At 63.6% G+C, this 53996-nt stretch carries 59 protein-coding genes and 2 pseudogenes; 37 read left to right on the plus strand and 24 right to left on the minus strand.

Annotated features, from left to right (window positions below; translation table 11 throughout):
* Positions 1–123: 123 nt before the first annotated feature.
* From GGD67_RS24960 to GGD67_RS24975, 4 genes are read right to left on the minus strand one after another with little or no spacing between them, the layout of a single operon-like run.
* Positions 124–855: a hypothetical protein gene (locus GGD67_RS24960; RefSeq protein ID WP_179736541.1), complete on the minus strand. Its 732-nt coding sequence runs from the start codon at positions 853–855 to the stop codon at positions 124–126.
* A complete protein-coding gene (locus GGD67_RS24965; RefSeq protein WP_179736543.1) occupies positions 852–1268 on the minus strand; it encodes a phage holin family protein in 417 nt (138 codons plus the stop codon). Before GGD67_RS24965 ends, GGD67_RS24960 begins: the two co-directional genes overlap by 4 nt.
* Positions 1265–1945, minus strand: coding sequence for a hypothetical protein (locus GGD67_RS24970; RefSeq protein ID WP_179736545.1), 681 nt, complete (start codon positions 1943–1945; stop codon positions 1265–1267). Before GGD67_RS24970 ends, GGD67_RS24965 begins: the two co-directional genes overlap by 4 nt.
* 11 nt (positions 1946–1956) lie before the next feature.
* The gene (locus GGD67_RS24975) at positions 1957–2928 is read right to left on the minus strand and encodes a DUF3618 domain-containing protein (RefSeq protein ID WP_179736763.1); all 972 of its coding nucleotides are present in this window, start codon (positions 2926–2928) and stop codon (positions 1957–1959) included.
* 1279 nt (positions 2929–4207) lie between these two features.
* Between GGD67_RS24975 and GGD67_RS24980 the strand changes: the two genes are divergently transcribed.
* The 5 genes from GGD67_RS24980 to GGD67_RS25000 all read left to right on the plus strand — a co-directional run bounded on the left by GGD67_RS24980 (position 4208) and on the right by GGD67_RS25000 (position 6388).
* Entirely contained in the window at positions 4208–4528 is a 321-nt protein-coding gene (locus GGD67_RS24980; protein ID WP_179736784.1) for a PepSY domain-containing protein, read from the plus strand.
* Between the two features lie 39 nt (positions 4529–4567).
* Positions 4568–5188, plus strand: a complete 621-nt coding sequence (locus GGD67_RS24985; RefSeq protein ID WP_179736547.1) for a general stress protein — start codon at positions 4568–4570, stop codon at positions 5186–5188.
* A gap of 71 nt (positions 5189–5259) precedes the next feature.
* On the plus strand, positions 5260–5712 hold the full coding sequence (locus GGD67_RS24990; RefSeq protein WP_179736549.1) for a YidB family protein: 453 nt from the start codon (positions 5260–5262) through the stop codon (positions 5710–5712).
* 41 nt (positions 5713–5753) lie between these two features.
* Complete coding sequence (locus GGD67_RS24995) at positions 5754–6017, plus strand: GlsB/YeaQ/YmgE family stress response membrane protein (RefSeq protein ID WP_179736550.1); 264 nt, start codon at positions 5754–5756, stop codon at positions 6015–6017.
* A 194-nt stretch (positions 6018–6211) separates the two neighbouring features.
* The gene (locus GGD67_RS25000) at positions 6212–6388 is read left to right on the plus strand and encodes a DUF2934 domain-containing protein (RefSeq protein ID WP_179736551.1); all 177 of its coding nucleotides are present in this window, start codon (positions 6212–6214) and stop codon (positions 6386–6388) included.
* Positions 6389–7022: 634 nt separating this feature from the next.
* On the opposite strand, the pseudogene GGD67_RS40200 reads toward GGD67_RS25000, so the two are convergent.
* A pseudogene (locus GGD67_RS40200) lies at positions 7023–7097 on the minus strand (DUF2934 domain-containing protein); the annotation flags it as partial.
* Positions 7098–7133: 36 nt separating this feature from the next.
* The gene (locus GGD67_RS39480; protein WP_246784450.1) at positions 7134–7277 is read right to left on the minus strand and encodes a hypothetical protein; all 144 of its coding nucleotides are present in this window, start codon (positions 7275–7277) and stop codon (positions 7134–7136) included.
* A 415-nt stretch (positions 7278–7692) separates the two neighbouring features.
* Here GGD67_RS39480 and GGD67_RS25010 point away from each other — a divergent pair, with 415 nt between their 5' ends.
* A complete protein-coding gene (locus tag GGD67_RS25010; protein ID WP_179736552.1) occupies positions 7693–7863 on the plus strand; it encodes a DUF3606 domain-containing protein in 171 nt (56 codons plus the stop codon).
* Between the two features lie 115 nt (positions 7864–7978).
* On the opposite strand, the gene GGD67_RS25015 is transcribed toward GGD67_RS25010, so the two are convergent.
* Positions 7979–8338: a recombinase family protein gene (locus tag GGD67_RS25015; RefSeq protein WP_179736553.1), complete on the minus strand. Its 360-nt coding sequence runs from the start codon at positions 8336–8338 to the stop codon at positions 7979–7981.
* A gap of 159 nt (positions 8339–8497) precedes the next feature.
* Positions 8498–8683: pseudogene (locus tag GGD67_RS39485) on the minus strand (hypothetical protein); the annotation flags it as partial.
* Between the two features lie 55 nt (positions 8684–8738).
* On the opposite strand from GGD67_RS39485, the gene GGD67_RS39970 reads away from it, so the two are divergent.
* The 4 genes from GGD67_RS39970 (at position 8739) to GGD67_RS25035 (ending at position 10465) form a co-directional block, all read left to right on the plus strand.
* Complete coding sequence (locus GGD67_RS39970; RefSeq protein WP_179736554.1) at positions 8739–9041, plus strand: hypothetical protein; 303 nt, start codon at positions 8739–8741, stop codon at positions 9039–9041.
* A gap of 336 nt (positions 9042–9377) precedes the next feature.
* Positions 9378–9833, plus strand: coding sequence for an Hsp20 family protein (locus GGD67_RS25025; RefSeq protein WP_179736555.1), 456 nt, complete (start codon positions 9378–9380; stop codon positions 9831–9833).
* A gap of 82 nt (positions 9834–9915) precedes the next feature.
* The gene (locus GGD67_RS25030; RefSeq protein ID WP_409411127.1) at positions 9916–10212 is read left to right on the plus strand and encodes a hypothetical protein; all 297 of its coding nucleotides are present in this window, start codon (positions 9916–9918) and stop codon (positions 10210–10212) included.
* Positions 10193–10465, plus strand: coding sequence for a hypothetical protein (locus GGD67_RS25035; protein ID WP_179736556.1), 273 nt, complete (start codon positions 10193–10195; stop codon positions 10463–10465). The genes GGD67_RS25030 and GGD67_RS25035 overlap by 20 nt, the downstream gene beginning before the upstream one ends.
* 511 nt (positions 10466–10976) lie before the next feature.
* Here the strand turns inward: GGD67_RS25035 and GGD67_RS25040 are convergent.
* The 6 genes from GGD67_RS25040 to GGD67_RS25065 all read right to left on the minus strand — a co-directional run bounded on the left by GGD67_RS25040 (position 10977) and on the right by GGD67_RS25065 (position 15270).
* A complete protein-coding gene (locus GGD67_RS25040; protein ID WP_179736558.1) occupies positions 10977–11705 on the minus strand; it encodes an endonuclease domain-containing protein in 729 nt (242 codons plus the stop codon).
* 122 nt (positions 11706–11827) lie between these two features.
* Positions 11828–12010 (minus strand): hypothetical protein, encoded by a 183-nt coding sequence (locus tag GGD67_RS25045; RefSeq protein ID WP_210286624.1) that lies wholly within the window; start codon positions 12008–12010, stop codon positions 11828–11830.
* 320 nt (positions 12011–12330) lie between these two features.
* Positions 12331–12585: a hypothetical protein gene (locus GGD67_RS25050; protein WP_179736560.1), complete on the minus strand. Its 255-nt coding sequence runs from the start codon at positions 12583–12585 to the stop codon at positions 12331–12333.
* The gene (locus GGD67_RS25055; RefSeq protein WP_179736562.1) at positions 12582–13061 is read right to left on the minus strand and encodes a hypothetical protein; all 480 of its coding nucleotides are present in this window, start codon (positions 13059–13061) and stop codon (positions 12582–12584) included. The genes GGD67_RS25050 and GGD67_RS25055 overlap by 4 nt, the downstream gene beginning before the upstream one ends.
* 60 nt (positions 13062–13121) lie before the next feature.
* The gene (locus GGD67_RS25060) at positions 13122–13667 is read right to left on the minus strand and encodes a hypothetical protein (RefSeq protein WP_179736564.1); all 546 of its coding nucleotides are present in this window, start codon (positions 13665–13667) and stop codon (positions 13122–13124) included.
* A gap of 172 nt (positions 13668–13839) precedes the next feature.
* Entirely contained in the window at positions 13840–15270 is a 1431-nt protein-coding gene (locus GGD67_RS25065; protein WP_246784452.1) for a tyrosine-type recombinase/integrase, read from the minus strand.
* A 1333-nt stretch (positions 15271–16603) separates the two neighbouring features.
* Here GGD67_RS25065 and ilvD point away from each other — a divergent pair.
* Positions 16604–18325, plus strand: coding sequence for a dihydroxy-acid dehydratase (gene ilvD, locus GGD67_RS25070; protein WP_179736566.1), 1722 nt, complete (start codon positions 16604–16606; stop codon positions 18323–18325).
* Entirely contained in the window at positions 18312–19142 is an 831-nt protein-coding gene (locus GGD67_RS25075) for a tetratricopeptide repeat protein (RefSeq protein WP_026201921.1), read from the plus strand. The genes ilvD and GGD67_RS25075 overlap by 14 nt, the downstream gene beginning before the upstream one ends.
* A gap of 61 nt (positions 19143–19203) precedes the next feature.
* Here GGD67_RS25075 and xth read toward each other — a convergent pair whose 3' ends face one another.
* Positions 19204–20001 carry an exodeoxyribonuclease III gene (gene xth, locus GGD67_RS25080; RefSeq protein WP_018317865.1) on the minus strand — a complete coding sequence of 266 codons (798 nt, stop codon included), beginning with the start codon at positions 19999–20001 and terminating at the stop codon, positions 19204–19206.
* Between the two features lie 134 nt (positions 20002–20135).
* Here xth and GGD67_RS25085 point away from each other — a divergent pair, with 134 nt between their 5' ends.
* The 3 genes from GGD67_RS25085 (at position 20136) to GGD67_RS39500 (ending at position 23658) form a co-directional block, all read left to right on the plus strand.
* A complete protein-coding gene (locus tag GGD67_RS25085) occupies positions 20136–22466 on the plus strand; it encodes an ATP-binding protein (protein ID WP_179736568.1) in 2331 nt (776 codons plus the stop codon).
* Between the two features lie 85 nt (positions 22467–22551).
* On the plus strand, positions 22552–23052 hold the full coding sequence (locus tag GGD67_RS39495) for a S9 family peptidase (RefSeq protein ID WP_246784356.1): 501 nt from the start codon (positions 22552–22554) through the stop codon (positions 23050–23052).
* A gap of 24 nt (positions 23053–23076) precedes the next feature.
* On the plus strand, positions 23077–23658 hold the full coding sequence (locus GGD67_RS39500) for a hypothetical protein (RefSeq protein ID WP_246784355.1): 582 nt from the start codon (positions 23077–23079) through the stop codon (positions 23656–23658).
* A gap of 76 nt (positions 23659–23734) precedes the next feature.
* On the opposite strand, the gene erpA is transcribed toward GGD67_RS39500, so the two are convergent.
* Positions 23735–24064: an iron-sulfur cluster insertion protein ErpA gene (erpA, locus tag GGD67_RS25095; protein ID WP_018317867.1), complete on the minus strand. Its 330-nt coding sequence runs from the start codon at positions 24062–24064 to the stop codon at positions 23735–23737.
* 135 nt (positions 24065–24199) lie between these two features.
* Between erpA and GGD67_RS25100 the strand changes: the two genes are divergently transcribed.
* The 12 genes from GGD67_RS25100 to surE all read left to right on the plus strand — a co-directional run bounded on the left by GGD67_RS25100 (position 24200) and on the right by surE (position 36318).
* Positions 24200–25396: a deoxyguanosinetriphosphate triphosphohydrolase gene (locus GGD67_RS25100; protein WP_049814859.1), complete on the plus strand. Its 1197-nt coding sequence runs from the start codon at positions 24200–24202 to the stop codon at positions 25394–25396.
* Between the two features lie 9 nt (positions 25397–25405).
* Positions 25406–27196, plus strand: a complete 1791-nt coding sequence (gene argS, locus GGD67_RS25105) for an arginine--tRNA ligase (protein ID WP_179736570.1) — start codon at positions 25406–25408, stop codon at positions 27194–27196.
* A 141-nt stretch (positions 27197–27337) separates the two neighbouring features.
* Positions 27338–28900, plus strand: a complete 1563-nt coding sequence (locus GGD67_RS25110; protein WP_179736571.1) for an SPOR domain-containing protein — start codon at positions 27338–27340, stop codon at positions 28898–28900.
* Between the two features lie 46 nt (positions 28901–28946).
* Positions 28947–29975, plus strand: a complete 1029-nt coding sequence (gene nagZ, locus GGD67_RS25115; protein ID WP_179736572.1) for a beta-N-acetylhexosaminidase — start codon at positions 28947–28949, stop codon at positions 29973–29975.
* On the plus strand, positions 29972–30811 hold the full coding sequence (locus GGD67_RS25120; RefSeq protein ID WP_018317872.1) for a ScpA family protein: 840 nt from the start codon (positions 29972–29974) through the stop codon (positions 30809–30811). The genes nagZ and GGD67_RS25120 overlap by 4 nt, the downstream gene beginning before the upstream one ends.
* 21 nt (positions 30812–30832) lie before the next feature.
* Positions 30833–31597 carry an SMC-Scp complex subunit ScpB gene (gene scpB / locus GGD67_RS25125; protein WP_179736573.1) on the plus strand — a complete coding sequence of 255 codons (765 nt, stop codon included), beginning with the start codon at positions 30833–30835 and terminating at the stop codon, positions 31595–31597.
* A gap of 167 nt (positions 31598–31764) precedes the next feature.
* A complete protein-coding gene (locus tag GGD67_RS25130) occupies positions 31765–31998 on the plus strand; it encodes a twin-arginine translocase TatA/TatE family subunit (RefSeq protein WP_018317874.1) in 234 nt (77 codons plus the stop codon).
* A gap of 90 nt (positions 31999–32088) precedes the next feature.
* Positions 32089–32583 carry a Sec-independent protein translocase protein TatB gene (gene tatB, locus GGD67_RS25135; RefSeq protein ID WP_018317875.1) on the plus strand — a complete coding sequence of 165 codons (495 nt, stop codon included), beginning with the start codon at positions 32089–32091 and terminating at the stop codon, positions 32581–32583.
* Positions 32580–33398 (plus strand): twin-arginine translocase subunit TatC, encoded by an 819-nt coding sequence (gene tatC / locus GGD67_RS25140; RefSeq protein ID WP_018317876.1) that lies wholly within the window; start codon positions 32580–32582, stop codon positions 33396–33398. The genes tatB and tatC overlap by 4 nt, the downstream gene beginning before the upstream one ends.
* A gap of 213 nt (positions 33399–33611) precedes the next feature.
* The gene (serS, locus tag GGD67_RS25145) at positions 33612–34943 is read left to right on the plus strand and encodes a serine--tRNA ligase (protein ID WP_179736574.1); all 1332 of its coding nucleotides are present in this window, start codon (positions 33612–33614) and stop codon (positions 34941–34943) included.
* Positions 34944–35092: 149 nt separating this feature from the next.
* Positions 35093–35455, plus strand: a complete 363-nt coding sequence (locus GGD67_RS25150; protein WP_092257836.1) for a hypothetical protein — start codon at positions 35093–35095, stop codon at positions 35453–35455.
* Between the two features lie 95 nt (positions 35456–35550).
* Entirely contained in the window at positions 35551–36318 is a 768-nt protein-coding gene (gene surE / locus GGD67_RS25155) for a 5'/3'-nucleotidase SurE (RefSeq protein ID WP_018317879.1), read from the plus strand.
* 3 nt (positions 36319–36321) lie between these two features.
* Here surE and GGD67_RS25160 read toward each other — a convergent pair whose 3' ends face one another.
* Positions 36322–36693 carry a response regulator gene (locus GGD67_RS25160; RefSeq protein ID WP_008547195.1) on the minus strand — a complete coding sequence of 124 codons (372 nt, stop codon included), beginning with the start codon at positions 36691–36693 and terminating at the stop codon, positions 36322–36324.
* A gap of 229 nt (positions 36694–36922) precedes the next feature.
* On the opposite strand from GGD67_RS25160, the gene GGD67_RS25165 reads away from it, so the two are divergent.
* Together GGD67_RS25165 and GGD67_RS25170 are read left to right on the plus strand one after the other, a co-directional pair.
* Entirely contained in the window at positions 36923–37573 is a 651-nt protein-coding gene (locus tag GGD67_RS25165) for a protein-L-isoaspartate(D-aspartate) O-methyltransferase (protein WP_018317880.1), read from the plus strand.
* Between the two features lie 109 nt (positions 37574–37682).
* Positions 37683–39083: a LysM peptidoglycan-binding domain-containing M23 family metallopeptidase gene (locus GGD67_RS25170; protein WP_179736575.1), complete on the plus strand. Its 1401-nt coding sequence runs from the start codon at positions 37683–37685 to the stop codon at positions 39081–39083.
* A 177-nt stretch (positions 39084–39260) separates the two neighbouring features.
* Here the strand turns inward: GGD67_RS25170 and GGD67_RS25175 are convergent, their stop codons facing one another.
* Positions 39261–40253, minus strand: coding sequence for an ATP-binding protein (locus tag GGD67_RS25175; protein WP_179736576.1), 993 nt, complete (start codon positions 40251–40253; stop codon positions 39261–39263).
* A 182-nt stretch (positions 40254–40435) separates the two neighbouring features.
* Between GGD67_RS25175 and yajC the strand changes: the two genes are divergently transcribed.
* Genes yajC through GGD67_RS25205 form a run of 6 tightly spaced genes read left to right on the plus strand, consistent with a single transcriptional unit; the run spans position 40436 to position 46097 of the window.
* Positions 40436–40810: a preprotein translocase subunit YajC gene (yajC, locus tag GGD67_RS25180; RefSeq protein WP_014495068.1), complete on the plus strand. Its 375-nt coding sequence runs from the start codon at positions 40436–40438 to the stop codon at positions 40808–40810.
* A 47-nt stretch (positions 40811–40857) separates the two neighbouring features.
* Positions 40858–42462, plus strand: coding sequence for a protein translocase subunit SecD (secD, locus tag GGD67_RS25185; protein ID WP_092257844.1), 1605 nt, complete (start codon positions 40858–40860; stop codon positions 42460–42462).
* 10 nt (positions 42463–42472) lie between these two features.
* A complete protein-coding gene (secF, locus tag GGD67_RS25190) occupies positions 42473–43492 on the plus strand; it encodes a protein translocase subunit SecF (RefSeq protein WP_018317884.1) in 1020 nt (339 codons plus the stop codon).
* Between the two features lie 60 nt (positions 43493–43552).
* Positions 43553–43936 (plus strand): Mth938-like domain-containing protein, encoded by a 384-nt coding sequence (locus GGD67_RS25195; protein ID WP_018317885.1) that lies wholly within the window; start codon positions 43553–43555, stop codon positions 43934–43936.
* 7 nt (positions 43937–43943) lie between these two features.
* Entirely contained in the window at positions 43944–44807 is an 864-nt protein-coding gene (locus tag GGD67_RS25200; protein WP_179736578.1) for a phytoene/squalene synthase family protein, read from the plus strand.
* A gap of 45 nt (positions 44808–44852) precedes the next feature.
* Complete coding sequence (locus tag GGD67_RS25205) at positions 44853–46097, plus strand: threonine ammonia-lyase (RefSeq protein ID WP_179736580.1); 1245 nt, start codon at positions 44853–44855, stop codon at positions 46095–46097.
* 30 nt (positions 46098–46127) lie between these two features.
* On the opposite strand, the gene GGD67_RS25210 is transcribed toward GGD67_RS25205, so the two are convergent.
* Positions 46128–47681, minus strand: coding sequence for a winged helix-turn-helix domain-containing protein (locus GGD67_RS25210; RefSeq protein ID WP_179736790.1), 1554 nt, complete (start codon positions 47679–47681; stop codon positions 46128–46130).
* Positions 47682–47808: 127 nt separating this feature from the next.
* Between GGD67_RS25210 and GGD67_RS25215 the strand changes: the two genes are divergently transcribed.
* The gene (locus GGD67_RS25215; protein ID WP_179736582.1) at positions 47809–48270 is read left to right on the plus strand and encodes a cupin domain-containing protein; all 462 of its coding nucleotides are present in this window, start codon (positions 47809–47811) and stop codon (positions 48268–48270) included.
* A 49-nt stretch (positions 48271–48319) separates the two neighbouring features.
* Here GGD67_RS25215 and GGD67_RS25220 read toward each other — a convergent pair whose 3' ends face one another.
* On the minus strand, positions 48320–49516 hold the full coding sequence (locus tag GGD67_RS25220) for an aminotransferase class V-fold PLP-dependent enzyme (RefSeq protein WP_246790852.1): 1197 nt from the start codon (positions 49514–49516) through the stop codon (positions 48320–48322).
* A gap of 120 nt (positions 49517–49636) precedes the next feature.
* Between GGD67_RS25220 and GGD67_RS25225 the strand changes: the two genes are divergently transcribed.
* Positions 49637–50110: a VOC family protein gene (locus tag GGD67_RS25225; RefSeq protein ID WP_018317891.1), complete on the plus strand. Its 474-nt coding sequence runs from the start codon at positions 49637–49639 to the stop codon at positions 50108–50110.
* A 12-nt stretch (positions 50111–50122) separates the two neighbouring features.
* Here the strand turns inward: GGD67_RS25225 and GGD67_RS25230 are convergent, their stop codons facing one another.
* The 4 genes from GGD67_RS25230 to GGD67_RS25245 all read right to left on the minus strand — a co-directional run bounded on the left by GGD67_RS25230 (position 50123) and on the right by GGD67_RS25245 (position 53600).
* A complete protein-coding gene (locus tag GGD67_RS25230; protein ID WP_179736584.1) occupies positions 50123–50695 on the minus strand; it encodes a CAP domain-containing protein in 573 nt (190 codons plus the stop codon).
* Between the two features lie 93 nt (positions 50696–50788).
* Entirely contained in the window at positions 50789–51883 is a 1095-nt protein-coding gene (locus tag GGD67_RS25235; RefSeq protein WP_179736586.1) for an AMP-binding enzyme, read from the minus strand.
* Positions 51884–51890: 7 nt separating this feature from the next.
* Positions 51891–53318, minus strand: a complete 1428-nt coding sequence (trmFO, locus tag GGD67_RS25240; RefSeq protein ID WP_179736588.1) for a methylenetetrahydrofolate--tRNA-(uracil(54)-C(5))-methyltransferase (FADH(2)-oxidizing) TrmFO — start codon at positions 53316–53318, stop codon at positions 51891–51893.
* A gap of 129 nt (positions 53319–53447) precedes the next feature.
* Positions 53448–53600: a DUF1127 domain-containing protein gene (locus GGD67_RS25245; RefSeq protein ID WP_007590701.1), complete on the minus strand. Its 153-nt coding sequence runs from the start codon at positions 53598–53600 to the stop codon at positions 53448–53450.
* Positions 53601–53996 lie beyond the last annotated feature (396 nt).

Genomic DNA, 53996 nt, shown 5'->3' on the forward strand with positions numbered 1-53996 from the left:
CAAGCAGTTTCCACCCTTGTGCAATTCCAAGGGGCCTTTGTTGTGTCTATCCCGTCCTTGCTATGTTGCCTGACCAGATTGCCGGAGCATGCGGCCGTCAGCACGCTCCTGCGACATCGCTTGTCAAGGAGACTTCACCTTGGCCCGCGCAGCTGCGGCGGCATCCGAGCCGGTTTGCTTGAGGCGGTCCACAAGTTCGGCCCCGGTGTCGCTGATCTCTGCGACGACCGTATCAGAGGCTTCGCGCAGAACCTGCGAGACCGCACCGGCGCGCTGGTTCAGGTCGGCCTTCACATCGTCGCTGACGTCGCCGATATATCTGTTTTCCAGCTCGGACACCCGGAACGCGCCTGCCACGGCTGCACCAATCGCGACGCCCACGACACCTAGCACGAGGGGTTGCCGTTCAAGCATATCGGTGAGTGACGATTTCGCGCTGTCGATCGTTTCTTTATCCGGAAAAGAATTGCCGAGCTTGCCGAATTGCTCCTGCGCGAAGGCGACGCCCTCTTCGAAGCGATCGCGGATGCTCTCGGCAGTTTCCGAGACGGCATCGGAAGCGGCAGCTTTTGCGCCTCGAAACGTTTCTCCGAGGCGGTGCGAGTCGTTGTCCATTTCAGGTGCGGTCGGAGGCGCTACGGTCTGTTTGACGGCAGACGCCGCCGACCTCACGCCGCGCGACCCGGCCTCAGCGACAGGTGCGACGGCGTCCGCCGCTGAACGCGCCGCACTCTTCAGAGACTGATCGCCGGTCAGCAACCAGAGCGCGCCGCCTCCGATCAGCGCGGCGGCAAGCGGGTTTTCCCGGGCGGCAGTCACCAAACTATCCATAAAGCTGGCTTTTGTGCTGCTCATCGCACCATTCCCTTCACGGTGTCCTTGTCCTTTTCGAGTTGGCCGATCGTCTCTCGGGGCGCCAGATTGCGCGCATCAAGCCGGTTGATGCCGATTGCAACCAGCACGGCGGCAATGGCCGCCGCGATGATGGCTGACGTCAGATAAGAGACCGGCTGCGACCATCCCGCCGAGATCAATGCGGCGGACAGGGCAAAAAGCGCCATCACGATCGCCGGGATCACCAGAACGGCGCCACCCACGATCAAGCCCAGCGCGCCGCCAATCTTCTGGAGCTTTTCGCCAAGCTCCGCTTTCGCAAGGTCAATCTCGTTCTGGAAGAGCTTGGCGAACTGCGACATGGCATCGCCGAGCAGCGTCGAGATCGCCCTGAACTCGCTCTGGCTGGTTTTGATATCGCGCTCGATGCTCATGGTACTGCGCTGCCCTGTGTGGAAGAGGTTTGTTGCCGGTTAGGACCACGCTGCGGGGACTCCTGAGCCCAGGTCTCTTGTCCCGCCGAAAACGACGTCCCGCTGGGGGGCTGGCTGCTTTGCGACGACGATCTGTCCGTCGTGTCGTGCTGCCCAGGGGATGACGACTGTCCGCTTGATGCCTTCAGGAAGCGCACGGCCGCGAAGCCTGCCAGCACCGATATTCCGAGAAAGGCCGCGGGCTGACGTCTGGCGAAATCGGTTGCGCCTTCGACGAGGTCGCGGAAGCTTCCATCCCGGATCTTCTGCGCAGCGTCCTCGACATAATCGGCGGCGGAGCCGATGCCGCGAGCGGCGAACGGGACGTCGTTCTCGAAAGCCCGGCCGGCTTCGCGGATGTTGCCTGCGAGGCGCTCGACGAAATCTGCGCCCGAACGTTGCTGCTCGCGCGCCTGGCTCTGGATCTGGTCCACGGTTCCTTCCGCGACCCCCTTTGCCGCCTCCGCGGCCTCACCGAATTTGTCGCGCGCGACGTCGGCCGATGACCGAAAAGCGTCGCCAGCACGCTGTTTGACCTCCGCTCCGGCATCACTCATCTGCTCCTTGATGTCCTTTGCGGTGCCCTTGTCCTGGTTCTTTGCGAACTGCGTCACATTGTGCGGGTCCAAGTCGCTCATGATGGTTTCCTTCACGTGTTGGGTTGAGAGGGGCTAAAGGCAGCTTTGACGACGTCGTCGGCAGCCTCTTTCAATGTGTCGGCCATGTTCTGGGTCATGCGGCTGGCATGGCTGCCGAGATCTGCCTCGGCGACCTTTTGCGTCGCAGCATCGGCCGCAGACGTGGTCGCGTCTTTCACTGCCTCGAATCCGGATTGCATCGCGGCGGCCGCAGCTTGCTTCACGCCGTCGCTGGCTCCGCCCATCACCTTGGCTTCAGCCTTGGTCTCGGGAAGAGCCGCAGCAATGATGGCTCCTATCGCGATGCCCAAGCCTCCGATCAGCGCGGCATTGTCACCGATGGTCTGTCGGGCCTGGTCGGGCGCGCTGGCAGCGGCATCCTTGGCTGCATCCTTGGCCGCGTCCATGCCGCTCTTGAGCTTTTCACTCGCGAAGCTGGCAGCCTGCGCCGCGCTCGCCTTCAGATCAGCGGCGAGGCCAGCGGCCTTGTCCTGGGCGTCATCAGCCATGCCGGCGGCCCGGCTTTGGGCGGAGGATAGCGTCTCCTTGGCCTCGCCCTGCATGGACCGCGCGCCCTGCGCCACCTCGTCAAGCATGCGCCCCGCTCTGTCCATGACCGGACCCGTGGCCTCTGCAGCGCGATCCCGCACCGTCTTCGACGTCAGCGCCAGCCCGGCTCCGATCATGAGAAGCGGCAGCGGCGTACCCCGTGCCAACCGCAGCAGCGGAACGCCCAGTGCGGCGCCGGCGGCCACTGCGCGCATCGGGTTGTCCATGATCTGTTGCTTGAGCCCTTCGACCCAGCTCTGGGTCTTGTGGCTGACATATTCGGTGACTTCGGATTTGATGTGCTGCGGCGAGACTTTGTGGCGGATGTCGTCGGCAGTGTCCGATATCTGCTCCTTCAACCGTCCTACCGTCGCGGCCAGCTCCGCGCGGCTACGCTCGGACTCGCGTCTCAACTCCTCCACGGATCGTGCCATCGCGTTACCCTCTTGCTTTGTTTCTTGAATTTGATGTCGAACTCTCGCTGTGTTGAATCGTTCCTGGTCTCGGTTCGTAGCCTGCCGAGGCGACGGAAACGGTTTGCTCAAACGCGAGGGGAGTGGCGGGCGACAGCGGTGCTTGCCAGATATCCGCGCAGAAGAAGTCGGCCTGAAAAGACGCGGTCGCGAGGAACGTCAGCAAGCAATCTAGCGTAGGGCCAGAGTTGGCCTTTCGCCGTCTGGTCTACGAATGAAAAGGGCCGCTATCGAGCGGCCCTGATTGTGATTCACCAATGACGGTGGCGGCTCCAGCCATAGTGATGGCCACGGCCTCTTCCCCACCCGTAATGATGGCCACGGCCACCGCGGTGCCCCCACCCGTGGCCGCCGCCATGACCGTGTCCACCTTTGACTTCGATCGCGGTCGAGGCAAACCCACCGTTTGCATTCGGAGTCGCAACAGGCATCGCCGAGACCGACGTTGTAAAAGCTAGGGCAACAGCGCCCGCCAGGTAGCTAAGCCTGCAAATCCATTTCATGTAAGTGTGCCTCCGTGTAGCCGCCGCGTCCCTCGCGATCGGCCAAGCCCCAACAATAGAATTGGGAAAAGGTTGCAATGCTATGCCCGTGGCAAGCGACGCCGCTTCAAGGCGGGCTGCTGGGAATGCCAAGTCAGCCTCCACGAACACAGTTCGAGATGCCGCGTGCTCAGACCGCGTTTCGATTTGGCCATCAACGAACCAAGTTGTGCGCCAGGCTCTTACGGGCAAGGCTCGAAACGGAGCCGAACCCGCTTGGTGTCGCCGGCCGCGACCTGTCGACGGAAATCGCCAGTGACCGTCGCGCGCCTGAGTTCGGGGCAGGACTTGCGGATCGAGTCGTTCGCGTGTGCCAGCAGGGCGGCGGCACGGTGTAGGTGAAGGCGACTTTCTCAGCTTTTGCGTGGCACCGAGTCCTTTCGCCTTCTTACTGCGGTTGAACAATAATTCGTCTTCCGCCGCCGGCTGTGGCGGACGCCGAAGAGAGCGCGCTGGCCGAGCTGCTGAACCGGCTAATGGCGGCCAGGCAGGGCCATCTGGCAAGCCAAGCGGCCGAGAATCCCGAGGCCCAAGCGGCCACACGCCACATGCAGAGGGGTACGCCTCTAACGATCTCTGATTGAAACTGATAGTTCTCTTGAATGCGACGTCGCGGCGACGTTTGCGTGACCGAAATGGGAAGAATAGGAACATCGAGCCCAGAAGCCTGTTGTGTCCGGCCACTACTGGAGGACGACATGAACAGAAAACTTCTTCTGCTGCTGACTGCTGCTTCGCTTCTGGCCGCGCCGGCGTTTGCACAGAATCCGCCGGCGACCGATCGACCGAACAACAACGCCGTCAACAGCTCGGGCCAGAACAATTCCAACAAGCCGGTATCGGGCGCCAACAGCTTCACCGAAGGCCAGGCAAAATCAAAGATCGAACAAGCTGGCTACACCAACGTCACCTCCCTGAAGAAGGACGACAATGGTGTGTGGCGCGCAAAAGCCAGCAAGGGCGGCGCCTCGACCAATGTAAGCCTGGATTTTCAGGGCAATGTGAACGCGGCCAAGTGACCTGGCACGCAGCAGCGAACACACACACAAGGATTCAAAATGACCGTTACGATCTCACGCCTCTACGACAACTATTCCGACGCGCAACGCGCTGTGACGAGACTTGAGGCGGCCGGCGTGCCACATTCGGACTTGAGTATCGTCGCCAACAACTCCGACAACTGGTTCAGCTCCGACAAGAAGGTCGATCGCGATCGTGACGGGGTCGATGATCGTGCTGAAGGTGCGGCTACCGGAGCGGGCGTCGGCGCGGGCCTTGGCGGAGCGGCCGGCCTGCTCGCCGGCCTCGGTCTTTTGGCAATTCCAGGCCTCGGCCCCGTAGTGGCCGCGGGATGGCTCGCGTCGACCGCGCTGGGTGCCGCTGCCGGCGGCGCTACGGGCGGCGTCGTCGGCGCATTGACGCAAGCAGGCGTGTCCGACGAGGAAGCACCCCTCTATGCCGAAGGGGTGCGGCGCGGCGGCACACTGGTTTCGGCACGTGTCCCGGATGCTGACCGCGCGAGGTATGAAGCAATCCTCGACCAGTCAGCCGTCAACCTGCGAGACCGGAGCGCGGCTTGGCAGAAAGCTGGGTGGAAGAACTACGATCCCTCGGCCCAACCTTATGGGGCGGATGAGGTGCGCAGGGAGCGCCAACTCTACGGCACGGGCGCGCGCTGAATTATCCCGGTGGCCCGCTTAGACGGGCCACCGTCTTTTTGTGCAAGATAACCCAAGTCTTAGGAGCAAACATGAGCCGCAGAATGCCATCGATGACTGCACTTTTGGGCATGCTCGCAATTGCGGGTTACCAAAATCGCGACAAGCTGGCGGACATGTTCCGCAGCGCGACCTCCGGTCAACAGCCGGGTGCTGGCAAGGATTCACTGAGCGGCATGCTCGGCAATTTGGGCGGCCTGGCCGGCGGTAGTGGCGTGGGTTCGCTGCTCAACGGTGGGATCGGCGAGTTGCTGGAGCACTTCAAGCAGAACGGCCAAGGGGAGGCGGCTCAATCATGGATCAATCAGGGCCCGAACCGGGAGGTCACCCCGCCCGAGCTCAAGCAGGCGATCGGTCCCGACGTCCTCCAAAAACTTGAGCAGCAGACCGGCCTCTCGCAGCAAGAGATACTCGATCGATTGTCCCGCGAGCTTCCGACCGCGGTGGACAAGTATACGCCCGACGGACGCATTCCCACAGCGTAGGCGGGATAAGGGCATCGCAAGCGCAAGCGTTGGAGAAAAGAATGAGCATCATTTGGACGATCATCATCGGCTTCATCGCAGGTGTCATCGCTAAATTAATCATGCCGGGCGACAACGAGCCGTCGGGTTTCATCTTGACCACAATCCTCGGGATCGCCGGGGCGTTTGTAGCCACCTATCTTGGCCAGGCGCTGGGCTGGTACCGGCCCGGGGAAGGAGCCGGACTAGTGGGTGCCGTCGTGGGCGCCATTATAGTGTTGTTCGTCTATGGCCTCGTAGCCGGCAGAAGCCGTCGGGCTATCTAGGACCGCCGCAAGCCAAGGTGCATCGAAGGGTGTAATGGTAAAGCAGCCGCTCATCGAACTCGCGTCATCCCCTACGCCAAGGACCAGGCGAAGAAGGAAGTTGACGACTGGTACGGACGTCAGAAGTGGTGAACAGCAAGGCCCCTGCCAACGCAGGGCCCTTCTTTCTTCTGAGCTATTCGAGGATCCACACCATGATTAAACCTACCGAGGAAGAGATACGGACGAAAGCGTATCAGCTCTGGAAAGAAGCAGGCGAACCGGAAGGCCAAGCTGAATTTTTCTGGCATCAAGCCCAAGAGGAATTAGGCCAAGAGGCACCCGAACTCGGCGAACCACCTCCCGGTATGACAGACAATTTGCCCGTCTGACTGGGCGGCGCGGTGAGCCCCTTACGGCTGATTAGTTCTTGTTGCTTTCCGTGAGCGGGCCTCGTGAGAAATTGGCTGCGGTCGCATTTGAAGAGCTTTCGGCTAGCTCTGTAATGAACGCCTGAAAATCTACTTCGTGACGTGCCTTAATCGCTCTTCCGCCTCAAGATCCAGGCACCGTGAAAATCGCGGCCCCGACCATTCGCGCGACGGTTCAATGCATTCCACGAAACGGGTGCAGTACGCTTCTTCCCGCCGCCTTCGAACAAGGACATCTTCGATAGTTTCCAAGGAAGATCGCTGTTCAAGTTTTTTCGAGAGTTCAGTGCTCTGCATCTTGTACTGCTTAATGACTGTTGCGAGGCATTCTGATCCCGCCGCCATATCAGCCCGAGCTTGCAATGAATTGCCGGTGAGGACAGTCAGGATCGTTAAGGCGGTCCAGCATGGCCGACGAGGTTGCGAACTGAACATAGCCTCACCGGATCGAGCGCCAGATTTACTGGGTCAGGAGCGCTCATCGTCCTGCCTGCATCGGGGAAGCAGCAGGGTTAAAGCAGAGGCGATGAACGGGTTATGAATTTGCACGCACGGGGTCGTTAAAAGCCGTTAATGTACCGCTGGCTGGTCGCCGCTAGTCCGGCCTCCTCGTGATTTCCCGCTCCGCCATAAGCCAGAAGTCCAGGTCGCGCCCCACGGGGCGGCCGGCGTGCTACCAGAGCTCCTGCGCCCGCTTGTTGTTCTCTCAATCCTGCGTGGACGGTAGCAACTCCTTTTTCAGTTCGTCGGCAAATCGTCTCAGACGTCTGGCGGTGCTCTCGTCCCGAATGTAGTCGGCCGCCTTTGTGGCTAACTCGATCTGGTGCGCCAGCTTTGCGCGTTCGTCCATCTGAGCCGCTCCTGTCCTCCTTGATGAAGAAGACTCCAATCGAGCGCGATTGTTTCGCTTTCGGGCTCATCTCTACAGTGGTCGACAGAGAGTTCACTTTTGCACACAAGTCGTGTTTTTCCTTGTGCAAATTTGTCATCGATCCGGCTGACGCCACCTGTCCGGCCTGGGTGCGAAGGGTTCGTGCCGGAAATCTTTCTTCCCGTATGGGTAAGACCAACGCTCTTCTCGACGCTAGGCGGCCTTCTTCTCGGCCTGTCTCTTCAAACGATCTGCCCGGCAAGTCCGACTTTACCTCGCAAGCCTTGCTGCGCCAGCTCGTTCAACGGCCTTACCCTAAGTCGTAAGACAAAAGCGCCTTCGGATTTGGAACATTGGCAGAGAGCCGCTGTTTTTGATCGACAGGAGAGCGGGGATGAAGTTCGGCAAGCGTTTGCAGCCTGATCGCGGCAAGATCAATATGAACGACGAATACGAGGTCAAATACTGGACCCACGAACTCGGTATAACCAGAAGCAAACTGCAGCACCTGATTGATAAGGTGGGTAACTCCGCTGCGGCCGTCCGTAAGGAATTGTCGAGGTAGCAGTGAAGCGAGAGGACCGTGAACATCTGCTGCTTCTTGTGGACATATCTGTCTCTGTCTGTGTCGCGGGCCTGATCGTGACGATCCTTACATCGGTAAGACGAGTGTTCTTTGGCTAGGCGGCGGCGCTGGTCCTTTTGGGCGGTTGGTTCGCTAGGTTCATTCGAGTCGGCGCGCTCGCGGCCCCGGCGTAGACGAGGATCTGATCGAAGTCGGCCTGACCCGATTCGACGTCTTCGATGAGTTCGATGAGACCAGGCCGACCTTTGATGCGCAGGCCGCTCCGCCCTTCATCGACATAGGTCCTTACAATTGTGAGACCGTTAGCTTGCGCATAAGCGGCTATTGCGGCCAGCTGGTTCTTGATGGAGTAACGTTGGAGGTCTCTCGACATCCGAAGATATTGCGCGGCGCGCTTCGCCCGCACGCGCCGTGCCAGGTCGGTTCCTTTGCGCAGGACCAGCGAGTTGGCCATGGGTTCTCCCGAGTTAGGGAGTGCCGCGTCAAATAAACTACACTACTCGGCCTGAAGGATTTCAAGACGAATTTGCCCGACGTTCTAGCAAAGCATGTTCCTCGCTCCTTGGCATGATCGCAGCTCCGAAAAGTTGCGCCCTCAGGGGCTGACCACGCGCATGGGCTCGTTCCCGCTCTCGCAAAGGAGGCGGTCGGCCTGTGTGATCAGAGCTTCACCCTCGGCGCGAGCCGCAGCGGACTTCGCGGCTAGAATGGTGGTCATCGCACGTGCCTTGCCGAGCTCCTTGCCAAGGGCTTTGCGGTCGCCGCCCGATAGCGGAGTCGGATGATGTTTCGGGGCCATCCGCAAGAAAACTCGATCAAACCGGCCCGAAGGCCGGCCAGCAGCCGTCCTCCTCGTGACGGCCAGTTCGGTTCTGACAGGTGTTGTCCAGCAATCGCTGCGCAACCTCCTTCCATCCGGCCTGCTGCCCGTAAAGACGGATTGCGTCGGCCTTCTGGATCTCGACGATGCGCTCGCACCTGCGGCAGGAAACCCGAAGGAGATGCTGCGGCATCTCGCTGAGGCGCAGGCCAGCGCTCGAACGTCCGGCATCAGCAGTGTGGCGATGGGCATCATCGAGGAGGGCGCGCCAATACTCTTCCGGTATGTCATCGCCGGGCCCGAGCGGACGCTCCTTCGCGGGCGCTCTACCCATTGATGCCGCTAGCTCTTCCATCTGTTTTGGGGTGGGCATGCGCCAACTCGCAGGTCGATCGGTCATGGCGGCAATTAGAACATAAAGAGAACAAATGTCGAGTCAGACCAACGGAGGTGCGTGCAAAATTTCCCGGGTCGGCGAGCTTGAAGAGCCTATTAACCTTGCGCTTCTCGCAAAAAAATTTTGTCCAACCTTCTTGAAACTGCTCCCTAGCTTCCAATTTTCTTCGGCGTCGTCGCAAGACGATCGGGATGCCGTTTGGGTCCCGCGACTGAGACGGGCACCGGTCGTGTCCGGTGCCGCTCGTAACCATTTTGCTCTCAGGAGGATCTGGCTATGCGCACTGTTGATTTTTCGCCCCTCTTCCGGTCGGCCATCGGCTTTGACCGTGTCTTCGATCTCGCCGAAGCCGCCCAGCGTGCCGGCGAGGAGACCTATCCCCCCTACAACATCGAGCGCCTCGACGAACACCGCTTCCAAATCTCGGTCGCTCTCGCCGGTTTTAGCCCTGAGGAGCTTGCTCTGACGGTTGAGCAAAACGTCCTGACGTTGGAAGGACACAAGAGCGAGAAGGAGGGTAAGACTTTCTTGCATCGCGGCATCTCGACCCGCAATTTCAAGCGCCAGTTCACGCTCGCCGACCACGTCGAGGTCAAGGGCGCCAACCTCGAGAACGGGTTGCTCGTCATCAGCCTACAGCGCGAGATCCCTGAAGCGATGAAGCCGCGTCAGATTGCAATCAACGGCTCCGCGCCTAACAACGTGACGCAAATCGAATCTAGGGCCGCTTAAAGGCGATCCTGCAGAATGGCTAAACCGCGCGGGTCCTCCCGCGCGGCTATTCCTCAAATTCGTCCTGGAAACGGAGGAAGCCATGCGGCTGACGACCGCTCATCACGATCACCTTGTCGATCCCAACGCCATCATGCATCCCGGTACTGTAACGAAGATGCTCGATGAGAACCTCGCCCGCATCCGTGTACACCGCAACAATATACGCCGCTACCGCAGCCTGCTGGAGACCCGTCTGTCAGAACCAGAGCGGCAATTCATCGAGCGGCGCATATCGGAGGAGAGATCAGCTTTAGAAGCGTTGACTTCCGAGACGTTTCCGATCGCTCTCACCTTACCCTTCAAGGGGGGATCGCAGCATGAGCTTCGAGACCGATAAGGATTGCTACGCCGAGTACGACATCTTGTTGAAGCCGCGAGGACGCGGCCGTTGGAAGTGGGCAGTCAGCAGCGCTGCTGGTCAAGCCGTGATGTCCGGCTCGGAGTGCAGTCGCGCGGCCGCTAGGTACAAGGCGGAGCGCGCGCTGTTTCTGCTGCTGAGCGCGAGCGCGTCGCGCGAGGCATCGATAGGTAGGACCGCCGGATTCTCTAGGACGTTCGGCGTGTCTGGCCGCAGCCAGCCCACAATTTAGAGGTCGAACAGCCTCGCAGCGCTTGGTAGATCTCGCAAGGCCCTCTTTGGGAGAAGCGGGGTGCGCTCTTGTGGGGAACGGCAACCCGCTGTCCGAGTGCGATGCGGACGCAAGATGTGGTGGACAACCATGAAGGGTTATGGGGCGACTATGTTCGCGCCGATGTTTCAGGCGCTGATATCGTTCGTGTACCAGCCGTGCTTTGCACGGCGACCAGCAAGGGGCCGTCAGCGGGTTGGTAATGCATCCTGCGGCGGCCTTTGGCGCCCTCTCGCAACCAAGACGTGAAGCGCGCCACCGAACAGCGGACCGATGCTGCAAAAAAAAACTTTGGAAGAGCAGGCCATCGCTGAAGCTGCAGAGGGGTTGGCGAGCTAGCGCGCACATACAGAGACGTCACGTAGAGTGATCGGCCCCGGCACCGTCGTCGCGTCGTGCGCGAGATCCAGCGTCGGCACCTCGCGCCGCGCACCGGACACAACGCGGTCGGCAAGTGGGTTTGACACTAAGATCAGCGCGGCGGTTGGCTAATGAGTTCGATTACCTCCTGAACGCACTTCCTTGGATTGCGGTAGACCTCGGAGCCAGTGAAGCGATGCAGAATGAATCCGTGGCGGACAATGGTCCGTTCGCGCGCCCGATCATGTGCCGCCTGCTTTTTCGTTCGTTCATGGAAGTCATGCCCATCGAGCTCGATGGCTATCTGGCGGCCGTCGGGCACATCGACGATGAAGTCGATGCGATGCGTGCGTCCGCCAAGCTTCAACTGGTGCTGCGGGCGTATCTTCACGCGATGCTGACTATCGACTTCCAGCAACCGCCGCTCCATAAGAAAGATCTGCTCGATGGGAGATGTGATGTTATGGACGTTGACGTCGCTCTTGATCGACCTCTCAAAATTCGAGGCGGCACGCTGCTTGTACCAATCGAGTCGCTGTTTCACGTCCAGCGGAAGCGACTGAGCAGGCATTCCCAGGTCAAACATCTGGAACAGCAGGTCCCACTTGCCGTCCTCCGTCTTGTACTTTTCTAGCGAGTTGTAGCTTCCGATGATCAGATCAGCATACTTCGTCCATCTGGCACGCAAGGCCAGCTGATCATCCAACTCAAGCTCCGGGAGCTTTGCCAGATCGCCGTCGATCTCTTTCAGGATCAGTTCGGACCACTTTTCGATCAGAGTTCGAGCCAACCTCATGCCTTCGTCGTTGGTGAAGCCTCTGAAGCCTTCGGACGTCGTCATTGCCGCCTGTCTCCGATGATGCGACAGCTTGCATCGCAGATCGTCATCGCTACCGACGACGTTGCCACTCGCGCATCTTCCTAAAAAGACGGGCGGCACGAATGCCGCCCGTTGTGTTCAGTTTACGCAGAACGCTTAGACGCTGCGACCTGCTTGCTTCCGACGTGGTACTTCTCAGTCAGGATCTCGCTGACCCGCCCTGCATTGATGCGGTAGTCGGCAGCGATCTCGTGCTGAAGCTGGCCACTCCAATAACGCAACCAAACATCCACAGCTTCGTCGGGCGTAAACTTCGTCTTTCTCAAATTAGAGGTCCTTTGTATTGGACCCCTTGACCGGACTCATACGTTCAGTATTACTGAACGTCATAAGAGAGACGGCCAAGAGGCCGCATGGGAGTTGACAACGGATCACGAAAGCCGGGCATTCCTTGGGGAAGGGGTGAGCCCGGTTTTTTCGTCATCAAGCGAATCGAGCGCGCCTGACCCCCACAACCTACAAGAGATTCGCGCGCCACTGTGAGTCCGCACGCAAGATCCCGCAGTTCTTCGACCAATCCACAACCAATTGACTCGCCGCGAATCAGTTCTCTCCGCTTGGGCTTCGGTGCCATCTTTGGCGATGTTCAACGCCCCGTCGTCCGCCCGATGCTCCTTCCACGCGCGTCGTAGACCGTCGTCGTGTTGCCGGTCGTGGATTCGCGGCCGATCACCTTGCCGCTCGCGTCGTAGAACGTCGTCATGCCTTGGCTGTAGGTGGACGAGGTCCCGATGCTCCTGCCGACCAAGTCATAGAACCGCTTTGACTGCGCCGAGTCTGCGCCGGTGATCAGCGCGACAGTGAGCGGGGTAAGCAGGAGCTTGGCCGTGGAGCTGATCATTCGCCGCCAAAAAGAAAGTCGTGTACCACGATAGACTCTTCTACCAGATACAGACCACGGCGCAGCGATTTCCACGCAATGCGATTTGCGCCAGCTCCTGCCAACCTTCGCATGAGCGCGTCGTTGGCCAGCATCTCATGGGCGATATAATTGCGAGAACCCTTCAATTCTTCCATCAAGTGAATGAAGTCTTGTCGCAACCCGCGCTCGCCTAGCTCCTTTACCACGCGCCCGAGCGTCCAACGTTTGATCCTCTCTTCGTCAAAGCCGTACTTCCTCATTAGGAGGTTCTTCAAACCTAATTCAACGAGCTGAGCTTTACCCATGAACATGGCGAAGCTCTCCAGAAAACTAAGTTTCTCGAGCTTGCGAAGTCGCCGGGCAACAATCGCGTGGACTTGCCTTCCGCTGAGTGATCGCCGCGCAGCCTTCAGGGGTTCATCTATCGACGTTGCGAATTCTTTGCTGTCACTCATTCTGCCAGACCTGTAGCCAGTGGTGACCTTTTAGCAGCGAGGGAGCGCCTCGCCCGTGCATCACCTCAAGAAGGCGAACCATTTAAAACACACTGCGGCATACCGTGCGAAATCGACCAGCGACAGCTCGGCCCGCCAGTCATTGCGCCCCTTGCTTCCATACATGTACAGGCGCGGATGATAGTAAGCGCCTTCCTCATCCGGATTATTGGCTGCATCGGGGATCTCGACGTCAAACCGAATGTCGGTTGCATGAATGATCTTGTTGCAGGCCTCTCGCAAGGTGAGCACCTCGACCTTGCTCTTGTCAGTCGCCCAGTTTGGAAACAGCTTTCCGCAATTGGACTTCGGATCGTTTGTTGTATCGGGCGATTGATCAAATTGAATTCGCACGCCAGTCGCACAAGAGATCAAGATGCGCGTAACTTCGGACCTGAAGTAGGCGCCCTGCATCGCTTCGATGGCGGGGGAAGTCAGGCCAAGCCTAGCGATGTCGGAAGACGCAGAGACCATGCAAACGAGCCTGTAGAGATCGAGCAGGAATGTGCCCGGATCAATCGCGTGAGGCTGTTTCGCTTCAGTGAAGTACCGGTCTTCTTCCGCCATCAGCCCACCGTTTCCCGATGGCGCGACGATAGACGATTCGTCTCCAAGCGTGCCGGAACCGCACGCAAGGAACGCAGGACGGACGCAGATTTCGGTTGTAGTTCAACGGGGTAGGTAGAACCTTATTATCCGACAAGGGGAGAATTCGCCAGCAATGTGCTGCCGGGGTACGCTAACCCATGTCGACGCCGTTGATCAGACTGCGAGCCTCTGATCGACCTGTCCACCGGTCCTCGCTGCAGGTGGAGCCGACAATCCGTCGCAACTCGGCCGCCACACCATCGAGCACCGCGCGCTTTTCCTTCATTCGCTTGGAGTGATTGTAGACCTTCCCCGTGACAGTCGGCACGACCACCTCCGCCTTCTTACTGCCCGCGTGGTCGAGGCACTTCGCAATCCATGCATCGTCAAACCCGAGGTCACCGGCCAGGGTCGCTGCCGTCCGGCGTAAGTCGTGCGGTGTAAACCGCTTGAGGCCGAGCAGTTCGCAGAGGCCGGCAGTTTTGGTCTTATCCTTGTTTTTCTCGTTCTTGGTGCCGCGCAGGGCGTCGGCCATAGCTTTGCGGTGGATCGGCCGGCCCTTGTACATCGGGCTCTCGAACACGAACTGCTGGTCATCCAAGGTCAACGCCTCCTTGATGATCTCAACCGCCAGATCGGACAACGGCTGCTGGATCACCCGCCGTTTCTTGACCCGCTTCAGGGGGACGTCGAAGCGCGGATTATCGCCGTCGAGCTCGAACAGCTCATCCCGGCGCGCCCCCAGCAATTCACACGACCGCAGCATGGTGACCAACTCGAACTTGAGCGCCAGCCGCGTCCGGCGGTCATAGGGGAGGTCGTTACGGTCCAGCCCATGCCAGAAAATCCTGATCTCATCTTCTGACAGGACACGTGTGCGGGGATGCTCAGGGTCGAGTTTCGGCAGGTTGACGCAGGGGCTGGCCGTCACGTAGTCGCGCCCGGCCTCGGCGGCCCAGTTGAACAGGCCTGAGGCCGCCTTGCGCATATGGCGGGCGTTGCTGACTGAGGGCCGGCCGAACTTGCCCGCGACGATGTCGTTCGAGAGTGTGGCGATGTCGTGCTTGGTGACCTCCATGGCCAGTTTCTTGCCGAGGCGGGGGCGGAGGAACCGGTCGAGGTGGCTTGCTGTGTTCTCCCAGCTTTCCAGCCGGGGCCGCATCTCGCCGTCCGGCTTTTTGACCGGCGTCTTCATCCACTTGATCCGCTCGTCGATGATCTGGGCGACCGTCTTGCCGCGCTTGGCCTTCGCAGCCTTCTGGTCGCGGAAGGTCTCGGCGAGAGCTTCACCGCCCATACCTTTGAGCCCGTAGACCCGGCTGCGGGCGTCCTCGACGGAGAAGGTCGCGGGATTGTAGACACCGAGCCAGCCGGTCCGCTGCTTGCCGGTCTGGCGGTCGGTGAACTTGAAGGAGAAGGTGGCAACCCCCGCCGTGGTGATGCTGACGTAGAGGCCAGGACACTTGCGGTCGTAGAACTTGGTCCGTCGGGCGACGCGTTTCTCGCACAGGCGATCGGTCAGAATGACGCTGCTGTTGCGGCCCCGCTTGCCGGCGGGGGAGGGGACAATGCTACTATCCATCTGGTTTCGGCTCCTAAGGCTTGGGACCAAAGGGCTCGGCTTTGAGGCTTTCAGTTTGTCGTGCGGACGCTGAAAGGCTTAGGGCCGGGCCCTTATTTTGGTGAAGCCCGCTGAAACAGCCCGCATCAGGGTAGTCAAAAAGTGCTTGTTTTAAAGCACTTTCTTAGTTTCGGCGTGTTTCACCGAATGCCAAAATATAGACGTGTGGTCCTGGCCGTCGTTGCTACGGTCAAGTCCTTGCGAAGGTGCGAGCGAGCCCAACCGGGCAGACTGCATCATCCAATTCGCGGGGCGAGGGAGGCCAGAAGGAATGGTCGGCTCCCGGGAGATCACGGCATAAGCCGTCCAGCCATCGCGCAGGGAAGGCCGAGTGATCGGCACCACCTGTATGCTGCTGTGCGGTTCTTCCTGCGTGTGCTTTTCGCGCAGCGGACCGCGGGTGCGAGCCAGCACCCGGCCTTCCCTGCGCCCTCTTGGATGAGAGGGTAGCGAGACCAAGCAAAGCTCGGGCGAATTGCGCCGCGAGGACGCGAAGGCATGTCCGTGAGCTGAGCTGCGTGCCACAATCTCGATCTCGTAGGGTGGGCAAAGCGCAGCGTGCCCACGCCTTGTCGCTTATGGACAGAGATCGTGGGCACGGCGCGATGCGCCTTTGCCCACCCTACGGCACTGCAGCTGGGATATGCATTGGAGCATCGCGATGGTGCCTCCTGCTCCGTCATTGTGAGGAGCGCTTGCGACGAAGCAATCCAGAATCCCTCCGCGGAAAGACTCTGGATTGCTTCCGCCTTCGCCGAGGCTTCGGCGGACAAGTCGCTTCGCTCGCAATGACGGCGTGGAAAAGCGTGCGTCATAACTCCGCTGGTGCCCCGGACGCAGCGCAGCGCCCTGTCGCTTTCTGGGTCCCAGCTCTGCGCCGCAACGCTAAGAGGCGTTGCGGCTTGTCCGGGACACGAGGGAAGAATCCTTGATGAGCGGCGCGCCCCGACTCACCCGCGCGGTCACCGCCTCGTGGAGCAAATGGGGAAGTGTTGTTGCCGATACAAAATCTGAAGTTGTGAATCATCCTCACCGCGAGGGTATTGAAGTAGTCCACCCCGTGTCTTCCCGGTAACGATTGTGCTGTCTACGCAACACTCGGTTCCGATTTAACCGTCATCACTGGTGGTTCGCATCACCGCCGCTTTTTGGCCACACCCAAACATGAATAAAATCGCTCTAATGTTCTAGGGCAGCGGCGGTCTTCGAAGGCGACGAGAAATCCCAAGGTCGATTCAAATCTTGGCTCTGATTTTTCGGGTCTGAAAGGGTTGACCGAGGAAACTGGTTTGCGATGAGCGCGAAGATTGACAAGCAGAGGCTGCCGAGCCGTCACGTGACGGAAGGCCCTGCGCGCGCGCCGCATCGGTCCTATTTCTACGCCATGGGTCTGACCACCCAGCAGATCCACCAGCCTTTCGTCGGCGTCGCATCCTGCTGGAATGAGGCCGCTCCCTGCAACATCGCCCTGATGCGCCAGGCGCAGGCGGTGAAGAAGGGCGTGGCGTCGGCCGGCGGCACCCCGCGCGAGTTCTGCACCATCACCGTGACCGACGGCATCGCCATGGGCCATGACGGCATGCGCTCCTCGCTGCCGTCGCGCGAATGCATCGCCGACTCCGTCGAGCTGACCGTCCGCGGCCATGCCTATGACGCCCTGGTCGGGCTCGCCGGCTGCGACAAGTCGCTGCCGGGCATGATGATGGCGATGGTCCGTCTCAACGTGCCCTCGATCTTCATCTATGGCGGCTCGATCCTGCCCGGCACGTTCCGCGGGCAGCAGGTCACCGTGCAGGACATGTTCGAGGCCGTCGGCAAGCACTCGGTCGGCGCCATGTCGGACGAGGACCTCGACGAGATCGAGCGCGTGGCGTGCCCCTCGGCGGGTGCCTGCGGCGCGCAGTTCACCGCCAACACCATGGCGACCGTGTCCGAGGCGATCGGCCTTGCACTGCCTTACTCGGCCGGTGCTCCGGCACCCTATGAAATCCGCGACGCCTTCTGCATGACCGCGGGCGAGAAGGTGATGGACCTGATCGCCGAAAACATCCGGCCGCGCGACATCGTCACCCGCAAGGCGCTGGAGAATGCCGCCGCCGTGGTCGCCGCCTCGGGCGGCTCGACCAATGCTGCGCTGCACCTGCCGGCGATCGCGCATGAGTGTGGCATCAAGTTCGACTTGTTCGACGTTGCCGAAATCTTCAAAAAGACACCATATGTCGCGGATTTGAAGCCGGGCGGCCGTTATGTCGCCAAAGACATGTTTGAAGTAGGTGGCATACCGCTTCTGATGAAGACGCTGCTCGACAACGGCTTCCTGCACGGTGATTGCCTTACCGTCACGGGCCGCACGATCGCCGAAAACCTCAAGAGCGTGAAGTGGAATCCGCACCAGGACGTGGTGCACCCGGCAGACAAGCCCATCACCGTCACTGGCGGCGTGGTCGGTCTGAAGGGCAATTTGGCGCCAGAAGGTGCGATTGTGAAAGTCGCGGGAATGTCCAACCTCAGGTTTACCGGTCCGGCCAGGTGCTTCGACCGTGAGGAGGATGCTTTCGAGGCGGTCCAGAAGCGCACCTACCACGAAGGCGAAGTCATCGTGATCCGCTACGAGGGGCCGAAGGGCGGCCCCGGCATGCGGGAAATGCTCCAGACCACCGCGGCGCTGACCGGCCAGGGCATGGGCGGCAAGATCGCGCTCATCACCGACGGCCGCTTCTCCGGCGCCACCCGCGGCTTCTGCATCGGCCATGTCGGGCCGGAAGCGGCCATTGGCGGCCCGATCGGGCTGCTTGAGGACGGCGACATCATCGAGATCGACGCGGTCGCCGGTACCCTTAACGTAAAATTGAGCGACGCCGAGCTGGCCCAGCGCAAGACCAAATGGACCGCTCGCGCGACTAACCACACGTCAGGTGCGCTCTGGAAGTATGCTCAACAGGTTGGACCAGCGGTCGGGGGGGCAGTGACCCATCCGGGCGGCGCGCACGAGAAACAGTGCTATGCGGACATCTAGGCGTGCCATAGTTGCGTTTGTGTTGGGGGCCGGTGCGCTGGCCGCCCCGGCGCTTGCCTTCGACGGGGCTCCGGTCAACCCGAAGGACGCGACCATCCCGGTCGTGACCACCTTGCCGGGGACCGCGGTGACCGCGCGCGGCAAGGTCGCGCCGGCGGCTGTGCCTCAGGAGACCTCGCTCAGTGCGCTGCAGTATGCCGCCGAGGGTGGCCACCCCATCGCGCAGTGGAAGCTCGGCCGCATGTACGCCAATGGCGACGGCGTCGCCCAGGACGATCTGCGCGCCTTCGAATATTTCAGCCGGATCGCCAATGCGCATGCCGAGGACAGCCCGTCGGCACCGCAGGCGCAGATCGTGGCCAACGCCTTCGTCGCGCTCGGCCGCTACTATCTGAGCGGCATCCCGAACTCGAAGGTCAAGTCGGATCCGGAGCGGGCGCGGGAGATGTTCTCCTATGCGGCGTCCTATTTCGGCAATGCCGACGCTCAATACGATCTCGCCCGGCTCTACCTGAAGACGCCGGACGCCTCGCGCGAGGATTTCCGCTATGGTGCGCGCTGGCTCGGCCTCGCCGCGCAGAAGGGCCAGCACGAGGCGCAGGCGCTGCTCGGCCAGATGCTGTTCAACGGCGACCGCCTGCCGCGGCAGGCCGCGCGCGGCCTGATGTGGCTGACGCTGGCGCGTGACAGCGCCGGCGCCGAAGAGACCTGGATCAAGGAAAGCTACAGCCGCGCCTTCGCCAAGGCCTCCGACGACGACCGCGCCATGTGCCTGCAAATGCTGGAACAGTGGGTGCAGGGCGGCCGCCGGCAGTAGCTCGGCAATCTCGGTCTCGTAGGGTGGGCAAAGCGCAGCGTGCCCACCAATTCTGCGTAGCCTACGCCGCCTCCAGATCCAGATCCGCCCACACCGGCACGTGGTCCGACGGCTTCTCCCAGCCGCGCACATAGCTGTCGATCCCGACATTGGCGAGCCGGTCGCTGGCCTGGGGCGACAGCAGCAGGTGATCGATCCGCAGGCCCTGGTTCTTCTGCCAGGCCCCGGCCTGGTAGTCCCAGAAGGTGTAAAGCCCGGGCTCATCCGTGACTGCCCGCAAGGCATCGGTCAGCCCGAGGCCGAGCAGGGACTGAAAGCTCTCCCGCGTCTCCGGCTTGAACAGCGCGTCCTCGGTCCAGGCGGCGGGGTTATGGACGTCACGGGCGTGCGGGATGACGTTGAAGTCGCCGGCGAGGATCAGCGGCTCCTCGGTCTTGAGGCGCTCCTTCGAATAGTCAAGAAGCCGGGACATCCATTTGAGCTTGTAGGGATATTTCTCGGTCCCGACCGGATTGCCATTGGGCAGATAGAGACAGGCGATGCGCATCACGCCCGACTTCAGCGTCACCACGCCCTCGATGAAGCGCGCATGGGCGTCCTCGTCGTCGCCGGCGAGCCCCGACTTGGTCTCGTCGAACCGGAGCTTGGAGAGCAGCGCGACGCCGTTGAACGTCTTCTGGCCGTGGGTGACGACGTTGTAGCCGAGCGCCTCGATCTCCAGCCGCGGAAAGGCCTCGTCGACGCATTTGATTTCCTGGAGGCAGACGATGTCCGGCTGGCATTCCCTGAGCCAGGTCAGCAGGAGGTCGATCCGCTGCCGGACCGAGTTCACGTTCCAGGTGGCAACTCTGATGGTCATGTCGGCGGGCTCCGGGCAGGGGCCATGGTTAGAACAAACTGCAAACGCGCCCGTCAAGGACGCCGCAAAATCTCCCACAAAATTAACCCGGCTTAAGCAGGCGGCAGGCCATTGATCGTCAAAAGGTTCCGCGAATGGGATGGCCGGACAAGTCGATGAAGCAAACTGAGCCGCGTGACGGCCTGATCGGCGCGTTCCTGTATTGGCTCGGCGGCTTCGAGATCGAGGACGGCCTGACCGCCGATCTCAGCGAGCGCGAGATCCGCCGCATCCGCGCCAAGCAGATCGACGCCGTGACGCGGCTGATTCCCGTGACGATGGCGGTGACGATGCTGAACGTCGCCATCGTGCTGATCCTGTTCTGGGGCAGGGGCTGGAACGACTTCCTCGCGATCTGGGGCCTGACGCTCGCCGCCACCGCCTCGCTCGCGGTGCGCGCCTGGCGGCGGTCGCACCAGAACCCGCCGCAGGAGGCCTCGCCTCGCGCCGCGCGGCAGATGCTGCGGCAGGCGGTCTTGCTCGCCGCGATCTGGGGCGCGCTGCCGCTCGCTCTGTTCAGCCGCATCGAGCCGACCAGCCAGCTGATCCTGGCCTGCCTGATGGTTGGCATGATGTCGGGCGGCGCCTTCACGCTGTCGACGTTCCCGCGTGCCGGCCTCGTCTATCTCGCCACCATGACGACCGCCTGCGCCGGTGCGATGCTGCTCTGCGGCGCCGGGCCGTATCTGGTGACGGCGGTGTTCCTGCTGCTGTTCGCATTTTTCATGGCGCGCAGTATCGTCTCGCAGGGCAATCTGTTCCTCGGCAATCTCAAGGCCCAGCTCGAGCTCGAACGCCAGACCGAGATCATCTCGCTGCTGCTGAAGGATTTTCAGGAGAACGCCAGCGACTGGCTGTGGCAGACCGATGCCGAAGGGCATCTGGTCGACGTGCCCGAGCGTTTCGCGGATGTCGCCCAGTTGCCGCTGCCGCTGTTGAAGGGATCGCATTTCGCCGACGTGCTCGACATGCTGTGTCCGGAGGACAAGAGCGCGGCCTACAACGTCGTCGGCCTGATGGAGCAGAACGAGCCGCTGCACGAGATGAACCTCAAGGTCGTCGCCGGCGGCGAGGCGCGGCTGTGGTCGCTGACGGCCAAGCCGGCCTATGACCGCGAGGGCCAGTTCCTCGGCTATCGCGGCTTCGGGCGCGACGTGACCGAACGCTGGCGCGCGGAAAAGGCGGAGGCCGAGAGCCGCGCCAAGTCGGACTTCCTCGCGGTGATGAGCCACGAGATCCGCACGCCCATGAACGGCGTGCTCGGGCTTGCCAGCATGCTGCTGGAGACCAGGCTCGATCCGGAGCAGCGCGAGGCGGTCACCACGATCCGCGAGTCCGGCGACAATCTCCAGCGCATCCTCAACGACATCCTCGACCTGTCCAAGCTCGAGGCCGGGCGCTTCACCTTCGAGGTGATCGACTTCGCTCCGCAGGCGCTGGTGGAGGCGGTCGCGACCGTGGTGCGCGCGAGCGCCAAGGGCAAGGGGCTGACGGTCAAGCTGGAACTCGACCCGAACCTGCCGCCGACGCTGCGCGGCGACGTCGCACGCATCCGCCAGGTGCTGCTCAACCTCGCGTCCAATGCGGTGAAGTTCACCGATGAAGGCGAGGTGACGATCTCTGCGACCTGCCAGGCGCGACGCGACTTGCTGGCGACCGTCGAATGGACGGTGACCGACAGCGGCATCGGTATCGCTCCCGAAAAGCTCGGCCAGCTCTTCAGCGACTTCGCGCAGGCAGACGCCTCGATCAGCCGCCGCTTCGGCGGCACTGGCCTCGGCCTTGCGATCTCCCGGCGCATCATCGAGCAGATGGGCGGCACCATCGGCGTCACCTCGGCGCCGGGCGAGGGCTCGACCTTCCGCTTCACGCTGGTGCTGCCCTGGAGCCAGGCCCAGGCCTCCGAGCAGACGGCCTGCCACGACGAGGCCGACGAGCTCAAGGCCCGTATCGCCGGTCTCGATCGGCCGCTGAAGGTGCTGGTCGCGGAGGACGATGCAGTCAACCGCATGGTCGTGAGCAAGATGTTGGGGGCCTTCGACGTCGAGCTGCGCGTCGTCACCGACGGCGCTGAGGCCGTCGCGGCAGCATCCGAAGGCAATTACGACGTGGTGCTGATGGACGTGCGCATGCCCGACATGGACGGGCTCGCGGCCACCCGCGCCATCCGCGCGCAAGGCGGGCGCTGCGAAGCTTTGCCGATCGTCGCGCTGACCGCCAATGCCTTCCCCGAGGACGTCAGGATCTGCCGCGAGGCCGGCATGTCGGACTTCCTCGCCAAGCCGCTGCGCAAGCCGGCGCTGGTCGCGGCCTTGCTGCGCGCGCTCGGCGGCTACACGATGTCAGAGGACGCGCCGCTGCAGCCGGAGCTGATGCCGGTCGAAATGGAGTGGACGGACGAGGAGAAGCAGATAACAGACGCGTAGGCGCTAACCACGTGCATGAATATGTGTTTTGCACCGGTTGGCCGGACGCTGGCAATTCGGATGCGCGCTGTTACCTTGCTGCGCCATGCGCATTGTTGTCCTGCTTCTCATCTTGTTCACGGCCTCCGCCCGCGCCGGCGACGCGCCGCTGATGAGCGCGCACATGATGTTGCCTGTCGTGATCTCCGGCAACAAAGTGTCGCTGGAAAGCTTCGTCATTCGTCCTGATCGTCCCGGCAAATTTCCTCTCGTCGTGATCACTCACGGAATGCCTAGCGGCGGCGAGGAATTCTTCACTGAAATCCTCATCCGTTCTCCAGTCGGCTACAGCAAGGCGGCCGTCGCCTTCGCGCAGCACGGATATGCAGTGGTCTCAATCATGCGTCGTGGCTATGGACGATCTGGGGGAGGGTTCTCCGAGTCTGCGCGGCAGACCTGCGACTATCTTCCGGCCACGCGCGCTGCCAGCGACGATGTCATTGCGGCGGTCGCTTCACTGCGTCATGAGCCCTGGGTCGACGCTGAGCATGTCGTCTTGCTCGGTCATTCCGTTGGGGGGCTCACGGTGATGGCCGTCGCCGCATAGAACATACCGGGAGTCGTTGGCGCCGTGAATTTTGACGGCGGTCGGCATAGCTTCTCCGCACCCAACCAACCTTGCTCGCCTGATAATCTGGTCGATACATCAGCCGCATTGGGGCGCACGGCCCGTGTCCCCATGCTTTGGCTCTATGCTGAGAACGATCAATTCTACGGTCCAGACTTGGCACAGCGCATGTTCGCGGCCTACAGCGCCGGCGGTGCGCCAGCGCAGTTGCATGTGCTGCCTCCGTTCCGACCGAACGGCCACAATACCGTCATGCTCGCGCCGGCAGACACCTGGTTTCCATCCGTTGAACCCTTCCTCGAAAAGCTGGGTCTTCCGACCAAGACCGTCATAGAGGCGCCGTTGTTCGCTGAGCTGCCAATCCCGCCGGGGGCTGTCGCCGCTTGTCAGGAGGCGTTCGCGGACTATCTCGCCAATCCCGATGATGCCAAGGCCTTCGCGGTGAGCACGGGCGGCCACTGCGGTATTGGAGTTGGCCGCACAGCTCCGGAGGCACGCGAACCTGCTTTGATGAAATGCAAGATCAATACGCGCGGCGAAGATTGCAGGCTTTACGCGGTCGGACAGAAACTCGCGGGGGATTGAACCGCAGTCCGCGCGATAGCGGCACTCCCATTGCAATTTGCCGGAATGATCCAGACATGACCCGTCAAAAGTCGGGCTAGACCGAGAAGCTGGTCCCGCAGCCGCAGGACGCCGTGGCGTTGGGATTGTTGACGCGGAACGAAGCGCCGATCAGGTCGTCGACGAAATCGACCTGCGATCCCGCCAGGAACGGCTGCGAGGCGGGATCGACCAGCACCACCGCATTGTCCTGCTCGATCACGAGATCGTCGTCGGTTCGCGCACGGTCGATGTCGAACTTGTACTGGAAACCCGAGCAGCCGCCGCCCTCGACGGAGATGCGCAGCATCGCGCCAGAGCCTTCGCCCTTGAGGATCTCTCCAATCCGGCGTGCGGCGCGGTCACTGATGGTCACGTCGGTCGTCATGGCTCGTCTCCGATAGTCGCGCGGTCATACCAGGTTCACTTGCCCAATTCATTTGGTATCCCGCGTCCGGCATAGTTAAGTGCAAGGATACGCAGAATCAAATGGATAGGGACTAAATTCGTCGTGTCCGTCGGAATGGCTGCCCCCCATGCGCCCTATGCCTGCGATCCCGACCGCAGCCGCGGCCGGCTGGTCGCGGAGCCGCCGAGCCGGACCCGCAGCCCGTTCCGGCGGGATTGCGACCGGGTGATCCACTCCACCGCGTTCCGCCGCCTGAAGTACAAGACCCAGGTGTTCGTGTTCCACGAGGGCGACCATTACCGCACCCGGCTGACCCATTCGCTGGAGGTGGCGCAGATCGCCCGGGCGCTGGCCCGGCAGCTCGGGCTGGACGAGGATCTCACCGAAACCCTGGCGCTGGCCCATGATCTCGGCCATCCCCCGTTCGGCCATGCCGGCGAGCGGGCGCTGGACGCCTGCCTGAAGGAATTTGGCGGCTTCGACCACAACGCCCAGACGCTCCGCGTCGTCGCTTCGCTCGAGCATCGCTATCCTGATTTCGACGGGCTCAACCTGACCTGGGAGTCGCTGGAGGGCATCGTCAAGCACAACGGTCCGCTGACCGACCGCGGCGGCGCGCCGGTGGGGCGCTATCGCGAGCAGGGCATTCCCGTCGGAATCGCCGACTACATCAAGACCTACGACCTCGAATTGTGGAGCTTCGCCTCGCTGGAGGCGCAGGTCGCCGCCATCGCCGACGACATCGCCTATGATGCCCACGATATCGACGATGGCCTGCGCGCCGGCCTGTTCCATCTCGACGATCTCAAGGTGATGCCGCTCACGGCTGAGATCATCGCCGAGACCTCAGCGCACTATCCCGATCTCGAGGACCTCAGGCGTGGCGCCGAGCTGGTGCGCGAGCTGATCTCGCACCTGATCGGCGCGGTGTTCGCGCAGGCGCAGAAGAACCTCGCCGCGGTGAAGCCGCAATCGGCCCAGGATGTCCGCCAGCAGAGCCGGGCCCTGGTCGCATTTCCGGCCGAGGTCGCCGAAGAAGAGGCCGCCATCAAGACCTTCCTCTATCAGCACATGTACCGTCACAAGCGGGTGATGCGGGTGATGGGGGAGGCGGAACAGATCCTGTTCGACCTGTTCGCGAAATACCTGAAAGCCCCTAGCGAGCTGCCGCCGGAATGGCTGCTGGGGGCGGAGGCGGATAATGAGGGTGACCGAGCCCGCCGGATCGGCAATTTCATTGCCGGAATGACCGACCGTTTCGCCCTGACCGAGCACCAGCGGCTTTTTGACTCGACCCCGGATTTGCGTTAGGCGGCGGCCATGCCCGACACATCCTCAGCACTGCATTTGTTCGCCGACGTGCTTGCACGCGTGCACGCCGCCTGCCGTACGCTGGCGGCGGAAGCCAACTGGCCCGAGGGCATCGATTTCGCGCGCGTGGTGGTCGAGCCGCCGCGCGATCCCTCCCATGGCGACATGGCGACCAACGCCGCCATGGTGCTGGCGAAAGAGGCCAAGGCAAAGCCCCGCGACCTCGCCGAGCGGATCGCAGAGCGGCTGCGCGCGGACGCGCTGATCGCCAAGGTCGACGTCGCCGGTCCCGGCTTCATCAATCTGACCTTGAGGCCGGCCGCCTGGGCCGAGGCGTTACGGACAGTGCTGCGCGAGGGCGCCGATTACGGCCGGGTCCGCGGCGGGTCCAAGGTCAATGTCGAATACGTCTCTGCCAATCCGACCGGGCCGATGCATGTCGGCCATTGCCGCGGCGCCGTGTTTGGTGACGCGCTGTCGAGCCTGCTCCAGTTCGCGGGCCACGACGTCGCGCGCGAATATTACATCAACGACGCGGGCGCCCAAGTCGACGTGCTCGCGCGCTCCGCGTTCCTCAGGTACCGCGAGGCGCTCGGCGAGGACATCGGTGCGATCCCGGAGGGGCTCTATCCGGGCGACTACCTGAAGCCGGTCGGCGCGGCGCTGGCGAAAGAGCACGGCGACAAGCTCCTCGCGATGAGCGAGGTCGAGTGGCTGCCGACGGTGCGCGCCAAGGCGATCGCGATGATGATGGACGAGATCAAGGACGATCTCGCCGCCCTCAACATCCGCCACGATGTGTTTTTCTCCGAGCGCTCGCTGATCGAGACCGGCAACAACAAGGTTGCCGAGACCATCGATTTCCTGAAGGCCAAGGGCGATGTCTACGAAGGCCGCCTGCCGCCGCCGAAGGGCGCGCCGGTCGAGGATTGGGAAGACCGCGAGCAGCTGCTGTTCAAGGCGACGGCTTACGGCGACGACGTCGATCGTCCGCTGATCAAATCGGACAATTCCTACACCTACTTCGCCGCCGACATCGCCTACCACAAGAACAAGTTCGACCGCGGTTTTGCGGAGATGATCGACGTCTGGGGCGCCGACCATGGCGGCTATATCAAGCGCATGCAGGCGGCGGTGAAGGCGACGACCTCTGGTAAGGGTTCGCTCGACGTCAAGATCGTCCAGCTCGTCAAGCTGCTGCGCAACGGCGAGCCGGTGAAAATGTCCAAGCGGAGCGGGGACTTCGTCACCTTGCGTGAGGTGGTGGATGAGGTCGGCCAGGATGCCGTCCGCTTCATGATGCTCTACCGCAAGAACGACGCGGTGCTCGACTTCGACCTCGCCAAGGTCATGGAACAGTCGCGCGATAACCCGGTGTTCTACGTCCAGTACGGCCACGCCCGCGGCCACTCGATCTTCCGCAACGCGAGAGCGGAGGTGTTCCCGGAACTGCCGGAGGATTCCGGCGAGCGGATCGCCTGGCTCGCTGAGTCGGCGGTGGAACGGCTGTCAGACCCCGTCGAGCTCGACCTGCTCAAGCGGCTCGCAATATTTCCGCGCATGCTGGAAGCTGCCGCCGCGGCCCACGAGCCGCACCGAATTGCCTTTTATCTCTATGATTTAGCCAGCGAATTTCATGCACTTTGGACGAAGGGGCGCGATTTGCCCTATTTACGCTTCATTATCAATAATGATGCAGATCTAACAAAGGCGCGACTGGCCATGGTCCAGGGCGTCGTCTCGGTTCTGGCATCGGGCCTCGCCATCCTCGGCGTCCATGCCCCGAACGAGATGCGGTAGTTTGGGGCGAACTACTTAAGGGGAATATCGGGGGTAACCGGCAGAAGCCGGATCGCTTAGACTTGGTTGAAAGCCTTGTGGGTCGAAAGCCGTGCCTTGGTCGAGGGGCGCGCGGCTTTCCCGAAGGGACGCATCATCACGATGGCCGAACGATATCAGGACAGACCGTTTCCCTCCGATGACTATGGTCGCGGTGGCGCCCAGCATGGCAAGGCGGAAAGCGATCCCTTGGCCGAGCTCGCCCGCCTGATCGGACAGACCGATCCGTTCGCAGCTCAGGGGCGGCCCGGCGCACATCCGCCGGCAGTCCCTGCGCCCGCGCAGGGCTATCAGCAAGACGACGATCGGCAGGACGACTACCAGCAGGACTATGCCGAGCCGGTAGCGCCGTCGCCGCCCTCATGGATACGGCGAGCCAACGTGCAGCCGGCGCCGGCTCCCGAGCCCGACTATCCCGTGTCGGTCAGCCCGGTCCATCCGTTGCACCGCTATTCCGCTCAGCCTGCCGCGCCCGAGCCTGATGTTCATCAGCCGCAGGCCTATCAGGAACACGCTTATCCGGAGCAGGCTTACCAGCCGCAGGACCAGGCGTATCAATCGCAGGCTTATCAGCAGCAGGCCTATCAGGAGCCGTATCCGCAGCAGCAGCCCGATCCGTCGCGCTACGACGATGCGCTCTATGGCCGGCTGGAGGCAGGCGAGCAGGACTATCAGCGCGATCCGGCCTATCCCGACGATCCCTACGCGTATCAGAGCGACTATCCGGAGGCGGAGCCCGAAGAGCCCAAGAAGCAGCGCGGCGGCATGATGACGGTCGCTGCGATCCTGGCGCTTGCCGTGGTCGGCACCGGCGCCGCCTTCGCCTACAAGACCTATGTCGGATCGCCCCGCAGCGGTGAGCCGCCGATCATCAAGGCCGATAACACTCCGACCAAGATCGTACCCGCGCCGTCGGATTCCTCGGCCAAGGTGCCGGATCGCATGGTGAGCGGCGATGGCACCGAGAAGATCGTGCCGCGCGAAGAAGCGCCGGTCGACGTCAACGCCAAGGCGGGTGGTCCTCGCGTGGTGTTCCCGCCGCTGAACCAGAACGCGAACCCGCCGTCGGTGGCGAGCGTGTCGCCGTCTGCGGTGCCGCCGCCGAGCACGGGCGCGAGCAACGGCACGATGTCGAACAGTTCGCCGCGCCCGATCAGGACTGTCGCCGTGAAGGGCGATCAGACCGATAGCGCCACGCCGCAATCGGCCGCCGCCGCCAAGCCGACGGCTGCGCCGAAGCCTGTTGCCGCGCCCGTGGTGCCGCCGGCACCGCGCAATCCGCCGACTTCGGCCAATGCCAGCGCCAACCAGCCGATGTCGCTGGCGCCGCAATCGGTCCCGGCGGCCGAACCGCCGCAGCGGGTGGTTGCGACCACCCCGACGCAAATCGCGCCCGCCAGCAGCGGCGGTGGCTACATCGTGCAGGTCTCCTCGCAGCAGAGCGAGGATAGCGCGGCCGCGTCGTACCGCGTGCTTCAGAGCAAATATGGCAGCGTGCTCGGCTCCCGTTCGCCGGTGATCAAGCGCGTCGACCTCACCGACAAGGGCAAGGGCGTCGTCTACCGCGCCTTCGCTGGTCCCTATGGTTCGGCCGAGGAGGCGACGCACGCCTGCAACAGCCTGAAGTCTGCAGGCTTGTCCGCCTGCTTCGTCCAGAGGAATTAACGGCCGTTTCCTTGACCCCCTCGCGGGTCAGGGTTAATCGGCCGTTATGAGCACGCGGGCCTTCATTACCGGTGTATCCGGAACGGAACTGACCGCCGTCGAGCGGGAGTTTATCCGCGACCAGCGCCCATGGGGCTTCATCCTCTTCAAGCGCAATGTCGCAACCCCAGCTCAAGTCGCTGCACTGGTTGCGGAATTGCGGACGACGGCGAGTGCCGCCGACGCGCCTGTCCTGATTGATCAGGAGGGCGGACGGGTGCAGCGCCTGGGTCCGCCGCACTGGCCGGTCTACCCGCCGGGCGCCGTTTTCTCGACCTTGTACGACACTGATTCAGCACTCGGGCTCACCGCGGCGCGCTTGTCCGCCCGCCTGATCGCGGCCGATCTTGCCGATCTCGGCATCACCGTGGATTGCCTGCCGCTCGCTGATGTGCCGGTCGAGGGCGCCGATGCGGTCATCGGGAACAGGGCTTATGGCACCGAGCCCGGCAAGGTCGCGGCGATCGCGCGCGCGGTCACCGAGGGCCTGGAGCAGGGCGGCGTGCTGCCGGTCCTCAAGCACATCCCCGGCCATGGCCGGGCCACTGCCGACACCCATTTCAAGCTGCCGACGGTCGATACGCCGAGGGGAGAGCTGGAACGGACCGACTTCGCCGCGTTCAAGCCGCTTTCGGACCTGCCGATGGCCATGACTGCACATGTTGTGTTTAGCGCGGTCGACCCCGCCCATCCGGCGACGACATCTGCGACAATGATTGCTGACGTGATTCGCGGCGCAATCGGGTTCCAGGGTTTGTTAATGAGTGATGACGTGTCGATGAACGCGCTGTCGGGGAATATCGCCGAGCGGACTCGCGCCATCTTCGCGGCCGGCTGCGACATGGCCCTGCATTGCAACGGCAATATCGAGGAGATGCGCGAGGTCGCCGGCCAGACACCTGAGCTGTCGGGCCGGGCGCTGGAGCGGGCGAACGCCGCGCTCGCCGCGCGCAAGGCGCCGCAACCGCTCGACCGCGTCGCCGCACGCACTGAGCTGGACGCATTGATCGCACGGGCAAACACGGCTTCCGCATGACCGCAGAAATTCTATCTTTCGAAACCGGGCGGCCCGCAGAGCTCGCCGAGGGTGAGCCGGCGTTGGTCGTCGACGTCGAGGGCTATGAGGGCCCGCTCGATCTGCTGCTCGCGCTGGCGCGACAGCAAAAGGTCGACCTCGCCAAGATCTCGATCCTGGCGCTGGCCGACCAGTATCTCCACTTCATCGAAGCCGCACGAAAGATCCGGCTCGAGCTTGCCGCCGACTATCTCGTCATGGCGGCATGGCTCGCCTTCCTGAAGTCGCGCCTCTTGCTGCCCGAGCCGCCGAGCGCGGAGGGCCCGAGCGCCGAGCAGATGGCGACCGCGCTTGCCAATCGCCTGCGCCGGCTGGAGGCCATCCGCGAAGCCGCCAACCGGCTGATGAACAGGCAGCAATTGCTGCGCGACATCTTCCCGCGCGGCGAGCCCGAGCAGATCGCCGAGATCAAGCACCCGAAATACACGGCGACGCTGTACGATTTGCTCACTGCCTACGCCTCGCAGCGCCAGTCGCGCGTGCTGGCGAGCGTGCATCTGGCCAAGCGCACGGTCTGGTCGCTCGCGGAAGCGCGCGCCACGCTGGAGCGGCTGGTCGGCAGCATCAGCGAGCAGGACGATTGGGGCGTGCTCGACGACTTCCTGGTCCGGCACGTCGCCGATCCGACGCAGCGCGCGACGGTGTTCGCCTCGAGCTTCGCCGCCGCGCTGGAACTGGTTCGCGAAGGTCAGCTCGAGCTGAACCAGAAAGAGGCGTTTGCGCCCATCTATTTCCGGAAGGGGCGCCCCAAACCGGTGCCGGACGCAGCTCCTGCGCCTGATGCGCCGGTCGGTTAAGTGCAAGAAGGAGAATCTGCCATGGCAAGCCTGGCTGAAGTGCGGATAGAAGAGGCCGAGCCGATGGAGAACGAATCCCAGGCACGTCCCGAGGAATTGCGGCTGCTGGAAGCGCTGCTGTTCGCTTCGAGTGAACCACTGGATACCGCGACGCTGGCCAAGCGCATGCCCGAGGGCGTCGATGTCAAGGCCGCGCTCGAGCAATTGCAGGCCGACTATTCCTTGCGCGGGGTGAATCTTGTTCGCATCGCCAACAAATGGTCCTTCCGCACGGCGGGCGATCTCGCTTGGCTGATGACGCGGGAGAGCACCGAGACCCGCCGCCTGTCGCGTGCGGCGATCGAGGTGCTGGCGATCATCGCCTATCACCAGCCGGTGACGCGCGCCGAGATCGAGGAGATCCGCGGCGTGGTCACCTCAAAGGGCACGCTCGACGTGCTGCTGGAGACCGGCTGGATCAAGCCGCGCGGCCGCCGCAAGACGCCCGGCCGTCCGCTGACCTTCGGAACCACCGAGGACTTCCTGTCGCAGTTCACCCTGGAACAGCTCGGCGATCTGCCGGGCCTCGAGGAGCTGAAGGGCACGGGTCTGCTGGATTCGCGCCTGCCGACCGGATTCAGCGTGCCGACGCCGTCGGACGACCCGCAGCTTCGCGAGGATGAGGATCCCTTGGAACCGGGCGAGGACCTCGATCTTGCGCTGGCGCCTGCGGTCGAGCCCGAGACCCCGGAAGAGGCGCCGCAGGGCGGCAATGAGGGGGGCGGTGAAGGCGGCTCGGAAGAGTGAGGCCTTTGCGTTTTACCGGTGCCCTGCGACCGGTTAATACTAGCAAGATTACGTAGTGCCAACAGCGAATTGGCGCTGCCTAGGTCCTTGTTTTTGAGACCTGCCAAGCCTAGGTTTCGGTGAAGATCGGCCGGGTCCCCGGCCATGCGCGTTTGGAGGGTTGCAGGATGGGTTCACTCAGCATTTGGCACTGGATCCTGGTGATCGCAGTGGTCCTGCTGCTGTTCGGCCGCGGCAAGATTTCGGATCTGATGGGCGACGTGGCGCAGGGCATCAAGGCGTTCAAGAAGGGCATGCAGGACGACGACAAGCCCGCCGAGAAGCCCGAGCCGGCCAAGTCCATCGAGCACAATGGTGCGCCGACCGCGGCGCGGTCCGACGTCGGCAGCAAGGCCGTCTGAGCCGGAAGAAGCACGCGAGACGCGGGGTGCGGCCCGATCCTGCGCGCAAGGGATTGGGCCGGCTGCGGCTTCGCGTGAACGGAAGACCTCATGTTCGACATCGGGTGGAGTGAACTGGTCCTGATCGGGGTCGTGGCCCTGATCGCCATCGGCCCGAAAGAGCTGCCGGGCGTGCTGCGCATGGTCGGCCAATGGATGGGCAAGGCCCGCAAGATGGCCGCCGAATTCCAGGGCCAGTTCCAGGAAGCGATGCGCGAGGCCGAAATGGCCGACCTCAAGAAGAGCTTCGACGAGGTCAAGGAAGCCGCGACCAGCTTCAATCCGCTGACCTCGCTGCAGAAGGACGTCAGCGACGCGCTCCGTGTCGATGCGCTGGACAAGCCGGCAGAGACGTCGACCACAACGGCGGTCGAACCGCCGGTAACACCAACCACCCCGGAAGCGCCGACGCCTGCGACCTTCATTGAAGCCGAGGCGCATGCGGCCGCCAACGAGCCGCTTGCGATCACCCGTGAGGTCGAGCAGGCACCGGTTGCGCAGGACACCGCGCCATCCGAAGCGATCAAGGACGCCAAAGCGTCATGACCGACGCCGATATCGAGGCCAGCAAAGCCCCGCTGATGGACCATCTGATCGAGCTGCGCTCGCGGCTGATCAAGGCGCTACTCGGCTTTGGCATTGCGTTCATCTTCTGCTTCTTCTTCGCCAAGCAGATATTCAACGTGTTGGTATGGCCATATGTCCTGGCCGTCGGCGACCCCGCAAACGCCAAGCTCATCTACACCGCGTTTCTGGAGTATTTCCTGACCCAGCTGAAGCTGGCGATGTTTGGCGCGGCCTTCATCTCGTTCCCGATCGTGGCGGGGCAGGTCTACATGTTCGTGGCGCCCGGGCTCTACAAGCACGAGAAGCAGGCCTTCCTGCCGTATCTGGTCGCGACGCCGTTCTTTTTCGTGCTGGGTGCGGCGCTGGTCTATTTCGTTGTGTTCCCGATGCTGGCGCGCTTCTCGCTTGGCATGCAGCAACTCGGCAGCGACGAGACCGCAAAGATCGAGCTGTTGCCGAAGGTCGGCGAATATCTGTCGCTGATGATGTCGCTGATCTTTGCCTTCGGCATTGCCTTCCAGCTTCCGGTGATCCTGACGCTGCTTGGCCGCATCGGCATCATCACCTCGAAGATGCTGCGCGAGAAGCGGCGCTATTTCATCGTCATCGCCTTCGTCATCGCGGCCGTGCTGACGCCGCCCGACGTGATCAGCCAGTGCTCGCTGGCGATTCCGCTGATGGCGCTCTATGAGGGCTCGATCATCGCGGTGGCGATGGTGGAGAAGAAGGCCGCCGCCGCGGCGCAGGCCGCCACCGGCACCGACGTGTCGACGCCGGCCAATCCGGCGGAGTAGGGCGCCGCCCCACGCTCCGGTGTCATTCCCCGCCTTGTGCGCAATTGCGCACTGGTGCGGGGAATCCAGTACGCCGCGGCCCCTCGGAGAATCACCACCGTCTCTGGAATACTGGATCATCCGCCTTCGCGGATGATGGCAGCTGTGCTAGGGGACGCGCTGACGTACAACGTTTGCCGTTGTCTGTTTACGCGCCGATCCAGGACCACAGCCATGCACGACATCAAATCGATCCGCGACAATCCGCAAGCCTTCGACGCCGGCCTCGCCCGGCGCGGCCTGAAGCCGTTGTCGGCCTCGCTGCTCGCGATCGACGAGACGCGGCGCGCGGCGATCCTGGCGTCCGAGCAGGCGCAGGCGCGGCGCAACGCGGCGTCCAAGGAGATCGGCGATGCCAAGAAGGCCAAGGACGAGGCGCGCGCGGCCAAGCTGATGGCCGAAGTCGCCGAGCTCAAGACTACGATGCCGCAGCTCGAGGCCGCCGCCAAAGCCGCCGATGAGGAGCTGACCAAAGAGCTGTCCGCGATCCCGAACATTCCGTTCGACGAAGTGCCCGATGGTGTCGACGAGCACGGCAACGTCCAGCACCACGTGTTCGGCAACAAGCGCAACTACAGCTTTGCGCCGAAGCTGCATGACGACCTCGGCACGGCGCTGGGCTACATGGATTTCGAGGCGGCGGCAAAACTCTCCGGTGCGCGGTTCGTCGTGCTGAAGAAGGCGCTGGCGCGGCTCGAGCGCGCGCTCGGACAATTCATGCTGAATCTGCACGTCGACGAGCACGGCTATACCGAGATCAATCCGCCGCTGCTGGTGCGCAACGAGATCATGTTCGGCACCGGCCAATTGCCGAAGTTCGAGGACGATCAGTTCTGGGCGATCAAGGGCGAGCTGCTTGCCTCGCCCGACCAGGAGCGTCTGCGGACTGAGCGCCTCGGCCTGATTCCGACCGCGGAAGTCTCGCTCACCAACCTCGCGCGCGAATCCATTCTTGACGAGAAGCAACTGCCGATGCGGCTCACTGCGCTGACGCCGTGCTTCCGCGCCGAGGCGGGCGCTGCCGGGCGTGACACGCGCGGCATGATCCGCCAGCACCAGTTCACCAAGGTCGAGCTGGTCTCGATCACGACGCCGGAGGTGAGCAAGGACGAGCTGGAGCGGATGCTGTCCTGCGCCGAGCAGGTGCTGCAGCGGCTCGGCCTGCATTATCGCGTGATGACGCTTTGCGCAGGAGATATGGGTTTCTCGTCGCAAAAAACCTATGACATCGAGGTCTGGATGCCGGGGCAGGGCGAGGGCGGGGCATTCCGCGAGATCTCGAGCTGCTCGGTCTGCGGCGACTTCCAGGCACGGCGCATGGATGCGCGCTCGCGCGGTCCCGACGGCAAGCCGCGTTTCGTCCACACGCTGAACGGTTCGGGCACCGCGCTCGGCCGCGCGCTGATCGCCGTGATGGAGACCTATCAGCAGGAGGACGGCTCGATCGCAGTCCCCGACGTGCTGCAGCCCTATATGGGCGGCGTGAAGGTGATCGGGCGCGACTAAAGCGTTTTCGGGCGAAGTGGGTACGGTTCGCGTCAAGAAAACGCGTCAAGACGAGAATCGCATTGCTCGCCTGTAACGGCGGAAACGATCGGTTGCGAAGATCTGGCGGCCGGCTATCCTGCCGGCCCCGCAACGCGAACCCACCGTTCATGGCCTTGCACCGCGACATCTTCTGGGTCGGCCGACAATGGGCGGTGACGGGGGCGGGCATCCAGGCCGTCGATCAGCGCCTGCGGGGCGTGCTCGACATCGAGATCGCGCGGCTCTGGGACGAGGATCTCGTGCAGAGTCGGCGGGCCAAGCCCGGGGTGAATGCCGCCGACTTCGACAACGCGCTGACGGTGGCGCGCGAACGCTTTCCGCAGACGCCGGAGCCGGATGCGTTCGTTGCGCAATTGGAGGCGCTCGGCGTGATCGAGGCGCCGATCGTCAGTCCGGCGGTACCCGCGATGAGTCTGCGTGCGGAGGGGCGGCTGGCGCGCTTCCTGCCGCAATGGCGCATCCGCCGGTAGGACGTGGCCGGGAACCTCCGATCAGCCGGTTTGCCTGATCGGCCGGAGCCGGATAAGACCGCTCAGACCCCGTTTTTTTGGAATCGACCCTTCGCATGCGCATTCTCTGTACCAATGACGACGGCATCCACGCCCCCGGCCTCAAGGTCGTGGAGGAGATCGCGCGCGCATTGTCCGACGACGTCTGGGTGGTGGCGCCCGAACTCGACCAGTCCGGCGTGTCGCATTCGCTGTCGCTGAACGATCCCTTGCGCCTGCGCGAAGTCGGTCCGCGGCACTTTGCCGTGCGCGGCACGCCGACCGACTGCGTCATCATGGGCGCGCGCCATATCCTCGGTGCCAAGCTGCCCGACGTCGTGCTGTCCGGGGTCAACAAGGGCCGCAACGTCGCCGAGGACGTGGTCTATTCCGGCACCATCGCCGGCGCGCTGGAAGGCACCATCTTGGGGTTACCCTCATTCGCGCTGTCGCAGGAGTTCAGCGTAGAGACCCGCGAGCGCCCGCCGTGGGACACCGCGCGCAAATTCGGGCCCGACATCCTGCGCAAGGTGATTGCCGCGGGCATTCCGAAGGACACCGTCATCAACGTCAATTTCCCGTCCTGCGCGCCCGAGGATGTGCTGGGCATCCGCGTCACGCGCCAGGGCAAGCGCAATCTCGGTTTCCTCAGGATCGATGAGCGCCAGGACGGCCGCGGCAATCCCTATTTCTGGATCGGCTTCGAGCGCGCCGCGATGATGGACACGCCGGCGGACGGCACCGATCTGGCGGCGCTTCGCGAGCGCTATGTATCGGTCACGCCGCTCAGGCTCGACCGTACCAACGAAGCGTTTTCGGAAGAGCTCAGCGCGACGCTGAAATAGCGGCTAGCCGCCGCGAAGTGCGGCTTCGATGGTCTTGCCGAGTGCGTCGAGCTGAAACGGCTTTTGAAGCGCCGGCCGGTCGCGGTACTGCTCGGGCAGGCCGGAGGAGCCGTAACCGGTGGCGAAGATGAACGGGCAGCCCTTCGCCTTGATCACGTCGGCGACCGGCGAAATCACCTTGCCGTTGACGTTGACGTCGAGAATGGCGATGTCGAACTCGGTCGCCTGGGCGAGCCGCATGGCCTCGGTGATGTCGCCGGCCTCAGCTGCGACCTTGTAGCCGAGCTCTTCGAGCATGTCCGCGACCATCATCCTGATCATCACCTCGTCCTCGACGAGAAATACAGAGCGGCCGGAAAGCCCTGTCGCGGTCATAGTTGAGTCCCTTGCCCATTGCCAAAAACGTTCGCAGATAACACGAATTGACGCAATGCGCGTTTCGACGAACGGATACCTGCAAAATGGTCATCGCGGCTCGCCCGTGGCAAGCCAATTTGTGGTCAAATGCTCCAGGCGAAGGTTATCATGGGTTCCTGAGCAGGAACACGATTCTTGCGCCCGGGTTTAACGTCCACTGGCCCCGGCAAGACAGCACAAGCAGGCAATGACCTCCCATCAGCATCCGCCGGAAAAGATGATGTTTCAGCTCACGCTGAGGCGTCGGGGCATCAGCGATCAGGCGGTGCTGCGAACCATGGAGGAGGTGCCGCGCGAGCTTTTCGTCGACGAGGCCGATCGCGACGGCGCCTATCGTGACAGCGCGCTGCCGATCGCCTGCGGGCAGACCATCAGCCAGCCCTTCGTCGTGGCCTACATGACCGAGCAGCTCCAGCTCCAGAAGCGGCATCGCGTGCTCGAGATCGGGGCAGGTTCCGGCTATCAGGCTGCCGTGCTGTCGCGGCTCGCCGGCCAGGTCCTGACAGTCGAGCGCTACCGCAAGCTTGCCGATACGGCACGCGCCAGGCTCGAAAAGCTCGACTGTCACAATGTCGAGGTGATGCTCGGCGACGGGCTCAATCTGCCGCCTAATATCGGTCCGTTCGACCGCATCATCGTCACCGCCGCGGTCGAGCAGCTTCCGGACAATTTGGTCGAGCGGCTCGAGGTCGGCGGCATCCTGATCGCGCCGGTCGGCCCGCATCAGGGTGTGCAGACGCTGGTCCGCCTGACCCGCACCGAAGCCGGGATCGAGCGCAAGGAACTCGTCGAGGTCCGCTTCGTGCCGGCACTGCCCGGGGTGGCGCGGGAGCTGTAGATTTCCGGATCGGCTGCGCCGCCAACATCTTATTGGGAGGGTTAAGCCGTTATTTACTCGGCGCGTGTTTACTTAAAACACCAGTTCTGTTGCGTACGAGTGAGTAACCATGTCCGTCGTCGCCGAGTTGCTTTACTCGCGCCGCGTACCGCAGGTCGCGGTGCTGGCGCTGATCTCCTTCAGTTTCGCAGGATGCAGCGCCGACATGTCGTCGCGGCTGTCCCAGTCGAACTTCTCCAACCCCTTCTCCTCTGACCAGACCGGTTCGGTGCAGCAGGCCCCGCCGCCGCAGCAGCGCGAGCTGCCGCAATATTCGCGGCCGCAGACGCAGCCCGGCTATTATCAGTCTCAGCCCTTGCCGCCGCCGGCGGTGTCCCCACCGCAATCCTATCCCGTCACGGGTGGTGGTGGCGTGTCCGGAGGCGGGCGCGGCGTCAGCTCCTACGCGCCCCCGACGCAGCCTCATCTTGAGACCACGGCCACCGTGCCGCCGCGTTCCGTTGCCGCGGCTCAGCCGGCCGGAGGCACCAAGATCATCGTCGGCACCAGCGATACGCTCGACGTCCTCGCCAAGCGTTATCGTGTCACGCCGCAGGCGATCCTTGCCGCCAACGGCTACAAGGGGCCGCGTTCGCTCTCGCCCGGCCAGCAGCTGATCATCCCGCATCCGGCCGCGGCCGCTGCACCCGCGCCCGCGTTGGCTCCCGTCGCTGCGGCTCCTGCGATGGCGCCTGCAGCCAAGCCGGTTGCGGCCATTGCGGCGCCGCCGAGCACCCACTTCGTCAACCACGGCGACACGCTCGCCAGCATCGCCCGCAAGAACCATATCACGTCGGCCGAGCTCGCCCGTGCCAACGGCCTCGATCCGTCGGCCAAGCTCAAGCTCGGCACCAGGTTGACCGTGCCCGGTGCCAAGACCGCTGCCCTCGCGGCGCCGGTTGCAGCGGCTCCTGTCGGGGCTGCTCCGGTTGTCGGCACGCTCCAGCCGGTTGCTGCCGCTCCCGCGCCCGCCACCAAGATGGCGACTGTCGCCGCGCCGGTGCAGAGCGCTCGCCTGGCCCAGGCCACGACCAACGTCGAGGAGAAGCCCGCCGAGACCCCGGCGAAAGCTGCGGAGACCACCAGCGCGCTGCCGACCTTCCGCTGGCCGGTGCGCGGCAAGGTGGTCACGAGCTACGGCGCCAAGACCAATGGCAAGTCCAATGACGGCATCAATCTCGCGGTGCCCGAGGGGACGCCGGTCAAGGCGGCCGAAGACGGCGTCGTCGCCTATTCCGGCAACGAGCTGAAGGGTTACGGCAATCTGGTCCTGGTTCGGCACTCCAACGGCTACGTCACCGCATATGCCCATGCGAGTGAGCTGATGGTGAAGCGCGGCGATACCATCAAGCGCGGTCAGGTCATTGCCAAGTCGGGTCAATCCGGGGAGGTGGCGTCGCCGCAGCTCCACTTCGAGATCCGCAAGGGATCGAGCCCGGTTGACCCGCTTCAGTTCCTGAACGGGGCGTGAGGCGCCGCCAGCCCCTCACCACACGAACGGTGTCATCGCCCGCGAAAGCGGGCGATCCAGTATTCAAGAGATAGTTGTGGTTGAGCCGATAGGCTGCGGCGAACTGGATTCCCCGCTCCAGTGCGCAATTGCGCACAAGGCGGGGAATGACAGTTGTGAGTGGGGTGAAAGCCAGCCTTACTTCGCCGTCAGCTTCACGCCCAGTCGGCCCGCCAGCTCCTGCACGAACTGCCAGGCGACGCGGCCCGAGCGGGAGCCGCGGGTGGTCGACCATTCCAGCGCCTCGCGCTCCAGCGCCTCATCGTCGACCTCAATGCCGAAATGGCTGCAATAGCCGCGCACCATGGCGAGGTATTCGTCCTGGCTGCAGCGGTGGAAGCCGAGCCACAGGCCGAAGCGATCCGACAGCGAGACCTTCTCTTCGACCGCTTCGCCGGGATTGATCGCGGTCGAGCGCTCGTTCTCGATCATGTCGCGCGCGAGCAGATGACGGCGGTTGGAGGTGGCGTAGAGGATGACGTTCTCGGGCCGGCCCTCGATGCCGCCTTCGAGCACGGCCTTCAGCGATTTGTAGGACGCGTCGTTGCCGTCGAAGGAGAGGTCATCGATGAACACGATGAAGTGGAAGCTCGCGTCCCGGAGCTTCTCCATCAGCATCGGCAGCGTTTCGATGTCCTCGCGGTGGATCTCGATCAGCTTCAGCCTGTCCGCCGGCTTTCGCTCCGCGTTGATGCTGGCATGCGCCGCCTTGACCAGCGACGACTTGCCCATGCCGCGCGCGCCCCAGAGCAGCGCGTTGTTGGCGGGCAGGCCGTTGGCGAAGCGCTCGGTGTTCTCCATCAGGATGTCGCGCATGCGGTCGACGCCCTTGAGCAGGAACAGCTCGACGCGGCTGACCCGCGGCACGGCGGCGAGGCGGCCGTCGGGGTGCCAGACATAGGCATCGGCCTGCTTGAACGACTCGCGTTCGAGGGCCGGCTTGCCCTGGGCGGAGAGGTGCGCCGCAATGGTCTCCAGCGCGCGGACCATGCGCTCCTGGGAGAGGTTTGGGGCCGCCTCGAGGGCTGCCTTGACGGCCCCCTTGGGGCGTTTTGCCGCGACGGGGGCGGGCTTGCGGGCAGGGGTGCGGGGGCCTTTGCCGGCCGGGCTTTTGCTAAGGTTTTTGGGCATGTCCGAAGTTCCTGAGAACGCAGCCTTATCGGGCCTGACGGCGCGCCGCAAGGTGGGTCAAAAGGGCAGTCTGGCAGCGTTGCAATTGGGGCAATGGCCGCTATAGTCCGCGCGAATTTGACCGAACCGGTCGCCTTTGAGGGCCTGACCGGCTTTCCCCCGTTCTCACGAGGATCGTCCGAATGCTGATTACCCCTGCGTATGCCCAGGCCGCGGGCGCCGGCGACACCAACAGCATGTTGATGTCGCTGCTGCCGTTCGCCCTGATCTTCGTGATCATGTACTTCCTGATTCTGCGTCCGCAGCAGAAGAAGGTCCGTGACCACGCCGACCTCGTGAAGAATATCCGCCGCGGCGACACCGTGGTGACCTCGGGCGGCCTCGTCGGCAAGGTCACCAAGGTCGTGGACGACGATCAGATCGAGTTCGAGATTTCCGACGGCGTACGCGTGCGGCAGATGCGCCAGATGATCTCGGGCGTGCGCGCCAAGGGCGAGCCGGCGAAGGAATCCAAGGATAGCAAGGAAGCCGCCAAGGACGACGCCGCCTCGAAGTGAGCGTGTCCGCGAGCATCTCAAGTCTCCTGATCTGACAGGTCCAGTCGATGTTGTATTTCACGCGGTGGAAGGCGCTCGGGATCATCCTGACGGCGCTGATCGTGTGCCTCTGCGCGGTCCCGAACTTCTTCCCCGAGTCGCAGGTCAAGACCTGGCCGGCCTGGGCGCAGCGCCGGCTCGTGCTCGGCCTCGACCTCCAGGGCGGCTCCTACCTGCTGCTCGAGGTCGATTCCAACTACGTGAAGAAGGAACGGCTCGACCAGATCCGCGACGACGTTCGCCGCACGCTGCGCGATGCCAAGATCGGTTTCACCGGCGGCGTCACCGTGCGCAACGACGCGGTCGAGGTTCGCATCACCAAGGAATCAGATGCTCAGGCTGCGCTCGCCAAGCTGCGCGAACTGTCTCAGCCGCTGGGCGGCCTGATGGGATCCAGCGGTCAGCGCGACCTCGAGGTGACCGATGCCGGCGGCGGGGTGATCCGCCTGAGCGTCCCGCAGGCTGCGATCCTCGATCGCCTGCGCAAGACCATCGAGCAGTCGATCCAGATCGTCGAACGCCGCGTCAACGAACTCGGCACCGTCGAGCCCGTGATCCAGCGCCAGGGCAATGACCGCATCCTGGTGCAGGTCCCCGGCCTTCAGGACCCGACCCGCCTGAAGGAGCTGCTGGGCAGGACCGCGAAGATGGAATTCCGGATGGTCGATACCTCCGTGCCGCCGGATCAGGCGCAAGCGGGCAGGTTGCCGCCGGAATCCGAACTGCTGATGAGCGCCTCGCCGCCGCCCACGCCCTACGTGGTCAAGAAGCAGGTGCTGGTCGCCGGTGGCGATCTGACCGATGCCCAGGCGAGCTTCGACCAGCGAACGGGCGAGCCGGTCGTCAGCTTCAAGTTCAACACCTCGGGTGCGCGCAAGTTCTCGCAGGCCACGCAGGAGAACGTTGGGCTGCCGTTCGCGATCGTTCTGGACAACAAGGTGATCTCGGCGCCCGTGATCCGCGAGCCCATCACCGGCGGCCAGGGCCAGATCTCCGGCAGCTTTACCGTGCAGTCGGCCAACGATCTGGCGATCCTGCTGCGCGCCGGCGCGCTGCCGGCGCCGCTGACGGTGGTCGAGGAGCGCACCGTCGGTCCGGGCCTCGGCCAGGACTCGATCGAGAAGGGCGAGCTCGCGGCCTATGTCGGCTCGATCCTCGTCATCATCTTCATGCTGCTGACCTACCGGCTGTTCGGGGTGTTCGCGAACATCGCCGTGGCCATCAACGTCGCCATGATCTTCGGCCTGTTGTCGCTGCTCAACGCAACGCTGACGCTGCCCGGCATCGCCGGCATCGTGCTCACCGTCGGCATTGCCGTGGACTCCAACGTGCTGATCTACGAGCGTATCCGTGAGGAGCTGCGCGGCGGCCGCAACGCGATCTCGGCGATCGACGCCGGCTTCAAGCGGGCGCTCGCGACCATCCTCGATTCCAACATCACCACCTTCATTGCCGCCGCGGTGCTGTTCTACATCGGCACCGGCCCGGTGCGCGGCTTCGCCGTGACGCTCGGTATCGGCATCATCACCACGGTGTTCACCGCCTTCACCATGACCCGGCTGATCGTGGCCTGGTGGGTGCGGTGGAAGCGGCCGCAGAGCGTGCCGATCTAGGAGCCTGATCGTGACTCACACCGTTCTCATCGGGCTCGGCGTCCTCATCGCCATTCTCACTGTGGTCGCAGCCCTCGGCCTGTTGCCGTCGTTGCGGATCGTCCCGGACAACACGCATTTCGACTTCACGCGTTTCCGCCGGATCAGCTTCCCGATTTCGGCGGTGCTGTCGATCGTAGCGATTACGCTGTTCTTCACCCATGGGCTAAATCTGGGCATCGACTTCAAGGGCGGCACGCTGCTCGAGGTCAAGGCAAAGTCCGGCACCGCTGACATCGCGGCGATGCGCACCAAGCTCGACGCGCTGGGACTGGGCGAAGTCCAATTGCAGGAGTTCGGCGGCCCTGAGAACGTCCTGATCCGCGTTGCGGAACAGCCGGGCGGCGACGCCGCCCAGCAGGCTGCGCTGCAAAAGCTTCGTGGCGCGCTCGGCGACAGCGTCGACATCCAGCGTACGGAGGTGCTTGGCCCGCGCGTCGCCGGCGAGCTGCTCGCCTACGGCATGCTCGGCCTGATGCTCGCGATCATCTCGATCCTGATCTATCTCTGGTTCCGGTTCGAATGGCAGTTCGCGCTTGGCGCCATGATCGCCAACGTGCACGACATCGTGCTCACGATCGGCTTCATGTCGATCAGCCAGGTCGATTTCGACCTGACCAGCATCGCCGCGCTGCTGACCATTCTGGGCTATTCGCTCAACGACACCGTCGTCATCTACGACCGCATCCGTGAAATGCTGCGTCGCTATAAGAAGATGCCGATGCCGCAGCTGCTCAACGAGTCCATCAACTCGACGCTGTCGCGCTCGATCATCACCCACTTCACGGTGACGCTGGCGCTGTTGGCGCTGCTCCTGTTCGGCGGTCACGCCATCCACAGCTTCACCGCGGTGATGATGTTCGGCGTGGTGCTGGTCGGCACCTACACCTCGATCTTCATCGCGGCGCCGATCCTGATCTATCTCGGCGTCGGCGAGCATCGCGAGGATGCGCCCGATACGGCTACGCCGGCGAAGAAAAGCAAGGCATGATCCGAACCGCATGCCCTCGCAGGCGTTTGCGAGGGCAGTAAGCCCATTCGGACGAAGCTCATGGCCGGCGATCCCAACGCACCGCATTTCCCGCGCTCGGCGCCGATCGAAGCCTATGGCAAGGGCGGCTTCGCCTTCGCAGGCATGTCGCATCGGGGCTCGCTGCTGTGCCTGCCCGACGCGATCTGGGCCTGGGACGTGACGGATCCCGCGAGGATCGACCGCTATTCGCTGGACCGGGTCTTCACGGCCGCCAACAGCATCGACACCCTGCTGATCGGTACCGGAACCGGGGTCTGGCTGCCGCCGCCGGCGCTGCGGCAGGCGCTCAAGGCGGTGAGGGTGGTGCTGGACACGATGCAGACCGGTCCCGCTGTGCGCACCTACAACATCATGATCGGCGAACGGCGGCGCGTTGCCGCTGCGCTGATCGCGGTGCCATGAACAGCACATGAGCAGCGCCGCGCCGCCGCCCGATTCGGTCACTTTCTGCGCCGATCTCGTGCGCAGCCATGACTTTCCGCGCTATGCGGCGACACTGTTCGCGCCCGCCGCCGAGCGCCGTGCGCTGCTGGCGCTCTATGCCTTCAATGTCGAGATCGTCCGCGTCCGCGACCAGGTGAGCCAGCCCTTGCCCGGCGAAATCCGCTTTCAATGGTGGACCGATCTGTTTTCCGGCCTGGTGCACGGCAGTGCCGAGGGCAATCCCGTGGCGGCGGAGCTGCTGCGTGCGATCCGCGAGTTCGACTTGCCGGTCGAGCCGCTGTCGCTGCTCGTCGACGAGCACCAGTTCGACCTCTACAACGATCCGATGCCGACCATGGCGGCGCTGGAGGGCTATCTGGCCGCGACCTCGTCGGCGTTATTTGGTCTGGCGGCGCAGGTCCTGGGGCCGCCGTCGGGGGCGGTCGAACATCTCGCCCGTCATGCGGGATTGGCGCAGGGCATCGTGCAAATCATCGCGAACCTGCCGCGCGATGCGTCGCGCCGGCAGCTATTCCTGCCGCAACAGGTGCTGGCGAGCCATGGCTGCCAGATGGAGGACGTGTTCGCTGGCAAGGAGACGGCGAGCCTCCGCGCCGTACTGGAGCAGCTTGCAGGCGAGGCGCAGCAGCATTTGACCACGGCCTTGTCGCTGCTGGCGGACGTTCCGGTGCAGGCGCGTCCGGCGTTTCTGCCGCTGAGCCAGGTCAGGGCCGATCTCAAGCGCCTGTCGCAGCCCGGCCGCGATCCGTTTGCGCCGCAGCCGACGTCGCGGCTGCGTACGCTCTGGACATTGTGGCGGGCTTCACGTTCCCGGGAATTTACCAAATAGCGGCTGGCTTATCGCCTCGAACCGCCGGATGCTCTATGCTGTCCCATGGCTGAGTTGTCCCAAACCACATCGTCCGACCTCAGCGGCTTTCCGGTCGCTCCTGACGACATTCAAGCTGCCGCCGAGACGATCAGGGGCGCCGTCGTCGAGACGCCCTGCAGCTACAGCCGCACGCTGAGCAGCATCTGCGGCTGCGAGATCTGGCTCAAATTCGAGAACCTCCAGTTCACCTCCTCGTTCAAGGAGCGAGGTGCGCTCAACCGCCTCACCGCGCTGACGCCGGAGGAGCGCGCGCGGGGCGTGATCGCGATGTCGGCGGGCAACCACGCGCAGGGCGTGGCCTATCACGCCAAACGGCTCGGCATTCCCGCCACCATCGTCATGCCGGTCGGCACGCCCATGGTGAAGGTCGAGAACACCAGGCATCACGGCGCGGAGGTGGTCGTCACGGGCGCGACGCTGGAGGAGGCGGCCGAGTTCGCGCGCAGCCACGGCGAAGCCAGAGGCATGATCTTCGTCCACCCCTACGACGATCCGCTGGTGATCGCGGGGCAGGGCACGGTCGGGCTGGAGATGATGAGGGCCGTGCCGGAGCTCGACACGCTGGTCGTGCCGATCGGCGGCGGCGGCCTGATCAGCGGCATCGGCATCGCGGCGAAATCGATCAAGCCGTCGCTGCGAATCCTCGGCGTCGAGGCCTGGCTCTATCCCTCGATGTACAACGCCATCCATGCCGGCAATCTGCCGGCGCGGGGCGATACGCTCGCCGAAGGCATCGCGGTAAAATCGCCCGGCAAGATCACCACCGAGATCGTCCGCCGCCTCGTCGACGACATCGCGCTCGTCAACGAAGCCGAGCTCGAGCGCGCGGTCGCGACACTGATCTCGATCGAGAAGACGGTCGTCGAGGGCGCCGGCGCCGCCGGCCTTGCCGCGCTGATGTCCGATCCGACCCGCTTTGCCGGCCAGAAGGTCGGTCTCGTCCTGAGCGGCGGCAATATCGACACGCGGCTGATCGCATCCGTCCTCACCCGCGAGCTCGCGCGCGAGGGGCGGTTGACCCAGCTCTCGCTCGACATTCCCGACAGGCCCGGGCAATTGGCCGCCGTCGCGGCCCTCCTGGCCGAGGCCGGCGCCAACATCATCGAGGTCTCGCACCAGCGGACCTTTTCCGACCTGCCGGCCAAGGCCACGCTGCTGCAACTCGTCATCGAGACCCGCGACAGCGCCCATCTCGACGAGGTGATGGCGAAGCTCAGTGCATCCGGACTGAGCGCGCGCTGCACGTAGGGCACGTTGAGACGCCAAGCCGGCTGGGCGCTAGTCCGGAAGGCCTGCGATGCGGAGGGCATCGCCGAGAGAGGAAGCGAGCGCTGGCGCGCAGTTGACGCCCTGAAATTGACGGCCATAGCGGAACGTCGGGTGCAGCTCCAGCACCCGCGTGGCCGCCGCCTTCGCCTCCTGCAATCGTCCAAGCTTTGCCAGCGCCGCGGCCAATTGCACATGGGTGATGCTGTGGCGAGGATTGGCCTGAACCGAGCGGTAAGCGGCGCGACACGCTTCCTCATATCGGCCGCGATGGAAGTGCCCAAGAGCCTGGGCGTCGAACGCGGCGAAAGCCCAGGAATCGAACGGACTGAGCCGCAGGCCTTGTTCGCTCCATTCGATAGCGCGGTCGGCATCTCCGCCCCAGCCGAGCATGACGCTGCCGAGGATGTAGGTCAGCGCCGATGATGGGCTGATGGCGAGCGCGGCCTCGAACGCGATGAACGCTGCGGAGCGATCGTGCCCGTCCATACCGATCGAAAAGCCTGCGAGCGTGAGAGCAAGCGCATCATCCTGGCCGTGAGCGATGGCCGAGCGCGCGTGGCGGATCGAGGCCTGCCGATTGGCCTCCTGCAAACCGGCTCGAAGAAACAGGCAGTGATGGCACATCGCTGCATTGCCGTGCGCAAGCGCGTACGCAGGCTCGAGCGCGATCGCACGTTCGAGCAGCACGAGCGCCTGGGTGACCTGGGCCGGCATGCCGGAATCGACATCCGGCTGGGCGCGCAGGACGAGATCATAGGCATCCAGGCTGTCCGGCCGCTTGCGCCTGACCCTATTGATCTCGGCGCGCCGCAGGCTGGGCGCGATCGCACCGACGGTCAACGATGCGATGTCGTCCTGGAGGGCGAAGACGTCTTCGGACCGGCGGTCAAATCGCTCGGCCCAGACGTGCATGCCAGTCGACGCATCGATCAACTGGCCGGTGATGCGGACCAGCGTGCCGGTCTTGCGGACACTGCCTTCCAGCACGTAGCGTACACCAAGTTCGCGGCCGACCTGCTTCACGTCCACCGCGCGGCCCTTGTAGGCGAATGTGGAATTCCGCGCGATCACGAACAGCCAGTTGATGCGCGAGAGGCCGGTGATGATGTCGTCGACCATCCCGTCGGCAAAATAGTCCTGCGCCGCATCGCCGCTCAAGTTCGTGAAAGGCAACACTGCGATCGACGGCCTGTCGGGCAATGACGGCAACAGCGCTTGCGGTGTTGCTCGTGCGGGATCCGGATCAGACTTCGTCACGGTCGGGCCGACATAGCGATAGCCGCGGCGCGGCAGCGTTTCGATCCAACGCGCCTCGCCGGAGATGTCCGCCAGCGTGCGCCGCACCGCCGCGATCTGGACGGTCAGGTTGCTGTCCTCGACGGCCTGGGCGGGCCAGGCCGCCTCGATCAAGGCATCCTTTGAAACCGGCACACCAGCCTGCCGGACGAGGAGCGCCAGGAGCAATACTGCGCGCTGGCCGAGAGCGGTCGGCTCAGCACCGTGGAACAGGATCCCCGCATCGCCATCGAGGCGAAAGGGACCAAATTCAAGGATCGTGGCCATCATCGAAGAAGGCCACATTTCGCAGGTTTTTTGCAACGTTTTCCGAACGGCTTTGCGACTTTCCGGCTGGACTGGACCACCATCGCGCGAGCCGTGAGGAACGCTGCAACAAGCGATGGAGGTGTACATGACCGCGAAACACATCATCCGCAGGCCCGGCGAGACCGAGGGGGTCACGCTGCGCGGCCAACCAATGGCCTTCCTGGTGACGGGCGAGGACACTGGGCATACGAGCATGTTCGACTGGACAATTCCGGCAGGATTCGCCACCGGCCGGCACGTTCATCGTGTTCAGGAAGAGACCTTCTACGTGCTCGACGGCGAGTGTGAATGGTTCGTCGGGGATGAGATTGTCCGGGCAACCCCAGGGACCTTCCTCTTCATTCCTCCCGGTGTTCCTCACAACATCACCAACGCGAGCGAGAAGCCCGCGCGCGTGCTCATGACCGTATCCCCGCCGGGACACGAGCATTACTTCGAGGAGCTGGCGAAGCTGACGGCAAGTGGTCCGCCGGATGCGAAGGCCATCAGCGAGCTACGCGCCCGCTTCGATACCGACCAGCTCTCGGCGCTGACGACAAGAGCTTGAAGCCCAGACGGCGCGAGGCTGGACCGACTTCAAGGTCGGCCCGGCCGCGCTACCGTGCCGCCAGATCCGCCAGGTGAGCGATCAGCCGATCGATCTCGGCTTCCGTGTTGTAATAATGCGGTGATGCCCGCACGACATGCGGCAAGGCGCGAAGTTCGGCATCGATACGCGTGCTCGACGGATCTGAAGCGCCGATGGTGATGCCTGCTGTAGCGGCGCTGGCGACAACGGCGTCCGCCTCGTGCCCGTCCAGCGTGAAGCTGACGATGGCACCCGGCGCGCGTCCGAGGTCGCGAATGGTGATGCCGGGAAGGGCGGCAAGGCCGCCGCGAAGACGGCCGGCAAGCATGCGGCAGCGTTGTTCGATCGGAGCGATGCCGATCTCCAGGGCGTAATCGACGGCGGCGCCGAGGCCCAGCCGGGCCGCGTAATTGTTCTCCCAGGTCTCGAAGCGGCGTGCATCGTCGCGAAGCCGATATTCATCGCGCGAGACCCAGGGCGCGGCGAAGTGATCGATCATCGGCGGCTCTAGTCGTTGCAGCAGCGCCTGGCGGACGTAAAGGAAGCCGGTGCCGCGCGGGCCGCGCAGGAACTTTCGACCCGTGGCCGACAGCATGTCGCAGCCAATGGCCTCGACGTCCAACGTCATCTGGCCGACCGCCTGGCAGGCGTCGAGCAGATAGGGAATGCCGTGCGCCCGCGCGATCTTGCCGACAGCTGCCGCCGGATTGACCAGCCCGCCATTGGTCGGGACCCAGGTGATCGCGATGAGCTTTACGCGCTCATCGATCATCCGTTCGAGCGCGTTTACGTCGAGCTCGCCGCTCGCATCGCTGGGCACCACGTCGATGACCGCGCCGGTTCGTTTGGCGACCTGGAGAAAGGCGACATAGTTGGCGGCGTATTCCGCTTCGGCGGTCAGGATTCGGTCGCCCTTGCGAAACGGAAGCGAATAGAACGCCATCTGCCAGGCGACCGTCGCATTCTCCACCAGCGCGATCTCATCGGGCGCGGCATTCAAGAGACGCGCCACCGAGCCGTAGACCGCGTTGAGCCGGTCGGCCTCGCGATCGGCGGCAGCGTAGCCCCCAATCTCGGTCTCCAGATCGATGTGTCCCTTCATCGCCGCTACGACCGGCGCCGGCATCAGGCCAGCGCCTGCGTTGTGGAGATATGCGAGCCGGGAGGCGGCGGGTGTGTCGGCGCGAATTCGGGCGATGTCGATCAAGTCAGAAGCCTCTGCCATCGGGTTCCCTCAACTAGACACAATGACGCAAGGAGCAAGATCGGGCAAACTGGAGCATCCGGATCCCGATGCCTATGCTGATTGAAAGCAAAATTTGATGGGGAATTGAAAGGACGCACGATGGCGAAGAACACGATTTGCCTCTGGTACGACAGGGATGCCGAGGCGGCTGCCCGCTTCTATGCCGAGACGTTCCCCGACAGCGCCGTGAGCGCCGTCCACCGCGCGCCCAGCGATTACCCGTCCGGAAAGGCGGGAGATGTGCTCACCGTCGAATTCACCGTCGCCGGCGTTGCCTGTCTCGGCCTCAACGGTGGTCCGATTTTCACGCACAACGAATCTTTCTCGTTCCAGATCGCAACCGATGACCAGGAGGAGACGGACCGCTATTGGAACGCCATCGTCGGCAATGGCGGACAGGAGAGTGCGTGCGGCTGGTGCAAGGACAGATGGGGCGTCTCCTGGCAGATCACCCCGCGCGTCCTGACCGAGGCGCTGGCGGCCGGCGGCGCTGAAGCCAAGCGTGCCTTCGATGCGATGATGGGGATGAGGAAAATCGACGTCGCTGCGATCGAGGCGGCACGACGCGGCTGACGTTGGCTTGCCTCAGATACAGAGGCTGAGCAGCTTGATGTGACAGCTGCTGGGCTTGGGCTTGCTCGCGGGTGCGGCCTCGCGTTTCACGGCAACCTCGCGTTTCACGGCGACGAGGGGCTCCTTGTCCTTCTTCCTGCCCTTGCCCTTCGGCTCGTAATCGCCCGCGATCACCATGGCCCAATAGGTGCGCTTGCCGCTGGCATTCCTGGCGCTGGCGATGCCGACGCGGGAGGCGTTGTGCAGCAACAGGTTCTTGCGGTGCCCGGACGAGTCGATCCACTGTCCCAGGGTCTTCTCGAAATTGTCGTAGCCGTAGGCGATGTTCTCGGCGGCGCGGCCGGCGCCGGCGGGCGCGACACGGCGATTGAAGGGGCCGAGCGCGTCGTGACTGAGGTCGTCCTTGGCCGCCATCGCGCGGGCCTGGTCCATGGCGATGCGGTCGAGGGTGGAATCGCGGACGACGCGAACCTCACCGTGCTTGAGGCGGAAGCTGGAGATCAGCTCGGCCGGGGTCTCGGCCATTGCGGGCGCGGCCGCCAGCAGCAGAAGGCCGGCAATCAGGCCGCCAACCACGCGATGCATCATCGTCCCCCGAGTGCCCATGACCCCGCCGAGCCTGACTTGTCCGACCGCTTCTCTATCGCCAATGTGGACGCTTCAAGGCGAGACTGCCCGTCAGTTCGCTGGCAGGTTCGCCTCAAAATTGAAGCGGTCGCGCAGGTTTTTTCGCTGTTCCAGGATGTCCTTGAGGAAAGCGCGGTCCTGGTCATTCTTCATCATCGGCTCGATCAGGTCGAGCTGGTTCATGGCGACCAGTTGCAGGATCTCGGTGCGCGGCTTGCCGCTGGCGTCGCGCGGTAGCGCGTGAACCACCTGGATGTGCTCCGGCGGTTTCGGCCCCTTGGCGGCCGAAAGCTCGTTCCGCAACTGGCCCTCGAGCGTGCCCTGATCGGCTTCGACGAAGGCATAGAGCCCGACGCCGGAGCGGCGGTCCGCGAAAGCCACGATGGCGGTGTCGCGCACGGCCGGGTTCTTGCGGATCAGCTCGGTCAGCACCGGCGCATCATTGACCAGCCTGCGGCCGCCGCCCTCGCGGTCGGTGAAGTTGAACAGGCCGCGCGTGATCGCGCGATAGACTTTCTTGCCGGTGACAAGCCACAGGCTGGCGGCGAATGACTTCTTCGCAAGGATCTTTCGCTCGCGCGGTGTCAGCGCCTCAGGTGCGTAGGAGCGCTTGTGCTTGAGCAGATGCCGGAGGTCTTCATAGGCGAGGATGCGATAGAGCCGGCCGCGCCGCGCAAAGCAGGCGGCGAGCTGGAAGTCGGTGACATAGGCGAGGCCGTCGCGGCCGACCAGCCAGTTCTGTTCCTTGGCAAGATCGTTGTGGCAGATACCGGCGCGGCGCAGCCGGCGCAGGGCCACCTTGGCCGAACGGAAATAGGCGAGGTCGCCATGGGGCTTGGCCAGATGCAAAGCGACGCCGTCGACGAAGCCGCGCACCAGCGCGCGGCGTCCGGCCCACAGCAGCTCCGGACCAACGTTGAGGCCTTTGGCCAGCGCCAGAGCGTGTTTCTCGCGGGCGAACAGATGGCGCGCCAGCAGGAATGACCACCACGGCACCTCGTCGAGCCGGCGCAGCACGGCGTTGACTTCGCCGATGTCGGTACGGAAGCGCCCGCGCTCGACGGTCGAGAACACGTCGCGCTTGAGCAGCACGCCCTCGGTCCAGCGCGCCGAGAGCGTCGCGGCGTCGTCTTTGGGGAGGCTCATTGCAAACTCACGCGGCTGCGGCAATGCGCAAATGATCGGCGATCCAGCGATCGAGATCGGCGAGTGCCAGTGCGCTCATCGCCTGCTTCTTGGCCACCGTCTTCTCGTTGCCGCGCAGGCGCGTGCCGTCGGGCTTCTTCGTCGGCGCGGTCTCAAGCGGTGGGAATAGACCGAAATTGATGTTCATCGGCTGGAACGAGCGTGTGCCGGGCTCGATGGTCTCGATATGGCCGCCGGTGATGTGGCCGAGCAGCGATCCGAGCGCGGTCGTGCCGGGCGGGCTGACAAGCGTCTCGCCGCGCGCGTCCGCGGCTGCATAGAGACCGGCGATCAGGCCGACGCTGGCCGATTCCACATAGCCCTCGCAACCCGTCATCTGGCCGGCAAAGCGCAGACGCGGCTGTGCGCGCAGGCGCAGCTGACTGTCGAGAAGCTTTGGCGAGTTCAGGAAGGTGTTGCGATGCAGGCCGCCGAGGCGGGCGAACTCCGCCTTCTCCAGCCCGGGAATAGTGCGGAAGATGCGCTGCTGCTCGCCGTATTTCAGCTTCGTCTGGAAGCCGACGATGTTGTAGAGCGTGCCGAGCTTGTTGTCCTGGCGCAGCTGCACGATCGCGTAGGCTTTGGTCGTAGGATCGTGCGGATTGGTGAGACCGACCGGCTTCATCGGGCCGTGGCGCAAGGTCTCGGGGCCGCGCTCCGCCATCACTTCGATCGGCAGGCAGCCGTCGAAATAGGGCGTGTTGGTTTCCCACTCCTTGAACTCGGTCTTCTCGCCGGCGATGAGCGCGGCGACGAAGCCGTCATACTGCTCCTTGGTCATCGGGCAGTTGATGTAGTCCGCGCCGGTGCCGCCGGGGCCGACCTTGTCGTAGCGCGACTGAAACCAGGCCACCGACATGTCGATGGATTCGCGGTGCACGATCGGCGCGATTGCGTCGAAGAAAGCGAGCGCGTTCTCGTCGGTCAACTCGCGGATGGCATGGGCGAGCGGTGCGGAGGTGAGGGGGCCGGTGGCAACGATGACGTTGCTCCAGTCGGCCGGCGGCAGGCCTGCAACCTCGCCACGGGCGATCTGAATCAGGGGATGGTCGTTCAGCGCCTTGGTGACGGCCGCGGAGAAGCCGTCGCGGTCGACGGCGAGCGCGCCGCCGGCGGGCACCTGGTTGGCGTCGGCTGCGCGCATGATCAGCGAATCGAGCCGGCGCATTTCGGCATGCAGCAGGCCGACGGCGTTGTTGGCGGCGTCGTCCGAGCGGAACGAATTGGAGCAGACGAGCTCGGCGAGCCCGTCGGTGCGGTGCGCTTCGGTCATGCGGGTCGGCCGCATCTCGTGCAGCACCACGGGCACGCCGGCCTTGGCCACCTGCCAGGCGGCTTCAGAGCCGGCAAGGCCGGCGCCGATCACGTGCACGATGTTGGATTGAGGTCCTGTCATGGGGCGGACAGGTAGCGCTTTTCGGCGTGGAGTGGAATCGCCGAGATCGAGTTTTCTGCCGCTAGATACGACAACGCCCGCACGAGGCGGGCGCTATCGGTCCGTTCCGGTGGAAGGGCTGAAACGATATCAGCCCTGATACTGACCGGCGGCAACGCGCGGGATGTCCGAGCGATCGAGGCCGATATCGGCCAGTTCGCGATCGCTGAGCTGGGACAGCTCGGCAACATTGCGCTGATAGTCCCGGAAGGCCTGGATCATGCGGATGAGCGAGAGCAGCATTGGTAGTCTCCTGTAGTTCGATTCAACCCTTGCCCGGGCTGCATCGTTGAAATGAATATAAGTGAGAGTGTTGCGGTGCGAAAGTTCCGATGTTGCGATGCAGCTAAGCGAGTAACGCATACCGCGAGTAAGGGAGGCTTAACCTCTCGCCAGTCCCGCCCAAGGCTTGAACTGTATGGACCGAATCTGGCGACAAACTTCCGTGAAATCACGGGTTTAAGGGCTGTCGACTGATCTCGATCATAGCCGAAATAAGTTGCGTGCCTGTCACCAGCAAGTCGGGTCGTCAGCTTCTACACCCAAGTCGGGCATGCGCGATTCGCATGAGACGAAAATCGTTATTTTGAATATAGATTCATTATTTGTGGGATGGACTGTAGGCGCGAATGGGGTCCC

It is taken from the genome of Bradyrhizobium sp. IAR9, from assembly GCF_013408065.1.
Lineage (GTDB): Bacteria > Pseudomonadota > Alphaproteobacteria > Rhizobiales > Xanthobacteraceae > Bradyrhizobium.

What these genes read in the sequence shown, in the direction of transcription:
- GGD67_RS24960 (WP_179736541.1), bottom strand. Translation starts at nt 855, where the DNA reads ATGAGCAGCACAAAAGCCAGCTTTATGGATAGTTTGGTGACTGCCGCC.
- GGD67_RS24965 (WP_179736543.1), bottom strand. Translation starts at nt 1,268, where the DNA reads ATGAGCATCGAGCGCGATATCAAAACCAGCCAGAGCGAGTTCAGGGCG.
- GGD67_RS24970 (WP_179736545.1), bottom strand. Translation starts at nt 1,945, where the DNA reads ATGAGCGACTTGGACCCGCACAATGTGACGCAGTTCGCAAAGAACCAG.
- GGD67_RS24975 (WP_179736763.1), bottom strand. Translation starts at nt 2,928, where the DNA reads ATGGCACGATCCGTGGAGGAGTTGAGACGCGAGTCCGAGCGTAGCCGC.
- GGD67_RS24980 (WP_179736784.1), top strand. Translation starts at nt 4,208, where the DNA reads ATGAACAGAAAACTTCTTCTGCTGCTGACTGCTGCTTCGCTTCTGGCC.
- GGD67_RS24985 (WP_179736547.1), top strand. Translation starts at nt 4,568, where the DNA reads ATGACCGTTACGATCTCACGCCTCTACGACAACTATTCCGACGCGCAA.
- GGD67_RS24990 (WP_179736549.1), top strand. Translation starts at nt 5,260, where the DNA reads ATGAGCCGCAGAATGCCATCGATGACTGCACTTTTGGGCATGCTCGCA.
- GGD67_RS24995 (WP_179736550.1), top strand. Translation starts at nt 5,754, where the DNA reads ATGAGCATCATTTGGACGATCATCATCGGCTTCATCGCAGGTGTCATC.
- GGD67_RS25000 (WP_179736551.1), top strand. Translation starts at nt 6,212, where the DNA reads ATGATTAAACCTACCGAGGAAGAGATACGGACGAAAGCGTATCAGCTC.
- GGD67_RS39480 (WP_246784450.1), bottom strand. Translation starts at nt 7,277, where the DNA reads ATGGACGAACGCGCAAAGCTGGCGCACCAGATCGAGTTAGCCACAAAG.
- GGD67_RS25010 (WP_179736552.1), top strand. Translation starts at nt 7,693, where the DNA reads ATGAAGTTCGGCAAGCGTTTGCAGCCTGATCGCGGCAAGATCAATATG.
- GGD67_RS25015 (WP_179736553.1), bottom strand. Translation starts at nt 8,338, where the DNA reads ATGGCCAACTCGCTGGTCCTGCGCAAAGGAACCGACCTGGCACGGCGC.
- GGD67_RS25025 (WP_179736555.1), top strand. Translation starts at nt 9,378, where the DNA reads ATGCGCACTGTTGATTTTTCGCCCCTCTTCCGGTCGGCCATCGGCTTT.
- GGD67_RS25030 (WP_409411127.1), top strand. Translation starts at nt 9,916, where the DNA reads ATGCGGCTGACGACCGCTCATCACGATCACCTTGTCGATCCCAACGCC.
- GGD67_RS25035 (WP_179736556.1), top strand. Translation starts at nt 10,193, where the DNA reads ATGAGCTTCGAGACCGATAAGGATTGCTACGCCGAGTACGACATCTTG.
- GGD67_RS25040 (WP_179736558.1), bottom strand. Translation starts at nt 11,705, where the DNA reads ATGACGACGTCCGAAGGCTTCAGAGGCTTCACCAACGACGAAGGCATG.
- GGD67_RS25050 (WP_179736560.1), bottom strand. Translation starts at nt 12,585, where the DNA reads ATGATCAGCTCCACGGCCAAGCTCCTGCTTACCCCGCTCACTGTCGCG.
- GGD67_RS25055 (WP_179736562.1), bottom strand. Translation starts at nt 13,061, where the DNA reads ATGAGTGACAGCAAAGAATTCGCAACGTCGATAGATGAACCCCTGAAG.
- GGD67_RS25060 (WP_179736564.1), bottom strand. Translation starts at nt 13,667, where the DNA reads ATGGCGGAAGAAGACCGGTACTTCACTGAAGCGAAACAGCCTCACGCG.
- GGD67_RS25065 (WP_246784452.1), bottom strand. Translation starts at nt 15,270, where the DNA reads ATGGATAGTAGCATTGTCCCCTCCCCCGCCGGCAAGCGGGGCCGCAAC.
- ilvD (WP_179736566.1), top strand. Translation starts at nt 16,604, where the DNA reads ATGAGCGCGAAGATTGACAAGCAGAGGCTGCCGAGCCGTCACGTGACG.
- GGD67_RS25075 (WP_026201921.1), top strand. Translation starts at nt 18,312, where the DNA reads ATGCGGACATCTAGGCGTGCCATAGTTGCGTTTGTGTTGGGGGCCGGT.
- xth (WP_018317865.1), bottom strand. Translation starts at nt 20,001, where the DNA reads ATGACCATCAGAGTTGCCACCTGGAACGTGAACTCGGTCCGGCAGCGG.
- GGD67_RS25085 (WP_179736568.1), top strand. Translation starts at nt 20,136, where the DNA reads ATGGGATGGCCGGACAAGTCGATGAAGCAAACTGAGCCGCGTGACGGC.
- GGD67_RS39495 (WP_246784356.1), top strand. Translation starts at nt 22,552, where the DNA reads ATGCGCATTGTTGTCCTGCTTCTCATCTTGTTCACGGCCTCCGCCCGC.
- erpA (WP_018317867.1), bottom strand. Translation starts at nt 24,064, where the DNA reads ATGACGACCGACGTGACCATCAGTGACCGCGCCGCACGCCGGATTGGA.
- GGD67_RS25100 (WP_049814859.1), top strand. Translation starts at nt 24,200, where the DNA reads ATGGCTGCCCCCCATGCGCCCTATGCCTGCGATCCCGACCGCAGCCGC.
- argS (WP_179736570.1), top strand. Translation starts at nt 25,406, where the DNA reads ATGCCCGACACATCCTCAGCACTGCATTTGTTCGCCGACGTGCTTGCA.
- GGD67_RS25110 (WP_179736571.1), top strand. Translation starts at nt 27,338, where the DNA reads ATGGCCGAACGATATCAGGACAGACCGTTTCCCTCCGATGACTATGGT.
- nagZ (WP_179736572.1), top strand. Translation starts at nt 28,947, where the DNA reads ATGAGCACGCGGGCCTTCATTACCGGTGTATCCGGAACGGAACTGACC.
- GGD67_RS25120 (WP_018317872.1), top strand. Translation starts at nt 29,972, where the DNA reads ATGACCGCAGAAATTCTATCTTTCGAAACCGGGCGGCCCGCAGAGCTC.
- scpB (WP_179736573.1), top strand. Translation starts at nt 30,833, where the DNA reads ATGGCAAGCCTGGCTGAAGTGCGGATAGAAGAGGCCGAGCCGATGGAG.
- GGD67_RS25130 (WP_018317874.1), top strand. Translation starts at nt 31,765, where the DNA reads ATGGGTTCACTCAGCATTTGGCACTGGATCCTGGTGATCGCAGTGGTC.
- tatB (WP_018317875.1), top strand. Translation starts at nt 32,089, where the DNA reads ATGTTCGACATCGGGTGGAGTGAACTGGTCCTGATCGGGGTCGTGGCC.
- tatC (WP_018317876.1), top strand. Translation starts at nt 32,580, where the DNA reads ATGACCGACGCCGATATCGAGGCCAGCAAAGCCCCGCTGATGGACCAT.
- serS (WP_179736574.1), top strand. Translation starts at nt 33,612, where the DNA reads ATGCACGACATCAAATCGATCCGCGACAATCCGCAAGCCTTCGACGCC.
- GGD67_RS25150 (WP_092257836.1), top strand. Translation starts at nt 35,093, where the DNA reads ATGGCCTTGCACCGCGACATCTTCTGGGTCGGCCGACAATGGGCGGTG.
- surE (WP_018317879.1), top strand. Translation starts at nt 35,551, where the DNA reads ATGCGCATTCTCTGTACCAATGACGACGGCATCCACGCCCCCGGCCTC.
- GGD67_RS25160 (WP_008547195.1), bottom strand. Translation starts at nt 36,693, where the DNA reads ATGACCGCGACAGGGCTTTCCGGCCGCTCTGTATTTCTCGTCGAGGAC.
- GGD67_RS25165 (WP_018317880.1), top strand. Translation starts at nt 36,923, where the DNA reads ATGACCTCCCATCAGCATCCGCCGGAAAAGATGATGTTTCAGCTCACG.
- GGD67_RS25170 (WP_179736575.1), top strand. Translation starts at nt 37,683, where the DNA reads ATGTCCGTCGTCGCCGAGTTGCTTTACTCGCGCCGCGTACCGCAGGTC.
- GGD67_RS25175 (WP_179736576.1), bottom strand. Translation starts at nt 40,253, where the DNA reads ATGCCCAAAAACCTTAGCAAAAGCCCGGCCGGCAAAGGCCCCCGCACC.
- yajC (WP_014495068.1), top strand. Translation starts at nt 40,436, where the DNA reads ATGCTGATTACCCCTGCGTATGCCCAGGCCGCGGGCGCCGGCGACACC.
- secD (WP_092257844.1), top strand. Translation starts at nt 40,858, where the DNA reads ATGTTGTATTTCACGCGGTGGAAGGCGCTCGGGATCATCCTGACGGCG.
- GGD67_RS25195 (WP_018317885.1), top strand. Translation starts at nt 43,553, where the DNA reads ATGGCCGGCGATCCCAACGCACCGCATTTCCCGCGCTCGGCGCCGATC.
- GGD67_RS25200 (WP_179736578.1), top strand. Translation starts at nt 43,944, where the DNA reads ATGAGCAGCGCCGCGCCGCCGCCCGATTCGGTCACTTTCTGCGCCGAT.
- GGD67_RS25205 (WP_179736580.1), top strand. Translation starts at nt 44,853, where the DNA reads ATGGCTGAGTTGTCCCAAACCACATCGTCCGACCTCAGCGGCTTTCCG.
- GGD67_RS25210 (WP_179736790.1), bottom strand. Translation starts at nt 47,681, where the DNA reads ATGGCCACGATCCTTGAATTTGGTCCCTTTCGCCTCGATGGCGATGCG.
- GGD67_RS25215 (WP_179736582.1), top strand. Translation starts at nt 47,809, where the DNA reads ATGACCGCGAAACACATCATCCGCAGGCCCGGCGAGACCGAGGGGGTC.
- GGD67_RS25220 (WP_246790852.1), bottom strand. Translation starts at nt 49,516, where the DNA reads ATGGCAGAGGCTTCTGACTTGATCGACATCGCCCGAATTCGCGCCGAC.
- GGD67_RS25225 (WP_018317891.1), top strand. Translation starts at nt 49,637, where the DNA reads ATGGCGAAGAACACGATTTGCCTCTGGTACGACAGGGATGCCGAGGCG.
- GGD67_RS25230 (WP_179736584.1), bottom strand. Translation starts at nt 50,695, where the DNA reads ATGCATCGCGTGGTTGGCGGCCTGATTGCCGGCCTTCTGCTGCTGGCG.
- GGD67_RS25235 (WP_179736586.1), bottom strand. Translation starts at nt 51,883, where the DNA reads ATGAGCCTCCCCAAAGACGACGCCGCGACGCTCTCGGCGCGCTGGACC.
- trmFO (WP_179736588.1), bottom strand. Translation starts at nt 53,318, where the DNA reads ATGACAGGACCTCAATCCAACATCGTGCACGTGATCGGCGCCGGCCTT.
- GGD67_RS25245 (WP_007590701.1), bottom strand. Translation starts at nt 53,600, where the DNA reads ATGCTGCTCTCGCTCATCCGCATGATCCAGGCCTTCCGGGACTATCAG.